Here is a 46331-nt window from a genome sequence, read left to right as displayed (position 1 = left end):
GAACGCCACCCAGCCACCGCCGAGGCCATCATCCGCTGGGCCGCTATCGCCACCATGACTCGCCGCATCACCCGCGGACGGCCCGCCACCCGACCCGGACCACGCCACTTCACCACCGCATAAAGATCTCAAACACGTTCTAACGTGAGGTTTCCCCTGCTGAATTACCCCGCGAGGTGTCTCATGATCAGGAAGACATTCGTAGCGGTGGCGGCCGGCGCGGCACTTGTGATCGCCGGCGCGCCGGCCACCGCGGACGTGACGCCCCAGCAAGTCACCGAGCCTTTCCGCGTAACCTCTGGTGGCTTTGTGTGATCATCTTCTAGGTTGGTCATGTGGTTCGGTGGTGTTCGTGGTGGAGCAGCACCAGAGCGGCGGCGACGATGTCGCCGAGACGCCAGGGGCAGCCGCGGTAGCGGCGGAGGTTCTTGTAGGTGGTCTTGAGTAGCGAGTTGGCGCGTTCGCCGAGGCAGCGCAGTGCGCCGTGGATGGCGTTGTAGGCCTGCTGGTCGACGGTCAATTGTCCGTCTTTGGGTTTCTTGAACGGGATGGTGAAGGTTTCGGGTTCGCCTTCGTAGCCCAGATCGGCCAGTGCGAGGGCGCCGTCGCTGATCCAATCGGTGATCCGGGACAGCAGGTCGGGGTCGGCGCGGGCGGCGCTGGTGTCGTGTTCGCGGCCGGGTCGCACCCTGGAGGTCCACAGTGGCCACCCGTCCGGAGCGGAGACCACTTGGATGTTCCCGCCGTGATGGTGGTGCTTGCCGCTCCACCACAAGTCCACCCCGGATGTGGGGCCAGGGGTGGAGACCCGGTCGGTGTAGATCAACGTACCGTCCACGATCACATGCGAGTGACCGGCCGCTTTCGCCGCCAGCAACGCCCCGTGCAGGGACGGCTGACGCGCGGCGAGCACTGCGATGCCCTCGTCCCGATAGTCATACGCGGTCGACACGGCAATGTTGTTGTCCCTGGCCAAAGCTGACATCCGGGTGTCTTCCAGGAACCACCGCAGCACCAGCACGGCCTGCTTGTAGGTCCCCAATGCGCGGGTGCCCTTGCGGGTACCCCGCCGGACGCGCTCGGCGTGCAGCAAACCGGACATGAACAAGACGCTGCCCTCGGATACCTCCAGGACAGCCGTGTATGCGACACTCATCCAGCGCAGAACCTCTATGAAGTTGATCTGTGGTAGGACCACCTTCATACCGGGGTTCTGCGTTTTTCTGTTGTATAGCAACGGAATCAGCGTGTCGCTGCCGCCACCACAAATCACCGCTACCCACAGTCACCAACGGTTACGCGGAAAGGCTCACCGTCTACTACGACGCGTCCGGCGCGCCGAGCTTCGCCGGCGAGATCGCCGCCGGCGTCGCGAACTGGAATTCCTCGGTGTCCAACGTGAAACTGGTGGAGAACGCGTCCGCCGCGACGCTCGACTTCTACGAGGGCAGCGACCCGAGTGGCTCCTACGCCTACACCGACGGCCACGGCAACGGGTATGTGTTCATCGACTACGCCCAGGCCGAGCAGTACTACACGGTCCGGATCACCGCGCACGAGACCGGCCACGTGCTCGGGCTGCCGGACCACTACTCGGGCCCGTGCTCGGAGCTGATGTCGGGCGGCGGACCCGGCCCGTCGTGCACCAACGCCTACCCGGACGGCAACGAACGCGCCCAGGTCGAGCAGCTGTGGGTGAACGGAAAGCAGGCCCGCGCACAGATGGAGCGGATCGACTGACTGTCCTGCTCCCGGAGGGCGGTGGCCGGCCTGGTCACCGCCCTCCGGCCGTCCGGGGGGACAATGTCGAGGTGACGACCTGGCGCGACACCACCTCCGAGCATGTGCAGTCCGACCTCGACCGCCTGCTGAACACCGTCCTGCCGTTCGCGGACGAGATGCTCCGGCGGCACGGCGAGTTTCACCCGTACGGCGCGGCCATCACCCGGGAGGGCGAGGAGCAGGTGTTCGCCGCCGACACGGAGGAGACCGAGGACCCGAGCCCGTCCGAGGTGCTGACGAGCCTGGTCAGTGGCATGTCCGCGGAGTCGAACGACCTGCGTGCCGCGGCCCTGGTCAGCGACGTGACCAGCGACAAGACCGACGCGATCATGGTGCACCTCGAGCACGCCGACAGCATGGCCATCACCGTGCTGCTCCCCTACCGCTTCGCCGACGGCGACACCAAGGGCGACACCGACGGTGACGTGGCGGAGAGCGCGGTCGAGTACGAGAACATGGCCGCCACCCCCGCGGAAGCCCTCATCTGGCGCCGTTCGCTCTGCTGAACACCCCCGCCTTCGCCGCCGCCACCGCGGCCGCCACGGCCCGGTCGGCCACGGCGTCGTCCAGCTCGCCGGTTCCCGTCACGAACCGGTAGTAGAGCGGCGCGGACACCGCCCTGACGACCTCCTCGGCGTCGGTGCCCGGCGGGATCTCCCCCCTGGCCTCGGCGTCCGTCACGCACGGTGCCCACTCCCTGATCCTGGTCAGGTAGAACCGGGTCAGGGCGGCCGCGGCGTCGTCGTCCGAGGTCGCGGCCCCGAGCACGGCCTTGAACAGCGGTCCCTGCCGCTGGTCGGTCAACGTCTTCACGACAAGCCGCGCGTTGACCCGGAGGTCCCCTTCGAGCGAGCCGGTGTCCGCCCGAGGCACGGACTCGACCGCCATCTCCAGGAGCAGATCGGTGAGAACGGCCGTCACCGTGCCCCAGCGGCGGTAGACGGTGGTCCTTCCGACCTCTGCGCGCCGGGCCAGGTCGCCGAGGTCGAGGTTCACGAACCCGCGCTCGGCCAGCGCGTCCCCGGCGGCACGCAGCACCGACGCACGCACCCGCGCGGTCCGCCCACCCGGCCTCTCCACCCCCCGACCGTACCGTGCTACGCTTAATGGCATCGCAGTCCCATTAAGGAGCAATCATGGAGTACAGGAGGCTGGGCGCGTCCGGCATCAAGGTCCCGGCGCTGTCGTTCGGCGCGGGCACGTTCGGCGGCAGGGGCGAACTGTTCGGCAACTGGGGCACGGTGGGCGTCGAGGAGGCCCGCCACCTGGTCGACGTCTGCCTGGACGCGGGCGTCACGATGTTCGACACGGCGGACGTGTACTCGGACGGCGCGTCGGAGGAGGTATTGGGCGCGGCGCTGAGGGGTCGCCGCGACAAGGCACTCATCTCGACGAAGACGACCCTGCCGCTGGGTGAGGACGACCCGGGCGGCTCGTCCCGATCCCGCCTGCTGAGAACCTGTGACGCCGCGTTACGCCGCCTCGACACGGACCACATCGACCTGTACCAGTTACACGCCTTCGACGCGGGCACCCCGATCGAGGAAGTGCTGTCCACTCTGGATGATCTGGTACGCGCCGGAAAGGTGCGCTACACAGGCGTGTCCAACTTCGCGGGCTGGCAACTGATGAAGTCCCTGTCGGTCGCCGACCACCACCACCTGACGAGGTACGTGGCACACCAGGTCTACTACTCGCTGGTGGGCCGCGACTACGAGTGGGAACTGATGCCGCTCGGTCTGGACCAGGGCGTCGGCGCGGTGGTGTGGAGCCCACTCGGCTGGGGCCGCCTGACGGGAAGAATCCGCCGCGGCCAACCACTACCGCCCGACAGCCGCCTGAACGAGACGGCGTCGTACGGCCCGCCCGTCCCGGAGGAACTGCTGTACCGGGTGGTGGACACACTGGACGAAATAGCCGGGGAGACGGGCAGGACGGTGCCACAGGTAGCGCTGAACTGGCTACTGAGCAGACCAACCGTCGCCACGGTCCTGATAGGCGCCCGCAACGAGAAACAACTACGCGAAAACCTGGGCGCCGCGGGCTGGAACCTCACCGAGGACCAGACAACCCGCCTGGACAAGGCAAGCACGACAACCGCGCCATACCCCTACTTCCCGTACCAACGACAGGAAGGCTTCGCCCAACTGAACCCAAGCATCGTCGGCTGACACCGAGCGTCGAACCCGCGGACATTCCCCCAATGCGCCGCCCCTGCACTGCCTCGCGAGACGGTTCGAAGAACTCCTGCACCTCGGGCCAGCCATGCCTGCCAAAACCCCACGCCTGCCCCATCTTCTGCTACTTCTCGGGTGACCGAGCCAGGTGGTTCCCGGCTCTGCGGCCATCCTCACCTCTCACGCCGATGTCAGGGGCAACCGGCTGAGGTTCAGGTGGACAGCATCAGGCCAACAGGGTCATCGTTTCCGGCGCCGCTGAGGAAAGCTCAGCACGATGGTGGGTGTTCGCCCTGAGCAGCACGTCGAGCGCATCCCGGGTCTCGATCAGGTCCGGTCGCGGAGCGCGAGCTGGTCAGCAGACCCTGCTCCTCGTAGTACCGGCAGTGAACGCGGACTCACGCCCGTGCGCCTGGACAGCTCACCGATCCGCATTCCTGAAAGCCTGCGCCACGTGCTTCAGATCGTGTTTGAGATCTTCATGCCGTGGTGAATTGGAGTGGTCCGGGTCGGGTTGCTGGCTTTCTGCGTGCGATGCGGCCGGTCATGGTGGTGATGGCTGCCCAGCGGATGATGGCTTCTGAGGTGATGGGGCGTTCATAGTCGCGGGCCAGTCGTCGGTAGCTGGCCAGCCACGCCAACGTTCGCTCGACCGCCCACCGTCTAGGGATCACCGCGAGCCCTTCTCGCCTGCTGGTTTACGCACGATCTCGATCGTGGTCTTGAGCAGCGCGTGGGCCCAGTCGACGAGCTTGCCGGCGAACCCGCTGTCGGCGAACAAGTGTCGGACGCGACGAGCGGCTCGGGCCATATGCTGGCGGTGCCGCAGTTCCAACAACAGTTGCTTGGCGCCGTCGCGGTCCTGCACGCTGGCGGGCAGCACGAGTGCGACCAGCAGAAGTCCGAGGGCGTCGGTCACGATGAACCGCTTGCGACCGTTGTCTTCTTACCCGCGTCATGGCCTCGGGTCTCGACGCCGACGGTGTCGGCGCCTTTGACGGACTGGGAGTCCATCAGTCCCGCGCTCGGCTCCGGATCCCGTCCCTCACCCGCACGGACCTGCGCCCGTAAGGCGTCGACCATCCGGAAAGTCAGCTTCTGCTGCTCCCAGCGGGTGAAGTACCAGTACACCGTCTCCCATGGCGGGAAATCCACCGGGAGTTGCCGCCAAGCACACCCCGACCGAACCACATACATGATCGCGTCCACGATGTCCCGACGAGCGTGTTTCTCCGGCCGACCACCCCGCGGATGCGCCGACGGCGCAGGCAACAACGGCTCCACCACCGCCCACTCCGCATCAGACAGATCCGACGGATACCGCTGCACACGAGCCATCCACCACACCCTGGCCCAACCGCCCAGCAAGATCAACCAGACACGCCGACCAAGATCTCAAACACGCTCTCAGACCGCCCGTGAGTCACAGCCGCTCGCGGCAGCCACAACCCAAGATCTCCGGTCCGCGTGGGTTGAGCCGTGTTCCCGGCACCGGGAGTGGTGCCGGGAACGGGGTGGCGCCGGGAACGGGGGTGCGAGGCGGCGGCTACCGGCCCAGCCAGTCGAGGTAGGGGTGTGGGTCCACGACCGTGTTCTCCGCGATCTTGATGACGTCGGCCCTGCTCACGGTCTCGGTGGTGTTCGAAAGGTGGGTGGCGCGCACGGTCAGGTACGTGCCGTTCTCGAGGTCGACCGTGAGCGTCACGTCCACGACCGTGTTGGGGGACACCACATCTCCGGTGCCGTCGTCAGAGTCCGTGTCGTCGCCGATGGACAGCGTCGCCGGGTGGCCGTTGACGGTGAGCCGCTCCCCGGGTTGCCGGGTCACACGGGTGCCGATCTGCACGGACAGGGCGCGGTGTCCGTTGGGTACGTCGATCCTCGACTGCCACTCGGCCGGTGAGTTGCCGCGCTGGTCCAGGCGCTGCGCTTCGAAGCCGGCGGGCAGCCAGTCCAGGCGCAGCGCGGCGCGTAGCCGGTCGTGGTCCGGCCGCACCGAGCGGGCGATCCGCAGCAGGTCCGCGTCGGGGAGAGGAGCCAGCTCGGGCGAGGTGACCAGGAGCATGGTGTCGTCGGTGATGGTCCAGGCGACCGTGTGACTGTCGGACCAGCCTGGCCGGCCGTTGATGTCGACGGGGTGCTGGCCCGCGGCCAGGAGGTGCTCGCGGGGGTCGTGGTCGGCCCTGGTGACGGTCAGGGTGACGAACGGGTCGGGCGTCTTCAGGTCGTCGGGCAGCGCCGACTTCGTCCAGGTCCGGTGTTGGGCTTCCATGTCCAGCGAGCTGGTCGGGAGGAGCGCCGCGCGTTCGCGTTCGGCCATGCCGCCTGGGAGCCAGGTGGGCTCGTAGCGCAGGGGGACCGTCGTCAGGCCGGCGAGCGCCGCGGCGGCGGGTGGCGAGGCGACGGGCGGGTCCTGCAGCACGGCCGGCACGGTCACCGCCGCGATCGCCGCGGCCGCGGTGGCCATGACGAGCACCGTGCGGCCGCGGCGCCGGTGGGTGGTCCGCACGGGCAGCGCGGCCCGGACGTGTTCGGGGTCGACCGCGAGCATTTCCTGTCGGCGCACCGCGTCCCGGACGAGGTCGTCGATGTTCATGTGCACTCTCCTAGATGCTTGCCCGCTCGGACGGCAGCGCTTCACGCAGCGCGGCCAGCCCTCGCGAGAGGTAACTGCGGACGGTTCCTGTCCGGCAGCCGAGTAGCTCGCCGATCTGTTCGTCGGTCAGGTCCTCGTAGTACCGCAGCGCGATGGCCGCGCGCTGCTTCGGCGGCAGCCGCGCGATCAGCCTGCGGACGAGGTCCAGGTCGTCGACGGCGTCGGTGCCATCGGCGAGGTGCCCCGTGTGCTCCTCGATCGACTCGGCGGGCAGCAGCACCAGACGCGCCGCCCTGCGCCGCCGCCACGACAGGAACTCGTTGACCACCATGCGTTTCACGTACTGCTCCGGCGCGTCCAACCGCTCGATCCGCGCCCACCGCGCCTGCGCCCGGACCAGCACGTCCTGCGTGATGTCCTCGGCCAGATGCGCATCCCAGGTCACGACCGTGGCATAACGCACCAGCGCCCCGAGCCGCGTGGCGACGAACTCCTCAAAATTCACGGACAACTCCTGCGACAGGTCGAACAGGCCGATCCTGAAACGCATCGAGTGCCTGATTTTGCTGCACCACACTCGCCGAGACACCAGGCTGGGAGGTCGTTCCCCTCCAGCACAACACGAAGTGCTTTCACAGCACCATCTCCCGTCCGGGACGAAGCTCGACAGGTCAGCGTGAAACCCACGCGGCGAAAATGCCGCACGCTGGGCGCGAGAAAGAGGTCCTTCGTCGCGCGCGACCGACCGCTCGGCCCGAGTTGTGGTTGCCTGGGCGGTATGGACATTCGCGTCGTGGCGTTCGACATCTTCGGCACCACCGTCGACTGGTACTCGGGAGTGGCCGACCAGGTGGCCCAGCTACTGCCGGACGTCGACGCGGGCGACTTCGCGCAACGCTGGCGTGACCGGTACATCCCCTCGATGAACAGGGTCCGCGGCCGCGAACGTGACTGGGCCTACCTGGACACCCTGCACCGCGAGTCACTCGACGACCTGTTGCGGGAGCTGGACGTCGAGGCCGACGACGACACCCGCGACCGGCTCGTCCGCGCCTGGCACAAGCTGCCCGCCTGGCCGGACTCGGTGTCCGGCCTGGCCCGCATCCGCGTCAGGTACACGACCGCCGCCCTGTCGAACGGCGGCTTCGCGCTGCTCACCCGGCTGGTGAAGGGCGCGGCACTCCCGTTCGACTGCATCCTGTCCGCCGAGCTGGCCCGGACCTACAAACCGGACGCCGCCGTCTACCACACCGCGGCCGCACTGCTCGACGTCGCGCCGGAGCAGGTCCTGATGGTGGCCGCGCACGAATGGGACCTGGACGGCGCCCGCGCGGCCGGGCTGCGCACCGCGTTCGTGAGCCGTCCGCGGGAAAAGGGCCCGGACCGGGCGGCGGACCGCCCCGAGGACGTCGAAGCCGACCTGCACACCAACAGCTTCCTGGACCTGGCCACCCAGCTCGACACCCCATGATCACCCCACTAATATCGAACATATGAACAAGGGGGACGTCATGCCGCGACTGGCCAGACTAGCGACCGCACTACTACCGCAGCTGACACTGCTGGTGCTCGCAAGCCCGGCAAACGCGACCACCGCGGTATGCGACGGAGTGAGCGCGCCGACGGTGCCGGGCGCACGGGTCCTGTCCGTCACCGGCGTGGCACATCCCGACGGCTACACGCTGCCGCCCGGCCCGCTGAACCCCGACCCGATCCCCGGCCTGCCGGCGTTCTGCGAACTGACCGTCACCCTCACCCACCCCGGCGCGAACGACACGGTGACCATCGCCGTTTGGCTCCCGACGAACACCTGGAACGGCCGCTTCCAGGGCACCGGAGGCGGCGGCTTCGCGGCAGGCCTGTTCGCGGTGGGCCTGGTCCCGGCACTGACACAGGGCTACGCGGCGGCATCGACCGACGCCGGCGTCCCGGTCGACATCGTGGACCCGAGCACGTGGGCGAACAACCCCGAACTGGTGACCAACTTCGCCCACCGCTCCCTGCACGACATGACCGTGGCGGGCAAGGCGGTGACGGCGCAGTACTACGGGCAGCCGGCCAACTACTCGTACTGGAACGGCTGCTCGACGGGCGGCCGGCAGGGCCTGTTGGAAGCTCAGCGCTATCCGACCGACTACGACGGCATCGTGGCAACGGCCCCGGCGATCAACTGGACGAAGTTCATCCCCGCGGACCAGTGGCCGCAGGTGGTGATGAACGAGGCCGGCAACCACCCGACCCAGTGCGAGCTGGAAGCGTTCAACACCGCGGCCACAGCGGCCTGCGACACGCTGGACAAGGTGGCCGACGGCATCATCAGCAGCCCGGCGGACTGCCGGTTCAACCCGTATCAGCTGGTGGGCCAGAAGATCCTGTGCAACGGCCAGGAAGTGACGATCACCAGGTCGGACGCGGCCGTGGTGGCAAGGATCTGGGCAGGGCCAGGCGTGTGGTCCGGCATGCAGAAGGGCACCCTGTTCTCCGGCATAGCCAGTACGACGGAGGACGGCACGGCTGGCAACCCGTTCCCCATCTCGGACAACTGGATCAGGTACTTCCTGCGGCGTGACCCGAACTTCGACACGTCGACCATCACGTACGCGGACTGGTACCGCCTGTTCGCCCAGTCCAGGCGCGAGTACACGAACCTCGACACGTCGAACCCGAACCTGACGGCCTTCCGCGCCGCCGGCGGCAAGATGATCACCTGGCACGGCGAGGCCGACGAACTGATCTTCCCCGCGGGCACAAAGGACTACTACCGGCGAGTGGACCCGGCCACGCCCGGCCGCACGGAGGACTTCTACCGCCTGTTCATGGCCCCGGGCGTCGACCACTGCGCAGGCGGCATCGGCCCCGCCCCGACAGATCCCCTGGCGGCCGTAGTGGCGTGGGTGGAACAGGGCACGGCTCCCGAGACTCTCCCCGCCCGAAGCGAGACAGCCACCCGAAACCTGTGCCGGTACCCGCTCGTCTCCCGCTACACCGGCGGTGACGTGCACCAGGCGTCCAGCTATCGGTGCGCTCGAACGTACTGATTCGCGTGGTCGGGTTGGGCCCGGGGTGCGGTGGCCCGGGGTGGGGCGGGGAAGGAACGACGGCTTGGCTGTGGGGTGCGTGGTTAGGCGTGCTTGACACGGCCGTGGCCTCCATCCTCGGCCTGGTCCAGCACCTCTCCGAGGCGGAGCACTACTGGTTCGGCCACCACCTCGCCGGCCACGCCGACATCCTCCGCGAACAGCTCGACGGCGCCACCGGTCGCTGAACCCCGTGTGCGGCGACCTTGTCGGTGGTGCCGGATAGTCTGGCGACACCGAACCAGGGCACACGAAGGGACCACGACTTGGGAGCGCGGTGGACGGTGGCTCAGGTGCTCGCGCACGCGCCCGACACCAGTTCCGCCAAGGCCGCCCGCGGTCTCACCAACCCCCGCACCTGGTCCGACCTCGGCAGCAACGACTCCCTCGTCTGGGGCAAGTGCCAAGGCAGCGCCCGCGCCCCCTACCAGGTCACCGTCGACCTCACCGAGCCCGCCTTTCGCTGCACCTGCCCCAGCCGCAAGCTCCCCTGCAAGCACAGCCTCGCCCTCCTCGTCATGTGGGCCACCAACGACGGCGCCGTCGCCGACATCGAGGCCGCTGAGCCCTTCGCCGCCGACTGGGCCGCGCAGCGGGCCGGCCGGAAAGCGGCCGCCGGCACCGACCGGGCTCCCGACCCGGAAGGCCAGGCCAGGCGGCTCGCCGAACGCGAGTCCCTCATGTCCGCCGGCATGGACGACTTCGAACGCTGGCTCCACGACATCGTGCGCCAGGGGCTTGCCAGTGCCCGGCGCCAACCACCGAGCTTCTGGGACGCCGCCGGTGCCCGGCTCGTCGACGCCCAGCTCAGCGGGCTCGGCGCCCGCGTCCGCGCCATGGGCGGTGACATCCACGCCCGCGACGACTGGGCTCCGCACCTCCTCGGCGAACTCGGCCGCTGGTACCTCGCGGTGCGGGCCTGGCGACGCCGCGACGACATCGACGACGCCACCATGGGTGACCTCCGCACCGTCCTCGGCTGGCCCCGCCGCCGCGACGACATCGGTGACCGCGTCGCGGACCGGTGGTGGGTGGTCGGGCTCAGCCAGCAGGAGGACGACAACAGCCTGCTCTCCCAGCGCACCTGGCTCCACGGCGAGCGCACCGGCGAGACCGTGATGCTCCTGGACTTCGCCGCCGCCGGGCAGGCACTGAAGGTCGCGCACGTCCTCGGCTCCATCGTGGCCGGCGAGGTCGCCCGCTACCCCGGCGGCGGGCCCCGCCGTGCGCTGCTCACCGACGAGGAACCCAAGATCACCCAGGGTGCCGGCCTCCCCCACGCCACCGACGTCTCGCCGGCCCTCGACCAGGCCGCCCACTGGCTCGCCGGCAACCCCTGGCTGCGCCGCATCCCCATGGCGCTCGGGGACGTGACGGTCATCCCCGGCGACCCGCCGCTGCTCGTCGACCGGCACGGTGCCGCGCTGACGCTGGCCCCGGAAACCGACATCTGGCAGCTGCTCGCCCTCGCCGGCGGGCACCCGGTCCGCGTCTTCGGCGAGTGGGTCGACGAACGCCTCCATCCACTCAGCGTGGAGATCGACGACCGGCTGGTGTCCCTGTGAGCGGCGCGACCACCTGGGACGACCTGCTCGGCACCGCGCTCGTCGGCACCACCCGCCGCGCCGTCGACCAGCTCACGATCGGCACCGAGACCATCCACGCCGACAGCGCGGAGGCCACCGTGCTCGCCGCCGCCGCGCTCGCGTCCGGCTACCGCCGGGCCGGCTGGACCCCGCCGACCTGGCGCGGCACCCCGGCCCCGCCCGCCGGCCCCGACGGCCGCCCCGAGTGCACCCCCGCCGCCACCCAGCTCCTCGAACTGCTGCTCAACCGCGGCATCCGTGTCGAGGGCGGCCCGGAGTTGCTCGCCGTCCAGTGGCTGAACCTGGCGAAAAACGCCGGCCGGCGACCGCCCTACCGGCTCATCGTCGACCTCCTGCGGTTCGGCACGGTCAACGCCGCCACCCGCGCGCTCGTCAGGGACGTCGTCGGCCCGCGCGGCGTCTGGCTCGCCCAGCACAATCCGTCCTGGAGCTGGGCCGCCGCCGTCCCGCCGCAGGACGTCGTCGAGCGCTTCGCCACCGGCACCCGCGTCGAACGCCTCGGCCTACTCACCGACCTCCGCGCCACCGAGCCGGACTTCGCCCGCACGCTCATCGAGGACACCTGGGCCGACGAGCAGGCCGCCACCCGCGCGAGCTTCCTCGACACCCTCCACGCCGGCCTGTCCGCCAACGACGAGCCCTTCCTCGAACGCGCGCTCGACGACCGGGCGGCGACCGTCCGCGCGGTCGCCGCCACGCTCCTCGACCGCCTGCCCGGGTCCGCCCGCGCGCGGCGCATGGCCGAGCGGGCGAAGAACCTCCTGACGGAGCTACCGGACGAACCGGACCAGGAAGCCCGCCGCGACGGCATCACCGACCACCGCGAACCCGGCTACGGCCGCGCCGCGTCCTGGCTCATCCAGATCCTGGCCGCCACCCCGCTGTCCACCTGGGACACCGGCCAGATCCCGAAGGCGGAGCGCGAGGTCATCATCGGCTGGACGAAAGCCGCGCTGCGCCAACGGAACCAGGAGTGGCTCACCGCGCTGGCCCGTCACCAGCCGAGCCCCGAGCTGGTCGCCGCGCTCAACCCGCGAGCCGCGACGGACATCCTCGACCAGCAGAAGAAGCTCGACGCTCGCTTCGGCGGCCTCCTCGCCGCCGCCCCGGGTCCGTGGCCGGCGAAGTTCTCCGTCGAGATCGTCAACCGGCTGCGTGCCCACAAGGCCAACAACGTCCTCCAACTCGCCGCGACCGCGCTCGCCGAGCACCTGGACCCCCAGGCCCTCGCCGCCGTCGAGGCGTGGCTGCTCACCGTCGCCCCCGACGAGAAGGCCACCCGACGCGTGTTGCGCGGCATCGCCCACGCGCTCACCATCCGAGCGACAATCAAGCAGGAGTTCACATGAGCGAAGCCAACCATCGGGCCCCGCGGCGCCACGGCGCGCTGGAGGTGACGGCATGACCGAGGTGCTTCGCGCACACGCCGAGCAGGAGCACGCCGACGAGCTCGCGACGCTCGCGAAGACCGACGACCGGCCCAGACCACCCAACTGGCGCCTGTCGCCGTGGGCCGTCGCCACCTACGTGCTCGGCGGCGAGGCGCCCGACGGCACCCCGATCTCCCCCAAGTACCTGGGTTCACGCAGGCTGATCGAGGTCGCCATCGCCACGCTCGCCACCGACCGCGCCCTGCTGCTCCTCGGCGTCCCCGGCACCGCCAAGACCTGGCTGTCCGAACACCTCGCCGCCGCGATCTCCGGTGACTCCACCCAGCTCGTGCAGGGCACGTCCGGCACCGCCGAGGAGTCCATCCGCTACGGCTGGAACTACGCGCGACTCCTCGCGGAGGGCCCGTCGCCGAAGGCACTCGTCGCGAGCCCCGTCCTGCGGTCGATGGAGACCGGTGGCATCGCGCGGATCGAGGAGCTGACCCGCATCCCGTCGGACGTCCAGGACGCGCTGATCACCATCCTGTCCGAGAAGACACTGCCGATCCCCGAGCTGGACAGCGAGGTCCAAGCGCGCGGCGGCTTCAACATCATCGCCACCGCCAACGACCGCGACCGCGGTGTCAACGACCTGTCCGCCGCGCTCAAGCGCCGCTTCAACGTCGTCATCCTGCCCCTGCCGGACGACACCGAGTCCGAGGTGGAGATCGTCCGGCTCCGCGTCCAGCAGCTCGGCGAGACGCTGCGGCTGCCGGTGGAGCTGGAGAACATCGACGAGATCCGCCGCGTGGTCACGGTGTTCCGCGAGCTGCGGGACGGCGTCACCGGCGACGGCCGCACGAAGATCAAGTCGCCGTCGGGCACGCTGTCCACCGCGGAGGCGATCTCGGTGGTCACCAGCGGCATCGCCCTGGCCGCGCACTTCGGCGACGGCGTGGTCCGCGCCGAGGACGTCGCGGCCGGCCTGCACGGCGCGGTCGTCAAGGACCCGGTGCAGGACCGGATCGTCTGGCAGGAGTACCTCGAAGCAGTCGTACGCGAGCGGAAACCATGGAACGACCTCTACCGGGCATGCCGCGAGCTGGTGTGAGCGGAGCTTGCGGAGCGAACCATCGGCACCGCGCCGACGAACGACGTCACCGAGCGCGCGAGGGGACGTCGTGAGCGGTGTGACCAGGGACGACCGGGTTCACGTACTCGGCATCCGCCACCACGGCCCGGGTTCCGCCCGCGCCGTGGCGACCGCGCTCGCCGAGCTGAACCCACAGATCGTGCTCATCGAGGGCCCACCCGAGCTCGACGCGGTCGCGCCACTCGCCGCCGCACAGGGCATGCGGCCCCCGGTCGCCGGTCTCGTGTACGCGGTGGACGCCCCGTCCACGGCGAACTTCTACCCGATGGCGGTGTTCTCCCCCGAGTGGGTGGCGCTGCGCTGGGCGCTGGACCACGGCCGCGAGGTCCGCTTCCTCGACCTGCCGGCCAACGTCTCGCTGGTGCTGGCGGACGAGGAAGAGTCGGAAGCTCCGATGGATCCCATCAGGACGCTGGCGGAGGCGGCCGGCTTCGACGACCCGGAACGCTGGTGGGAGGACGCGGTCGAGCTGCGCTACCACGGCCTCGACATCTTCCACGCCGTCCTCGACGCCATGCACACCCTGCGCGAGGGCCACGTTCCCGACCTGCGCACCCGCCGCCGCGAGGCCGCCATGCGCCGCGTGTTGCGGGCCGCGTTGCGCAGTGAGGCGAGCACGATCGCGGTCGTCTGCGGCGCCTGGCACGCGCCGGTCCTCGTCCCGTCGGCGTTCCCGACCCAGGCCGCGGACAGCGCGTTGCTGAAGAACCTGCGCACCACCAAGGTCGCCGCCACCTGGGTGCCGTGGACCTCGACGCGGCTCGCCAGGATGAGCGGCTACGGCGCGGGCATCGAGTCCCCCGGCTGGTACCACCACCTGTTCACCGCCAGGGACCAGGTCGTCGGCCGCTGGCTGGTCCGCGTCGCGCACCTGCTGCGCCGTGAGCACCTGGACGTGTCCTCGGCCGCGGTCATCGAGGCGGTCCGGCTGGCACAGGCGCTCTCCGTGCTCCGCAACCGCCCGCATCCCGGCCTCCCCGAGGTGCTCGAGTCGTGCCAGGCGGTCCTCTGTGGCGGGTCGGACGTCCCGATGCGACTCGTGGCCCGCAAGCTGCTGGTCGGCGACATCCTCGGCGGCGTGCCCCGCGAGACCCCCATGGTGCCGCTGGCCAGGGACCTCGACGCGACGCGCAAACGTTTGCGCCTCAAGCAGAGCGCGGCCCAGCAGGACCTGGACCTCGACCTGCGCACCCAGTCGCACCTCGACCGCAGCAAGCTGTTCCACCGGCTCCTGCTCCTGGAGGTGCCGTGGGCCGAGTCCGCGGAGACCTCCCGCACGAAGGGCACGTTCCGCGAGTCCTGGACGCTGGAGTGGAAGCCGGAGCTGGAGGTCGCGCTGATCGAGGCGAGCGGCTTCGGCACGACCATCCCCTCCGCCGCGACGGCCGTCGTCGCGCAACGCACCGCCGAGGCCGACATCGCAGAGCTGAGCACGCTGGTCGAGACCACGCTGACCGCGGACCTGCCGGTGGCGCTGTCCGGCGTCCTCGCGGCACTCGACGAGCGCGCGGCCCGCCAGCACGACATCACGAGGCTGATGGCCGCGGTGGAGCCGATGGCCCGCGTCCGCCGGTACGGCAACGTGCGCCGCGCCGACACCGAGCTGGTGCAGCGGGTACTGACCGGCATCGTCACCCGGATCACCGTCGGCCTGCCCGCCGCGTGCACCGCGGTGGACGAGGAGGCGGGCCGCGAGCTGCGGGAGCTGATCGACGGCGTCCAGCGCGGCATCGGCCTGCTGGACCAGCGGGAGCTGCGCGCGGTCTGGCTGAGCGCGCTGCGCTCGGTCGCGGACCGCCTCGGCGTGCCCGGCATCATCGCCGGCCGAGCGGTGCGGTTGCTGCTGGACGCCGGCCTGCTCGACGTGACGGACGCGGGCGGGCGCCTGTCCCGTCAGCTCTCGATGGCGTCGGACGCGACACAGGCGGCCGGCTGGCTGGAGGGCTTCCTGTCCGGCGAGGCGGCGTTGCTGGTGCACGAGCCGGAGCTGCTGGAGATCGTCGACCAGTGGGCGACGGGCGTCGACGCCGAGTTGTTCGACCACCTGCTTCCGTTGCTGCGCAGGACGTTCGCGGAGTTCACCGCGACCGAGCGCCGCGACATCGGCCTGCGGGTCAAGCGCATCGACCGCGGCGCGGGCGCGTCCGGTATTCGGTCGGACGACACCACGCTGGACCACGAGCGTGCTTCCCTCGTGGTGCCGGGGATCCTGGAGCTACTGCGATGACGGAACGGTTGCGGCGCTGGCGCATGATCCTGGGTGGCGACGACGCCGACGGCACGGGCATGCCACTGTCCGGGATGGACGCCAAACGCGACGCGACACTGAAGGCGTTGTACGACAAGGACGAGGACCGCCGTGGTGGCCTGGGCGGCTCGTCCCCGCGGGTGGCGCGCTGGCTGGGTGACATCCGCGGCTACTTCCCCAGCTCGGTCGTGCAGGTCATGCAGCGCGACGCCATGGACCGTCTCGGCCTGCGTGAGCTGCTGCTGGAGCCGGAGCTGCTGGAGTCCGTGCAGCCGGACGTGCACCTGGTCGGCACCCTGCTCTCGCTCAACAGGGCCATCCCGGAGCGGTCGAGGGACACGGCCCGCGCCGTCGTCCGCCGCGTGGTCGACGACCTGGAGAAGCGTCTCGCCCAGCCGACGAGACAGGCGGTCACGGGTGCGCTGCACAGGGCGAACCGCACCCACCGTCCCCGCCAGTCCGACATCGACTGGAACCGCACGATCCTCGCGAACCTCAAGCACTACCAACCCGAGCACCGCACGGTCGTGCCGGAACGCCTGATCGGCTACGGCCGCCGGCTGCCCAACGTCAGCAAGCAGATCTTGCTGTGCCTCGACCAGAGCGGCTCGATGGCCAGCTCCGTGGTCTACGCGAGCGTGTTCGGCGCGGTGCTGGCGTCGATCCGCTCGCTGCGCACGCAGATCATCGCGTTCGACACGGCGGTGGTCGACCTGACGGAGTCGCTACAGGACCCGGTCGAGCTGTTGTTCGGCGTCCAGCTGGGCGGCGGCACGGACATCAACGCGGCCCTGGCCTACTGCCAGACCAGGATCGAGGCCCCTCGGGACACGGTCCTGGTGCTGATCAGCGACCTGTTCGAGGGCGGCAACGAGGAGGAGATGCTGCAACGCGCCCAGACCCTCAAGGCCGAGGGCGTCCAACTCGTCTGCCTCCTCGCCCTGAACGACGAAGGCGCCCCGGCGTACGACCACGACAACGCCGCGGCCCTGGCGGCCATGGGCATCCCGACGTTCGCGTGTACCCCGGACAGGTTCCCGGACCTGATGGCCGCGGCGATCCAGCAGCAGGACGTCACCACCTGGGCCGCGACGAACGACATCCCGGTCGCGGCACCCGCCGAGGACTAGGTCCGACTCGCGGGCGAGGCGGCCACACCGTCGCCGCCATGATCCGCTCGTTCGGTCCGGAGTGGACGAAGCGGACAGGGGCCTGCCAGTCGTGAACCTGTTCACCCCGCTCCGACCGCCTACAGTCGAGGGCATGCCGCTCACCTTCGACATGCCGTTCGACGAGCTGGTCGCCTACCAGGGCACCAACCCCCGGCCGGCCGACTTCGACGACTACTGGGCCCGTGCCCTCGCCGACCTCGAGAACCAGGCCGCCGACGTCGAGATCGTGCCCGCCGAGTTCCAGACGCCGTACGCCCGGTGCGCCGACCTGTGGTTCACCGGGACCGGCGGGGCCCGCGTGCACGCGAAGCTCCTCCAGCCGACCCGGCCGCAGGGCCCGGCCGTGCTCGAGTTCCACGGCTACCGGGGGGACTCGGGTGACTGGGTGTCCAAGCTGCCCTACGTCGCTCTCGGCCACACCGTCGCCGCGCTCGACATGCGTGGGCAGGGCGGCCTGTCGACCGACGAGATCCCCGTCAGCGGCTGGGCCATGGCCACCTACCTGCTGCGGGGCATCGACGACAAGCCCGACAACCTTCTCTACCGGCACCTCTACCTGGACACCGTCCGGCTGGCCCGGATCGTCATGGACCTCGACGGCGTCGACCCCGACCGGGTCGGCGTCACCGGCTACAGCCAGGGCGGTGGCCTCACGCTCGCCTGCGCGGCGCTGGTGCCGGGCGTCAAGCTCGCCGTCCCGGTGTTCCCGTTCCTGACCGACTACCGGCGCGCGTGGGAGCTGGACCTCGAGGAGAACCCGTACGACGAGATCGCCGAGTACTTCCGCAGGCGTGACCCCATGCACCGGCGTGAGGACGAGGTCTTCACCCGCCTCGGCTATGTCGACGTGCAGCATCTCGCGCCACGCGTCCGGGCGAGGACGATGCTGACCGTCGGGCTCAACGACCGCACCTGCCCGCCGTCCACGCAGTTCGCCGCGTACAACAAGCTGACCTGCGAGAAGTCCTACCGCGTCTACCCGGACTTCGGCCACGAGGATCTGCCGGGCACGGACGACGAGATCTACTCCCTGCTCGCCACCCTCTGAGAGCGAACGTCGCTATCGAGTCGCCTTGCGCAGTGCCACGACGATCGCCAGGCAGCCGAACACGCCGACCGCGACGAACAGCGGCAGCGCGAGGTCGGACGTGGCCTGCATGCCGTACCCGATGAGCGTGGGCAGGGTGGCGTTGCCGAGCATGGCGATGGTTAGCACGACGGCGTTGACCCGCCGGGGATGCGGCAGGGTGGCCGCGATCCACGCCAGCGTGGTGGGAAAGATGGGCCCGGCGAACACGCCGAGCAGGAAGAAGCCGGCGGGCGCACTCACGTCGACGGCGATGAGCGTGAGCCCGGCGGCACACGCGAGCAGCGCGGTGACGAGGATCCGGACGGCCGTCCAGCTCCTGGTGACCACGGGCACGAGCAGCCGTCCCGCCGCGAGCCCGAGCCAGAACAGCGACGTGAGCGCGGAGGCGGTGTCCGGCGCGTAGCCGTGCGCCCGCAGCTGCGTGGCCTCCCAGCTGGACAGTCCCGTCTCGACACCCGCGTAGCAGAACAGCATGGCGCAGAACAGCAACAGCACCGGACTGACCGTCAGCCGCTCCCGTGTGGCCGCGGCGGGCATGGTCATGCGGAGCGGCAGCGAGACCAGAAGACAGACCGCGAGCACCGCGTACAGGTAGCCGCCGTGGGTGACGCTGATGAGCGCGGGCCCGGCGGCCGCGCCCAACCCGTAGGTGCCGTTCACGAGGTTGACGTAGGTGACCCCCTCGGCGGCCATCACGGTGTTGACGATGAGCACGAGGCCACCGAACCCGAGCCCGGCCACCGCGACCGCCACCAGCGGCAGCGGCCACGCGAGGGGCAGGGCGAACAGGCCGAGTCCACACAGGAACAGCAGGATGGAGACGATGTAGAGGGGTCCGCGCGCCCACCGCTCGGTGAGCGCGCCGCCCACCGCCGTGCTCACCAGGCAGCCGCCGAAGAACCCGGTGACGATCAGTCCCGCGGTGGCCGGAGTCAGGTGCTCGCGGTCGCTCAGCAGGGGAATGAGTGGTCCGAGGCTGGCCTGGAAGAGTCCGAGCAGTCCGAAGACGACCAAGCACCGTACGACCACGATCAGGACTCTACGTGCCGGTCAGCGTGTCCACGACGTCGCTCAGCTCACCGCGACGCTGGTAGGCGGCACGCTGGCGGGCCGCGCCAGTGCCGTTCTCACGCAGGTCCGCGATGCCGGCCTTGACGAACTCGAGGTCCTCGCCGAGCACGGGGGTCAGCAGATCGACCAGGTCGTCCACCTGGGACTGCACGGGCGTGAGCTCGCCGGTCACCGGGTGCAGGGCGGAACCGCTGAGGCCTTCCCGGGACGCGCGCCAGAGGTTGGCCCGCAGTATGGCCTGTGGCAACTGGGACGGTGGCGCGGTCGTGTCCAGCGCGTGCGCGACCAGCCCACGGACGAGGGTCGCGAGCAGGGCCGCGTGCTCGGGGGTGACGGCGACGTCGCTGATCCGGAACTCGATCGTCGGATGCCGTTCGGAGGGCCGGATGTCCCAGTAGATCATCGCGCGGTCCATGAGCGCGCCGCAGCGGAGCATGCTCTGCACCGTCGACTCGTACTCGTCGAGGTTGGCGAACAGCGGCGGCGGACCGGCGGAGGGCCAGCGGGACCATTCCTGGTAGCGCCAGCTGGCGTAGCCGGTGTCGGTGCCGTCGAACGGGGAGTTGGCCGTGATGGTCAGCAGGACGGGCAGCCACGGTCTGAGATGGTTGCTGACCCGCACCGCGGTCTCGCGGTCGTCGATGCCGACGTGCACGTGACAGCCGCAGGTCGCGACGGACCGCGCGGTGGCGCCGAACCACTCGGCCATCCTGAGGTAGCGCGGCTTCGGCGTGATCTCCTGCGGTTCGGTCTCCGGCAGGATCGGACACGCGCTGGGCAGCAGGCGAAGCCCGCGCCGGCCGGCGACCTCGGCCAGCTCGCGACGCAGGCTCGTGAGCTGCCCGAGCACCTCGGTTGGGGTGTGGCAGACGCCGGTGACCGACTCCACCTGGCACCGCTTCAGCTCGGCCTCGAGGGCGCCGGACGAGCCGGTCGAGGCGTCGGCGATCTCCGGACCGTAGCGGGAAAGCCGCCCGTCCGCGCGGACGAGGAGGAACTCCTCCTCGACACCCAGGGTCAGCTGTTCAGCCATCACGCCGCATTCATACCCGAATACCGGTCCCACAAACGCCGAAGGGCGGGCCCGTATGGACCCGCCCTTCAGTAGACCGCGATCGATCAGGCCTTGCTACGACGGCGAACGACGAACAGCGCACCCACGCCGCCGACGATCAGCACACCGGCGATGCCCAGCGGCAGCGCGATGCTCGCACCCGTATTGGCCAGCGGGCCACCCTGCGCGGCCGGCTGCGGCGGCGCAGTGGTCGACGTGGCGACGACCGGCGCCACCTCGGTCGAGGAGGACGCCGGCGTCGAGACCTCGGTCACGGACGTCGTCGTGGTCGTCGTGGTCGTGGTCTGCGACGAGGTCGTCTTGGTGGGCGGCGGCGTCGTCACGCACGCCTTGACGTCCAGCGTCGCGTCCGTCGACCAGCCGTGCTTACCCGTGGGGTCGTCCCACGCCTTGATGTGGACGATGAAGGTGTGGTCGACCGTGCCGGAGACCTTGAAGGTGCTCTTGTACTTGTCGGTGAAGTCCTTCTCGTCGAGGACCGTCGTCCCGTCCAGCACCTGCACGTGGTTCGTCTTGCCCTGCTTGACGGAGTACTGCGTCAGGTTGACCGACACGACCGAGGTGTCGCCCTTGCATTCCGCACTGACCTTGGGCGTGTGGGCGCTCGCGACGCCCGCGAATCCGATGAGACCGGCGGTGACGCCGGTCAGAACCACACCGAGAGCCACGCCGAAGCTGCGGCGCGGAGTCGAGTTGAGTGCCAAGGAAGCCTCCGGCTGCTACGTCTGGAACGGGGGGAAGCCGGAAACTCCCGGGCCTACCGAGCGTTGCCGACCGCAGATCAGGTGCGTAGGTTAACCACCCTTTCGAGTGGACTTTCACCGGCCCCCTAGTTGTCTGACCGTACTCCATTCGCCCGATCGTGGTGTACTCCAACCGGTCCTAACACTGTCGAGTAACACAACGCCGTTGCCTTGTTAAGTCAACGCCGTTGCATTACTCTCGACCTCGACACCACCGGAACCCGTCGAAACGGAGCGAACAGGTGACCGAGGTACGAATGCGCGTCAACGGGACCATTCGCCCCATGGAGCTCGAGCCACGGGTGAGCCTGCTCGACGCGTTACGTGAACACCTGGGACTGACCGGCACGAAGAAGGGCTGCGACCAGGGCGCGTGCGGCGCGTGCACGGTGCTCGTGGACGGCGAGCGAATCCTGTCCTGCCTCGGTCTGGCGATGCAGTACGAGGACCGCGAGATCACCACGATCGAGGGCGTCGACCATCCACTGCAGACGGCCTTCGTCCACCACGACGGTTTCCAGTGCGGCTACTGCACGTCGGGCCAGATCTGCTCGGCGTTGGGGATGCTCGCCGAGCACCGGGCCGGCATGCCGAGCGCCGTCACCGAGCAGGTGGCGTCGACGCCCACCCTGACCGCGGAGGAGATCCGCGAGCGCATGAGCGGCAACCTGTGCCGCTGCGGGGCCTACGAAGGCATCGTCGCGGCCATCGAGGAGACGGCACGATGAGACCGCTTGCCTACGTCCGCCCGCTCGACGTGCGGGAAGCCGTCGAGACGATCGCCAGCACGCCGAACGCCAAGTTCCTCGGCGGCGGCACGAACCTGGTTGACCTCATCCGCCGCGACGTGGAACACCCGGACACGGTCGTCGACGTCACCGCCCTGCCACTGAACGAGGTCACCGAGCTTGCGGACGGCACCCTGCGCGTCGGCGCACTGGTCCGCAACAGCCACCTGGCCGCGCACCCACTCGTCCGCACCCGCTGTCCGATGCTCACGCAGGCGATCCTGGCGGGCGCGTCCGGCCAGCTACGCAACATGGCCACGATGGGCGGCAACCTGTTGCAGCGCACGAGGTGTCACTACTTCTACGACACCGCGGCCGCGTGCAACAAGCGGGAGCCGGGCACCGGCTGTGCGGCGCTGACGGGCTTCACCCGCAACCACGCGATCCTGGGGACGAGCGAGCACTGCATAGCCACGCATCCGTCGGACATGTCCGTGGCACTTTCCGCACTGGACGCGACGGTGGAGGTCGAAAGCATCAGAGGCCGACGCAGAATCCCGATAGCGGACTTCCACGTCCCGCCGGGCAACACGCCGCAGACGGAAACCACACTGTCCCACGACGAACTGATCACCGCGGTGGAGATCCCGCCCCTGGCGGTGGCACGGAACTCCCGCTACCGCAAGGTCCGTGACCGAGCGTCATACGCCTTCGCCCTGGTCTCGGTGGCCGCGGCACTGCGCGTGGAGGACGACCGGATAGCGGAGGTCCGCCTGGCGCTGGGCGGCGTGGCAACTCGCCCGTGGCGCGCCACCAGAGCGGAAGCCGTGCTGGTGAACGGCCCGGCGACGGAGGAGTCGTTCGCCGCGGCGGCGGAAGCCGAACTGGTGACGGCGGTTCCTCAGGCGGACAACGGCTTCAAGCTGGAACTGGCTCGCCGCACGATTGCTGCGACATTACGTGGTTTGCTGCCGCGATCCACGGCGTGAATTCGAGATCTCGGGCCGGGGGCCGGGGGCCGGGGGCCGGAAGATACCGGGTTGGTGAGGTGGGCGGCTGTCCACTGTAGGCGATCGGTTCTCCCGTAACGGCCGTTGGCCGACCGCACGGCCCGCTGGTGTTCTTCGCAGGTCCGCCTTCCGAGCCCTACTCGTGGCTCAAAGCTTTTGTTCCGTCTCGCCTATCCCTTTCCCGCAACACGCACAACTCCTGGAGCGACTTCACATGACCCAGGCCCCATCGCAAACCTCGACCACGACTAGGGCCCCTGTTCTCGGCGCGCCGATCAACCGGGTCGACGGTCATGCCAAGACCACTGGTGCGGCTCGGTTCTCCGCCGAGTACCCGTATCCGGACCTGGCCTACGCGGCGATTGTTCATGCCACCATTCCCCGCGGGCGCATCACCGCCATCGACACGGCCGCCGCCCACGGCACGCCGGGTGTCCTCGCCGTGATCACCCATGAGAACGCGCCACCCATGAAACCCCCGCCCAAGCCGAGCTACTTCAACCTCCCCACGCTCGCGGCCGGTACCTCCGTCAACTACCTCAACACCGACGAGGTGCACTGGAACGGCCAACCCGTCGCGCTGACCGTCGCCGACTCCCTTGAGGCTGCCCACGAAGCCGCCCGCCGCGTCCGGGTCACCTACACGACCCAACCCGCCACGGTCGACTTCGCCGCGGAAGAACCCAATGCCAAGGCCCAGAAGAACAACGCGTTCATCTCCGGTGCGGGTCGTAAGGGCGACGCCGTCACCGCGCTCGCCGCCTCGGACGTGCGGGTCGACCTTCGCTTCACCACCCCCATGCACAGCCACAACGCGCTCGAACCCCACGCGACCACCGCGGTCTGGGACGGCGACCGGCTGACCGTCCACGACGGCGCCCAGCAGATCGACTGGACCCGTCGTCACCTCGCGCACCGTTTCGGCCTCGACCTCGGCGACGTCCGGGTCGTGTCCACGTTCGTCGGCGGTGGGTTCGGCGGCAAGGGCAACGTCTGGCCAGGCACGGTCCTCGCCGTGCTCGCCGCGCGCGTCGCCAACCGGCCCGTTCGGCTGATGCTCACCCGCGAAGGTGTCTACCGCACGGTCGGCGGCCGGACCCCGTCCGTTCAGCGGGTGGCGCTCGGCGCCGATCGCGACGGGAACCTCAAGGCGCTGATCCACACCAGCATCACGCAGGTCGGACACGTCGGCGGCGTGGAAGAACAGGTCGTCTCCCAGTCCCGGCACCTGTACGACGCCGAGCACATCCTCGTTCAGCAGAACCAGGTCACGCTCGACTCCCTGTCCAGCACCTCCATGCGTGCGCCCGGCGAGTCCATCGGCTCGTTCGCGCTCGAGGCGGCCGTCGACGAACTCGCTTACCGGCTCGGCCTCGACCCGATCGAGTTCCGCATGCGGAACGAACCCGACCGCAACCCCCTCGACGGCAAGCTGTTCGCCCGGCGCGGCCTGCGGGAGGCGTACGCCCGCGGCGCCAAACGGTTCCGCTGGCAGGACCGCGTCCCCGAGCCCGGCTCGATGCGCGACGGCCGGTGGCTCGTCGGCATGGGCGTCGCGACCGCCTTCCACCCGTCATGGCAGTTCCCGGCCAACCTGACCATGCGGCTGTCCGCCGACGGCACGGTCCTCGTGCGGTGCGCCTTCCACGAGATGGGCATGGGCGCGGCCACGGCGTTCGGCCAGGTGACGGCGCACGCGCTGGGCATGCCGTTCGAGGCGGTGCGCTTCGAGTACGGCGACAGCGACCTACCGGTCGGCCCCGGCGCCGGCGGCTCGGCACAGACCGCGAGCGTCACGTCGAGCCTGCTCGAAGGCGTCGCGAAGCTGAAGCGCGACCTACGCAGGCTCGCCGCCCGCAACGCGCTGTCCGCGGCCGAACCACCCGACGTGATCCTGCGCGGGGCCGGCCGCGCCCAGCTCACCGCGACGGTCGGCTCGGACACCCGGCTCGGCCAGGTGACCGGTCAGCTCCGCTTCATGGCCAGGTTCCTCCGCGACCGCCGCCGGTACGTGAAGGCCGCATGCGGCGCGCATTTCTGCGAGGTGCGCGTCGACCCCGACACCGGCGAGATCCGGGTGTCGCGCTGGCTGGGCGTCTTCGACATCGGCACCGTCGTCAACGCGAAGACCGCGGCCAGCCAGCTACGCGGCGGCATCGTGATGGGCATCGGCGCGGCACTCGGCGAGGAGACCCTGGTGGACCGCGAGACCGGCCGGGTCGTCAACGCGAACCTGGCCGACTACCACGTGCCGGTCAACGCGGACATCCCCCGCATCGACATCGAGTGCCTCGGCGACCCCGACCCGACGATGCCGCTTGGCGTGCTGGGCGCGGGCGAGGTCGGCATCGTGGGCGTGGCGGGCGCCGTCGCCAACGCCGTCCGCCACGCGACCGGCCGCCGGGTCCACGACCTGCCGATCACACTGGACAAACTGCTGTGACCACGGCCATGGCACTGTGACCTGCCGGCGCCGTGGTTACCGTATAGCCATGTCGCGGGACCACGAGGGCTTCCAGCGGGCACGGCGCCCCGAACAGAAGCAGCAGCGTCAGACCGCCATCCTCGAGGCCGCCCTCCGACTGGCCGAACGCGAAGGGATCCGCAACATCAGCCTGGCCGACATCGCGGGCGAGGTGGGCATGCACAAGACCGCGCTGCTCCGCTACTTCGAAACCCGCGAGGACATCTACCTGCACCTGGCGATCGACGCCTGGCGGGAATGGGCCGACGTCCTGGGCGCCGACCTGAAGTCCCTGGCGACGGACGACTTCCAGGGCGTGGCGAAGGCGTTCGGCCGAACCCTGGAAGAACGCCCGTTCCTGTGCGACATCTTCACCCACTCGACCCTGAACCTGGAACGCAACGTCTCGGTGGAGCCCCTGCTCGGCTTCAAGCTGGCCGCCCACACCGCGGTACAGGGCCTGGCCAACGCCGTCCATGTGGTACTCCCCGACCTGGCCAACGACGACTGCGTGGAGATCGTCGGCGCGGTCACCGCCATCGCCGCCACGCTGGGCCAGATCGTCCACCCACCCCCCACCGTCGCCCAGCTCTACGCCGAACACCCCCACCTGGCCTTCAGTTTCGACTCCTTCGCCGCGACGATCACCCGCCTGACCGAAATCCTGGTCCTGGGCATGCGCGCGAGAAACGCCACAACCGAGAACCGCTGACCAGATCCGTCCGCACCCTGGCGGGTTGATGCCTACCGGGCAGCCCGGCCGAGCAGGAGGCTGACGGGCATGAGAGCACTCATCGTCATCGACGTCCAGGAGTCCTTCCGCCAGCGACCCATCTGGCAGGCCGTCAGCAACCCCGACATCGCCGACGACGTCAATGCGCTCGTCGCCGCGGCCCGAGCGGACGGCGACCTCGTCGTCTGGGTGCTGCACGCCGAACCGGGCACCGGCGGCGTCTTCGACCCCGCCAGCGGACACGTCCGCCTGCTGCCCGAGCTCGACTACCGGGACGGCGAGACCCTGCTGGTCAAGACCTCGGTCAACGCGTTCACCACGACGAACCTCGCTCAGTTGCTGACCACTCACGGCATCCGGGAGCTGCGGGTGTGCGGCATCCGCAGCGAGCAGTGCGTCGAGACCACGACCCGGATCGGCTCCGACCTCGGCTACCAGATGACCTACGTGGTCGACGCGACCGCGACCTTCCCGATGGCGCATCCGGACGCGCCCGCCGACCGGACGGTCGCCGAACTGCTCGCCGACCCCCGCACCAAGCAGGCGGACGACATCGTCGCGCACACCGCGCTGGTGCTCGCCGACCGCGGCTTCGCGACGGTGCGGACGGTGGCGGAGGTGACGGGTACCCTGACCAGATCGTGAAAGTCGTCTTCGTCCTCGCGCCCGGCGTGCACCTGCTCGACCTCGCCGGGCCCGCGCAGGTGTTCCACAACGACCTCCTCGACTACGAGCTCCACTGGGTGGCCGAGGACACCGAGGTGCCCACCGCGCAGGGCCTGCCCGTGCACGCCGCCGTCGCGTGGCCGAAGCTGACGGTCGACGACCTGGTCGTGGTGCCCGGCTGGCGCTCCCCGTCACTCGCCGCGACGTTCGCGCTCGGCCGAGCGACCCTCGACCGTGTCCGCGCTCACCACGACAACGGCGGCCTGGTCGCGAGCGTGTGCGCGGGCGCCGACGCGCTGGGCAAGGCAGGCCTGCTCGACGGCCGCCGCTGCACGACCCACCACGACCTGCAGGACGAGCTCGCCCTGCGCCACCCGAAGGCCACGGTCGTCCGGGACGTCCTGTACGTGGTGGACGGGCGGGTCGCGACGTCCGCCGGCATCGCGAGCGGCATCGACCTGGCGCTGCACCTCGTGGCGACCAGGCACGGCCCCGCGATGGCGGCGCGGGTCGCACGGTCGATGGTCGTCTACGCACGCCGCAACGGCGACGAGCACCAGGCGAGCGCGATGCTGCGCCACCGGTCGCATGTGGACGACACCGTGCACCGGGTCCAGGACCTCATCGACGCCCGTTTCGCCACGCCCCTCCCCCTCACCGCGCTGGCCGACGCGGCTGGGGTGAGCCCGCGGACGGTGACCCGACTGTTCGGCCGGGCGACGGGCCTGACCCCGCTGCGCTACCAGCACCTGCTGCGCGTCGAACGGGCCGAGCACCTCATCGGCCACGGCGCGACGGTCGAGTCGGCGGCGCGGGCGGTCGGCTTCGAGGACGCCCGCATGCTGCGCCGCCTCCGGGCCCGTTGACCGGCACGGATCACACCGGTGCACCGCGCGAACTGGGTAGTCTCGGAACCATGGGCAATGGGCTGACGACCGAGCGGCTGGTGGTGCGGGACTGGCAGCTCGACGACGCCGCCGCGGCGCTGGCGATCTACGGCGTCGACAAGGTCACCCGCTGGCTGACGCCGGCGATGGGGCAGGTCGCGGACGAGGACGCCATGCGCCTGCTGCTGCAGGCGTGGATCGAGTCGCAACCGAACATGACGCCGCCCCGCGGCCGCTGGGCGGTCGAGCGCAAGGAGGACGGCGAGGTCGTCGGCGGCCTCGGGATCCGCCTGCTGCCGCCCTACGAGGAGGACCTCGAGCTGAGCTGGCAGCTGCGCCCGGAGGCATGGGGCAACGGTTACGCCTCGGAGGCGGGCGGCGCCCTGATCAGGTGGGCGTTCACCCAGGAGATCGACGAGCTGTTCGCGGTCGCCCGCCCGACCAACACCCGCGCCGTCGGCACCGCGAAACGGCTCGGCATGTCGTGGGTCGGCGAGACGGACAAGTACTACAACCTGCGCCTGCAGGTGTTCCGGATTCGCCCGAGCGATCTGGCCGACTGAGAACCCCTCTTCCCACCCCGAATTCCTTGCGCACCGTTCGCGAGGCCATCGCCGCGGAGCACGGCGGCTGCGGCCGGGCCGGTCCTGCATGATGTCCGTATGGCACGCGTTCTGATCACGGGTTCGTCCAGCGGCCTTGGCCTGATGGCCGGGCAGCTGCTGATCGAGGAGGGCCACGAGGTCGTCCTGCACGCCCGTGACAGGTCGCGGGACCCCGGCATCGCCGAGGTGGTGCTTGGCGACTTCACGAGCATGGCCGCGGTCCGCTCGGTGGCGGCCCAGGCGGACGAGCTGGGCCCGTTCGACGCGGTGATCCACAACGTGGCGCTCGGCTACCAGGAGCGGCGGCGGATCGTCACCGAGGACGGCTTCGCGCACGTCTTCGCGGTGAACGTCCTGGCTCCGTACCTGCTGACGGCGACGATGGCGCGCCCGTCCCGGCTGGTGTACCTGAGCTCGAGCATGCACCGCGGTGGCACCCCGTCGCTGGACGACCTGCAGTGGGAGCGCCGCCGCTGGAACGGCTCACAGGCGTATTCGGACTCGAAGTTCTGGGACGTGGTCCTGGCCTTCGCCCTGGCCCGCCGCTGGCCGTCGATCCCGTCGAACGCGGTCGACCCGGGTTGGGTGGCGACGCGCATGGGCGGCCGCGGCGCCGCCGACGATCTGTCACAGGGCCACGTGACCCAGGTCCGTCTGGCGCTCGGCGAGCTAGCCGGCACCGGCGCCTACTACTACCACCTGACCAGGTCGAACCCGCATCCGGCGACCAGCGATCCGGCCCTCCAGGACGCGTTCCTGACCAGGTGCGCGGAGCTCACCGGCAACCCGATCGAGTGAACTGTCCGCGAGTGGCTCGACCGTTGGGCCATTCGGCGCAATCATGAACTCATGTTCGAAAGCCCCCTGCTCTCCTACTCAGCCACCACGCGTGGCGTAGCGGCGCCGCCCGACGGTCGCGATCGCCACCAGCGGCACGCTGACCGCCAGCGTGCACGCGAACATCGCGGTGAAGCTGCCCGCGTCGACCATCGGCCCGAACACGGCCGCGCCGATCGCGCTGCCGATGAAGAGGTTGGTGGCGAACAAGGACACGGCCATGGCCCGGTAACCCGGCGCCATGTCGGTCGCCCACGTCTGCAGCGTCGAGTGCATGAACGCCCACCCGCCGCCGAGCAGCACCGCTCCGAGCACGATCGCGACGGCCCCCTGCGAGATCACCATCACGACGTAGGCGAACACCGCCATCCCGCCGCCGATGAGGATCAGCAGCCACGGCGCCACCTTTCGCGTGCGTCCCTTGACCACCCGCGCGAACACGATCACCGACGCCCCGTAGGCGGCGGTGAGCAACCCCGACACGGTGACCGACAGGCCGGACGCGTGCAGCACGACAGGAAGGAACGTCAACGGCCCCAGGAGAACGAGCCCTTCGGCAAGCACCAGCCCGAGAACGAGCAGTGCCAGCCGGTTGGTGAGCACCCCCTTGACCGACGACCACACGGGCGGCGGCGACCCGAGCGACGGCTCGACCAACGCACGCAGGAAGTAAGAAAGAGCCCCGGCGATGAGAGCGGTAAGGGCGAAGGCAACCCGCCAGCTGGTGAAGTCCGCGATGGCGCCGGCGGTCACGGTGGCCATGGCCATGCCGACCGCGGAACTGGTCATCAGGTCGGTGAGGGGCGCCTGACGCTCCCGCACGGGCACGGTGTCGCCGATGTAGACGAGCCCCCCGGGAATCGCCGCGGCGAAGCAGCCACCGGTGACCCCACGTGCCACGACCAACCACCCGACACTGGGCACGAACGCCGAGGCGAGCCCACCGACCATGGCGAGAAGAAGGGCCAGCCGCATGGTCCGTACCCGCCCGAGCCGATCGGACACGACGGCCCACCCCACCTGGGCGACGCCGTAACACAGGAAGTAGACGGCAGCGGCCTTACTGACCGCGTCCACCGACCGCCCCATCTCAGCCGCGATGACGACCAACATTGGCGCGATCATCAGACGATCGAACTGCGAGGTGAACGACCCCAGCTGCAACAACCGAAGCGACCGGGCCGACATCGCTGTCTGGTTCGCGCCGCTCGACATGCCTCCCAGTCAAACCCCGCAACCATCCTCCGTACCAGCCGTGACGACCGTGTTACTCACCACACACCACACCGACCACAACACATCCGACCACCGCCCACTCCACACGCCCCCGCGCCCGCATGGCGCACCCCCGACCACCCGGTCTCGATCCTTGACAACTAAAGAGTGCACACATCGCGGTCGTTTGCCGCGACGAAGAGCAGGCACCGACTCGGTGATCATGACGTCCGCTGACGCCGGCCCGTCCGTTGACGGCGGAGCTGCTGACGCTTCGTGATCACCCGAAGTACCCATACCTGGGCTGCCATCACGACCTGTCAACCTGTCGTGGGACCGATCCGCCACGCTGTCGCCCACCCGACCAGTGTTGAACCCAGCGCGATGTTCAACCCAGCGCACGTTCAACCCAGCGCACGTTCAACCCAGCGCATCCATCAAGCTGTCACCACCATCTGATCCAAGACCGGATCGCGTTGGCCGAGAACAGAGCCGCGTAGGCGTTCGAGCCGTCCGTCGATCCCTTCGACTGACCGCAGCGATGCGTCCGTTGCAGATACCAGAGCGGTCGAAATAGGCAAGCACGTCGCCAACGCACGTCTTCAGAATCCGACTACTCACTATCCGACCTCTTCACTATCCGACCGCGATGCTCGTCGTCGAGCAGGACCTGCGCACCCTCGGCCAGAACCGCGCCGTTGGCGGTGTTCCGCGAAACCACGAGGCCCGCGGCGATCCGGGCCGCCCCGGACCACGGTCAGGTGCTGGACCACGACCGCCTCCAGCGCCCACCACATCGCGAGAGCTTCGCTCGACGACACGGCCGTTGTCCGGGCACCACACCGTGCCCGCGGCCGTCGTCGATAGTCCGGTGCCCCTGTCAGGCGCGATCGTGAAGCGTGACCTGGTAGCCGTCGGGGTCGGCGAAGGTGAATGTCCGGCCGAAGGGACCGTCGATCGGCGCGGAGACGATGGTGTGACCGTCGGCGACGAGAGCGTCGTGGATGCCCTGGACGTCTGTGGCGTGGAGCCAGATCGCGGCACCGATGCCGGGCTGGGCAACGGAGGCGAGATCGGTGCCGGGAACGACGTCGCGAAGTGCGAACGCGATCGGCTTCGTCTCGAAGACGACGGCGTGCGGAGGTCCGGCCTGCGAACGGACCAGACCGAGGTACCGCTCGTAGAACGCCCGCGAAGCGTCGAGATCGCGCGCTTGGAGCGAGATGAAGTCGGGGCCGGTGACGGGCATGGTGCTGCTCCTTCGTTTCATGTCAGTCTTCTGACACGCGTCAATGTATGTCAGAATACTGACATGAGTCAAGACGGCGACGGCGTCGACCTGGAGACGTCCCTGGGCTACCTGCTGAAAGAGGCGTCGAGCGCGCTCCGCACAGCCATGGAGGAGGTGCTCCGGCCACTCGGGATGAACGTGACCCACTACTCCTGCCTCGAACTGCTGTCCCAACGCCCGGGCTTATCGAACTCCGAGCTAGCACGAGGCGCGTTCGTCACCCGGCAGACGATGAACGTGCTGCTCCAAGCCCTGGAACGAGACGGCTACGTGACCAGACCCGCCGAGGCACCCGTCGGGAAGGCCCTTCCCACACGCCTCACACCTCGCGGCCGCCGGAGGCTGGAGAAGGCGTCCACAGCGGTCCGGTCCGTCGAGGTCAGAATGCTGGCCGGCATGACCGAGACCGAGCAGTCAGCCGCGTTCCGGATCCTGCAGAGCATGATCCACTCCCTACGCAATACCAACGGCGTCGGATAGCTAACGCCTCGTCCCCGCACACACCCGCCCCTGCGATGAGAACCGACCCGACGTTCGCCGCTCGCCCAACTCGCACGTCTGGCCACCCACACCGGTCATCTCGTCCTTTCCCGAGGGTGTTTCTGGGCTTGGACGTGGGCAAGGGCGAGCACCACGCCGCCGGCCCGACCCCGGATGGAAGCGGCTGCACGACGGGCCACTGCCCAAGACCGAGCGCAGGCCGCGGGCGTTGTTCGACAAGCTCCCCAGCACGGGCAACTGCTAGCCGTGGCCGACCACCCAGCCACGATCGGGACGTTGCCGGTCGCGGTCGCTCGCGCAGCAGGTCGCCAGGTGGCCTACCTTCCCGACCTGGCCACGCCCGCGTCGCCGATCTCTACCCAGGCCGGACCCCACCCGCGACGCGTTCATCATCGCCGACGAAGCCCGCCCTGCCGCACACACTGCGGCCGGTCAACATCGGCGACAACGCCCTGGCGAAGCTCGACGTGCTGGTCGGGTTCGACGACAACCGCACCCTCTCGCCGAGGCCCTGACCTCGACGCACGACACCGACGTCAGGACCACAGCCAGCATCCCGCTCGAATCAGCGACGCCTCCGGATTCAGGTCCTCCCCGCACCCGGCCGCACACCCCGGCATCACCCCGGTTACCCGAATTTCCGCTCCTCGATCAAGGGCGCGCCCGCACCGGCAACCGCACGCTCAAGCCCGCGTTCTTCCTTACCACCCCGAGACATCAATCTTGCGCATCCATGCAAATTTGCCGACACGCGCAAGTTTGATGTACCGTCCCCGGCATGGACGCCGAATCCGCAGGCCTGCGGGAGCGCAAGAAGGCAGCGACCCGCACGGCACTGATCCAGGCAGCCTGGCGACTCACCGTCGAGCACGGACCCGCGCGGGTCCGGGTGGAGGACATCGCCGCGGCCGCCGGCGTCTCCACCCGGACGTTCAACAACTACTTCGCGTCGAAAGAGGACGCGCTCATCGCCCTCGGCGCCGACCGCGCGGCGCGAGTGGAAGCCGCGGTGCGGGCCCGCCCAGCGGACGAACCGCTGTGGGAGGTACTGACCACAGTGCTGACCGAACAGTTCTCCGGCGCCGCCGCGGTCCCCCACCAGCACGCAAGCCTGACCGCCGCCACCCCGGAGCTCGCCGCCGCGCAGCAGCGCCTGCACCAGGTCGTCGAACCCGCCCTCGCACACGCGATCGCCGACCGGCTGGGCATGGACGCCGACCGGGACCTGTACCCGCGGCTGGTCGCCGCGGCGGTCCTCGCCGCCACCCGCGTGGCCTTCGAACACTGGCGCGCCGCCACGCCGGACGAACCGTTTCCCGTGCTGCTCAAAGAAGTACTGGCTCGGTTCGCGGTCGGCCTGACCCCGCCGCGCCGGTCTGGAAAGGCGCGCCGATGACCGAGGACGTCGTGATCGTCGGCGCCGGGCCGACCGGACTCATGCTCGCCGGTGAACTGCTTCTGGCCGGCGTGCGCCCGGTCGTGCTCGACCGACTACCCGAGCCCGCCGGCCAGACCAAGGCGCTCGGGATCCTGGGGCGGGCCGTGGACATGCTCGACTACCGAGGCCTCTTCGACCGCTTCAGCGCCCAGGCGCCCGCCGGGCCGACCGGGTTCGCCCACTTCGGCATGATCCCCCTGGACCTGAGCGGCATCGACGACCTGCGCGGGATCTTCATCCGGCAGCCCGACACCGAGCGAATCCTCCTGGACCGGGCACGGGAGCTCGGCGCGGAGATCCGGCGTGGGCACGAGGTCACCGGGCTCCGCCAGGACCGCGACGGCGTGACCCTGGACATCCACGGCGGCATCCCGCTGAGAGCGCGCTACGTGGTGGGCTGCGACGGCGGCGGCAGCACGGTCCGCACGCTGGCCGGCATCGGCTTCCCCGGTCTGCCGCCCACCCGGCTGCTGCGTCTCGCCGAGGTCGAACTGCCCGACGGTCCAACCTCCGGTGCGACGTTCGTCCCGCTCGGCGCCGGCATCTACCGCGTGGTCACCAGCGAGCCCTACCCACCCGGCTTCGACCGCTCCACCCCCATGACCGTCGACGAGCTGCGGGCCAGCCTGGGCGGACATCACCTGACCATCGGCGCGGTGCACTGGCTGTCCCGGTTCACCGACGCCAGCCGGCAGGCCGAGCGCTACCGGGCCGGCCGGGTGCTCCTCGCCGGCGACGCCGCCCACACCCACCTGCCCGCCGGCGGCCCCGGCCTGAACACCGGCCTGCTCGACGCGGTCAACCTGGGCTGGAAGCTCGCCGCGCAGGTCCACACCTGGGCCCCTCCCACCCTGCTGGACACCTACCACACCGAACGCCACCCCGCGGGCGCTCGCGTGCTCCTCCACACGCGTGCCCAGGCGGCCCTGCTCAGCGACGGCCAGCACACCCCCGCGCTGCGCGAGGTGGTCGGCCGGCTCCTCCGGCACGAGCACGCCGTGCGAGAGGTGGTCAACCTCATGTTCGCGCTGGACACGCGCTACGACATGCCGGCAGGTGGCACACACCCCCTGCTCGGCCGGTGGATGCCCGACCTCGCCCTCACCCACGCCGGCACAGACACCGGCACCGGCACCGGCACCGGCACCGATGGTCCGACCCGCGTCGCCGAGCTGCTGCGCACCCCGACGGCCGTCCTGCTGGACCTCACCCCGGACCGCAGGTACGCCGCCGGGGTCACCGGCTGGCAGGACCGCCTCGCGGTGGTCACCGCCCACTGCGCCGACCCGCCCGCCGACGCGTTCCTCATCCGCCCCGACGGTCACGTCGCCTGGACCGCCGGCACCCCACCACACGAAGCGCTGACCACCTGGCTAGGCCAACCGTGCTGACACGGCCCGGCGCGTCAGCTCAGCCCAGCGCGTCGACCGGCCTGGTCCGCATCGCGAGGCGGGTCGGGATACCGATCGCGAGCAGCCCCAGTACCGCCGTCACGACCACGATCGCCAGGTAGGCCAGGGGCTCGATCGCCGGGAGCGGCGACTCCGTCATCCCGATGCTCACCCCGACCAGCGGAGGCAGCGCCGCCAGTGAACCGACCACCAGCGCGATGCCGACCACGATGCAGGCCTCGATCCGCGTCATCCGGCGCACCTGCCGGGTGCCCGTGCCGACCAGCCGCAGCAACGCGAACTCCCGCGACCGTGCCGCTGTCGCCATGACCAGCGTGTTCACCACGGCGATGGCGACGTAGCCGAGGATGACGAACAACGCGATCAGGTTCACCCAGGTCTGGGTGTCACGCTGCTCCTGGCCGGCCGCCGTCATGCCGGCCCGGTCCTGCACCGTCAGGCCGGGCAGCTCCGACAGCGCCTTCCGGGCCGCGGCCACGTCCGAGGCGGCCACCAGGATCGACTGGTCCAGTCGGGTCGTCGTGTGCGCGGCGAGCACGTCGTGCGACAGGGTCACGTCGCCGAACCCGAGCCCGCGCCCGTAGGTCGCGACCACCTTCGGCCGCATGACCGCCCCGTCGCCGAGGTGCAGCTCGATGGTCTCGCCGACGTCGACCCCGAGCGTCTCGGCGGCCATCGTGCTCAGCGCGACGGTCTCGCCCTTCAGGTCGCTGAACCGGCCCTCGCGCGGCTCGAGGTCGAGCGTGCGGTCGAGCCCCGCGGTCGGCACCCCCTGGGCCGCGAACGGCGACACCTCCCAGGTGCCGGCCGTCAGGTGCTTCACGAACACCTGGCTGCGCACCACGGGCGTCACCGCCGAGACCCCGTCGGCGGCGGTGACCTCCTCGGTCACCGAGGGCGCCAGACCGGACGGCGCGGTCACCACGAGGTCCGCGACGACCCCCTTGTCGGCCTGGTCCTCCGCAGCCGCGGCGACCGTCGACTGCGTGAAGAGCTGCACCGACGCCATGGTCACGGCCAGCACCAACGGGGTGACGGCCACCGCGAGGCGGCGTGCGCTCGCGGTCACGTTGGCGACCGCGAGGTACCCGCCGACCGGCGACGCCGACCGCAGCGGACCGCCGACGACCCGGATGGTCGCCTCGACCAGCCGCGGTCCGAGCAGCGCGATGCCCACCACCATCAGCAGCGCTGAGCCGGCCGCACCGGCCACCGCCGCCTCGCCCGGCAGGAACAGCGGCACCGCCGCCCCACCCGTCCCCGCCACGAGCGCGAGCAGTCCGGCCGTCACCCGCCACCGGGCCAGGGGCTTCGTCTCCACATCGGACTCCCGCAGCGCCTCGACCGGCTGGATCTTCGCCACGCGCCGGGCGGCGAGCCAACCCGCTATCCGTGCCGTGCCCAGGCAGAGCACGATCGCCGCCAACCCGGGCAGGGGACTGATCGCGAGCCCGAAGTCGGCGGGCAGCATCCCGACCTTGGCGAACGCCGCGCGCAAGCCGTAGGCCAGCGCATACCCGGGCACGGCACCGAGCACCGCGGCGACTCCGGCCACGAGCAGGATCTCGGCGCCGATGATGCGGTGCACCTGCCGCGGCGTGGCGGCGACGGCCCGCAACAGCGCCAGCTCGCGGCGCCGCTGCTGCACCGACAACGAGAGCGTGCTCCCGACCACGAGCATCGCGATCATGATCGCGGTCCCGGCGAAGGAAAGCGAGAGCAGGATCAGTTGCGAGCGCACCTGCCCCACGTCGAGGAACTCCACGTCACCGCGAGCGTCCCCGGTGTACACGGCCACGCTGGGCAGCGCGGCGGCGATCCGGTCGGCCACGGCGTCGGCGTCCTGGTCGGTGAGCACACCGACCGCGTCGACCTGCCTGGGCCGCCCGTACAGCTCACGGGCCTGCGTGTCGGTGAAGAACAACGTGGACTGGCGCCCCAGCGCCTCGGCGGTGATCCCGGTGACCGTGAACTTCCGCGGCACGGCCCCGATCGCGATGTCGACCTGGTCACCGACCTTGACGCCGGCGGCGAGGGCGCTGTCGAGCACGACCCCGTCCTCGCGGGGCGCCCCACCGTCCCGGAGGTGGAACGGGGTGAGCGCGGCGGCACTCCAGCCATGGCCGGACACGGGCCGCCCACCGACGGTCACCGGAACGGTGATGTCACCGACGACCTTGGTGACCCCCGGCACCGCGGCGATCCTGTCGACCACGTCGATCGGCAGGGGCACCCGCTCGCTGTACGGCTGGTCCATGTCCTCCTCGACGGAGATGGACTGCTGCGCGCCGACCACGACGGGCGCGCCGGCGAACCGCTGCGGCGGGACCCCGGCCCGCATCCCGGACTCGAACAACACCCCGAGCGCGGTGACGAGCGCGGCGGCGGCGAGCACCGCGACGAACATCCCGACGAAGGGTCCCTTCCTGTGGCGAATGGTCGCCATGGCGTGCTCGAACATCACCACTCACCCAGCCTGGTCATCCGCTCCGCCACCGCGGCCGGGTTCGGACGATCGAGGGAGTCGGCCAACCGCCCGTCCGCGAGGAACACGACACGGTCCGCGAAGGACGCGGCGATCGGGTCGTGGGTCACCATGAGCACGGTCTGCTTGAAGTGGTCGACGACGTTGCGCAGCAGGGTGAGCACCTGGCGGCCGGTGCGGGTGTCGAGCGCCCCGGTCGGCTCGTCGGCGAACATCACCTCGGGCCGGGTCACCAACGCCCGCGCGATCGCGACGCGCTGCTGCTGCCCCCCGGACAGCTCACTCGGCAGGTGCGTGAGCCGGTCGTCCAGCCCCACGTTCCCGACCACCTCGCGCAACCAGGCGTGGTCCACCGGCCGCCCGGCAAGACGCAGCGGGAGGGTGATGTTCTGCTCGACGTTCAACGCGGGCAGCAGGTTGTAGGCCTGGAAGACGAACCCGATCCGCTCACGTCGCAGCTGCGTGAGCGCGACCTCCTTGAGCTTGGACAGGTCGGTGTCCCCGAGCCGCACCGTGCCCGAGGTCGGCCGGTCGAGCCCTGCCGCACAGTGCAGGAAGGTGCTCTTGCCGGACCCCGAAGGGCCCATCACCGCGGTGAAACTACCGCGCGCCAGCGAAATGCTGACATTGTCGAGGGCCGTCACCGACGCCGCGCCCCGACCATACACTTTGGACACCTCGGTAAGCTGGACCGCGGTCGCCCCGGAGATCTTGGTTCCCATCACGACCTCAAAGTTAGGGATCATGACGCCACGAATCGATGGGGCTGGATACCGGTTCCCGGGTAGAGCCAGCTATACCCCATGCTTGTCCCATGCGTGATCAGGTGCTGGCGGTGTGGCGGGCGGGGGTGTTCCTGCTCGCCGGCGCGCTCACGGGCCTCGTCTCGCTCTTCGCACTGCCGTTCGTGCTGGTCCTGGCCCTGGTGGCCAGGCCGGTCGCGCGGCAGCTGCTGACCGTCGCGATCGAGTACGAACGCCGGCGGACCGCCGCGTACACCGGCCGTCCCATCCCCGAGGCGGCCGAACCGGACACCTGGCGCCACGGCATCTGGTTCGTCACCCACGCGCTCACCGGCACCGTCGTCGGCCTGGTCGGCGCGGCAGTGCCGGCCGCCGCGATCAACGCCCTGCTCGTCCCGCTGTACTGGTGGGCGGCGCCCAAGGACGACCCGGTCGCCGCGCCGTACCCGGTCACCTCCTGGACCGAGGCCGCGTTCATGCCGCTGCTCGCCGCCGGCTACGCGCTCGTCTCGCTGTGGATCACGCCGTGGCTCGCACGGACACAGTCCCGCTTCGCCCGCTGGCTGCTGTCCCCACCGCCAGGCGCACGCCTCGCCGAACGCGTCGCCGAGCTGACCGCCAGCCGCGCGGCCGCCCTGGAGGCACACGGCGCCGAGCTGCGCCGCATCGAACGCGACCTGCACGACGACACCCAGAACCGCATCGTGGCGGTCGCCATGCACCTCGGCATCATCGAGCGCGTCCTGCGCCGCGACCCGGCCGCCGCGCTCCCCCTGGTGCTCAAGGCCCAGGACGCCGCGAGCGACGCGCTCGTCGGCCTCCGCGGTGTGGTCCGCAGCATCTACCCGCCGGTCCTGGCCGAACGCGGACTCGACGGCGCGATCGCCGGCCTGATCGCCCGCAGCGCAGTGCCGACCACGCTCACGGTGACCGACCTGACCCGCGCCCCGGCGGCCGTCGAGTCGGCCGCGTACTTCGTGGTCGCGGAGGCACTCACGAACGTGGCGAAACACAGTGGGGCCGAGCACTGCGAGGTCCACCTGACCGGCCGTGACCCCGTGGTCATCGAGGTGCGGGACGACGGCCACGGCGGCGCCGACGAGGCAGGCGGAACCGGTCTCACCGGCATCCGCCGCCGGGTGGCCGCGTTCGACGGCACCACCTCGATCGACAGCCCGACCGGCGGGCCGACCGTCCTGCGAGTGGAGCTGCCATGCGGGTCGTGATCGCGGAGGACGACGCCCTGCTGCGCGAAGGGCTGGTGCTGTTGCTGGGCACCGAGGGCATCGAGGTCGCGGCGGCCACCGACAACCCGGACGACTTCCACGACGCCGTGGCCGCGGAGCGTCCCGACGCGGTGATCGTCGACGTCCGCCTGCCCCCGACCTTCACCGACGAGGGCCTACGCGCGGCGGTCGCGGCGAGGAAACTGGTGCCGGGCCTGCCGGTTCTCGTGCTGTCGGCCTACGTCGAGGACAGCTACGCGAGCGACCTGCTCGGCGACGGCACGGGCGGGATCGGGTACCTGCTGAAGGAACGGGTCGGCAAGGTGCGGACGTTCCTGGACGCCCTGCACCGGATCGTGGCCGGTGGCACCGCACTGGATCCCGAGGTGGTGACGCAGCTGATGGTCCGCCGCCACGCCGACGACCCGATCCGGACGCTCACACCCCGCGAGCGCGACGTCCTGTCCCTGATGGCCGAGGGCCGCACGAACTCCGGGATCGCGGAGGAGCTGGTGGTGAGCGAACCGGCGGTGAGCAAGCACATCGGCAACATCTTCATGAAGCTGGGCCTGCCGTCGAGCGAGAGCGGCCACCGCCGGGTCCTGGCCGTGCTCACGTACCTGCGTGCGTAGCGTCCCGCGCCCGGGAACGCGGTGGTCGCGTCGGTGGATCCCTGGGCGGACCGGCAACGCCGCCGGCAGGAAGCTGGGCCGTCGAACAGCCGCCGGACTTCCCGCGCGGGGACGCTAGACCGGCGCCTCCTCGAGCTTGCGCGCCAGGTGCGGCAGGATCTTGGCCCAGCCGGGCGCCATGTTCTCGAACGCGTGCCGGTGACGTGGGTCGTCAAGGTCGAAGCCGCTGTGCTCCAGGAACAGCCGGCTGCCGGCGCCTTCGGCCTCGATACGCCACGAGAGCGTCCAGTCCACGTCGCCCTCCCCGAAGGTGTAGGCGATCAGGCGGTTCTCCTCGACCGCGGTGACCGTGCAGGGTTGCCTGCCCCACCTACCCATGTCGATCGTGAACCGGTGCCCGACCTCGGGGCGGATGTCGCCGGCGGCCCACCAGGTGGCGAGGCGGTCGGGCTCGGTCAGCATGCGCCACACCTTCGCGGGCGGTTGGGCGATGAACTGGTCAACGTGAACCGTCTCGGTCATCGGACTCCTCCATGAGCTGGGACAGGGTGCGCATCCGGTCACGCCAGAAGCGCTCGAACGGGTGCAGCCAGTCGCTCACCGCGGCGAGCGGCTCGGCGGTCAGGTGGTAGTGCCGCTCCCGGCCGCGGACCTCCTCGCGGACGAGCTCCGCGCGCCGGAGGATCTGCAGGTGCTCCGACACGGCGGGCCGGCTGAGGTCGAACTGCGCGGCCAGTGAGCCGGCGGTCTGGGCGCCGTCCCGCAGCAGGTCGAGCAGCCGGCGCCGCACCGGGTTGGCCATCGCGGTGAAGAGCAGGTCGTCTGGCACGGCGGCAACAATATGTCGGAGATCTCCGACATGTCAATGACCTCCGACATGTTTGGGGAACTCACCCACATGGGTACACCGTTGTCCGGGTAGCGACGACGGAAGGAGCAGTAATGCCCTCACTGAAGAGACTGACCGCGGTCGCCGGTACCGCCGCCGCGGCGCGCAGCTACATCCGCAAGAACCCGGACAAGGTCTACAAGATGGCCGCGTCGGCCGGGAAGTTCATCGACAAGCGGACCAAGGGCAAGTACCACAAGCAGATCGACAACGCGGTGCGCAAGGTCCACCACATGACCGGCCGGACAGCGGAGAACGCGACCACGACGCCGGCCGCGGCCACGGCCCCCACCACGAGCCCGACCACGCACTGACATGGCCGCCGCGGCCTACGACGAGATCGCGGACTGGTACGAGCACGACTACCTCGAGACGTACGGCCGCCAGGACGCTATCGGCGTGGGTCAGCTGATCGACGAGCTACTCGGTCACGGCACCGGCACCTGCCTCGAAGTCGGCTGTGGCACGGGTTTCCACGCCGACCGGATCCGCCACCTCGGGTGGACTCCGGTCGGCGTCGACCTGTCGGCGAACATGCTGCGCCACGCGCGCGGCCGCCTGCCGGCGGTTCGCGCCGACGCCACCCGACTGCCCATTGTGGACGGTTCGGTGCCCGCGGCGCTGACGGTGATGACCCACACGGACATGCCGGCCTACGAGTCCGTGTTGCGCGAGGTCCGCCGAGTCCTCCGCCCGGGCGGGGTGTTCGTGCACATCGGCGTCCACCCGTGCTTCTGCGGCGGTTTCGCCGACCGCACGGATCCGTCGGCGATCGTCATCCGCCCCGGCTACCGGGCCAACTACTGGACCACCGACTCCTGGACCAACCAGGGCCTGCGCAACCGCGTGGGCGCCACCCACCGGCCACTGGCCACCCTGCTGAACACGTTCCTGGCGGCGGGCCTGACCCCGGAGCACTTCGCGGAGGGCGACAACGACCCGACCCCGATCGTCCTGGCGCTGCGTGCCAGATAGCGGGTGTCCGCGCCCCCGAACAGCCGGCCCAGGTTCCGGTGATGACCTCCCCTGGACAAAGAAACCGCCCGACCGGTTTTGTCAACTGGTCGGGCGTGCGCCTGAGCTAGACTGCGGCGCCGTTTCACCACAAGGAGGTCCTGTTGCTCAGGAAACTCACGATCGCGGCCGGCACCCTGCTGATGGCCGCCGCGAGCCTGATGGTGGCGACGCCCGCCGGCGCCGACACCCCGGGCACCACCCACGGCCCCTGCCAGTACACGAAGACCCCGGACGAGCCGGCCGCGCGGCCGGTCCCACTCCCACCCGACCCGGCACGCACGCCCAGCCGCGGCACCGTACGGGTGGACGTCCGCACGAACCAGGGACCGCTGCCGCTCACGCTGGACCGCGCGCAGGCGCCATGCACGGTGCAGAGCTTCGTCCACCTGGCGCGCTGGCGGTTCTACGACCGGACGACGTGCCACCGGCTGACGACCTACCCCACGCTGGAGGTCCTGCAGTGCGGCGACCCGAGCGGTACGGGTGAGGGCGGCCCCGGTTACTCCTACGCCGACGAGCTGCCGGTGGACCTGGAGCCGGCCCCGACCGACCCGACCGGCGCACGGAAGATCTACCCACGCGGCACCCTGGCGATGGCCAACGCGGGCCCGGACACCAACGGCAGCCAGTTCTTCCTGGTGTACGGCAACGCCTACCTCCGCCCGAACTACACGATCTTCGGCACCATCGGCGCCCCCGGCCTGGCCACGCTGGACCGCGTCGCCGCCGCCGGTGTCCAGCCGACCCCGGAGGACCCGGCCCCGCTCGACGGCCCGCCGGTGCTGCGCACGGACCTGAAGAAGGTCACGGCACACTGCTGACCCGTGCCGTGAGGGAACCCCTCCCGCAGGGGTTCCCTCACGGCACCAGGTCCTGGACCTGTTGGTACGTGGGGATGTCGTCGGTCAGCGGCGCGCTGTTCCCCCGCACCGCGCGGACCGCGGCCACGGCCGCCCCGAGCGCGGCGCGGAACAGGAACGAGCCCGTGCTCATCCGCCGCACCCCCAACCCGGGCAGCGCTTGGACGTTCGTCCGCCCCGGCAGGAACAACACGTTCAGCGGCACCGGAACCGCGGCGACGATCGGCGCGATGTCCCGCGCCGCCGCCAAACCCGGCACGAAGACCCCGTCCGCGCCGGCGTCGACGTAGGCACGCAGGCGGTCGGCCGTGTCCTTCCGCTCGACATCGAGCCAGTAGGTGTCGGTCCGGGCGTTCACGAACAACCCGCTCGCCCGCATCGCGGCGACCAGCCGGGCCTGGTGGGCCACCTCCCGCAGCCCGCCGCCCGGCAGGCCGTCCTCGATGTTCACCCCGGCCACCCCGAGCGCGGCCAGCTCGGCACCCAGCTCCCGCACCGCACCGGCGTCGTCGCCGAACCCGCCCTCGACGTCCACGCTCACCGGCACCGGCAGTCCCGTGAGCAGGCCGGCGAGCGCCACGGTCTGTGACCGGGCCGCGCGAGCGCCGTCCTTCACGCCGGCGGCGGCCGCGACACCCAGACTGGTCGTGCCAACAGCCGGAAAGCCCTCACGTGCCAGGGCGGCCGCGGACGCGAAGTCCCAGGCGTTGGGGAGCAGCAGGAACTCGTCGTGCAGGCGGCGAAAGCGTTCGACAACGGTCATGCCCGCCACCGTAGGCGGCGGACGGTTCGGCGCGGGCCGATGTGGGAACGACCGCCGTGGGAAAGGAGTGATGGCGATGCCTCAGGCATGGAGCAAGAAACGCGAGCGCCAGTACGAGCACATCAAGGAAGGTGCCGAGGATCGTGGTGCCGGCGAGAAGCGCGCCAAGGAGATCGCGGCGCGGACGGTGAACAAGAACCGCGCACAGTCCGGTGAGTCGCGGACGAAGAGTCGCAGCTCGACCGATGACATGTCACCGCAGAAGCGCGGCGGGCAGCGGTCCCACGAGGGACCGGGTGGGCCGACCAAGGAACAGCTCTACAACGAGGCCAAGAAGAAGAACGTCAAAGGCCGTTCGTCCATGACCAAGAAGGAACTGCAGAAGGCCCTCGGCCGGTGACCCACCCGGTCCTCTGTAGAAGGTCAGCCCTGCTCGAGGACCGCGAACTCCAGCTGCCCGTCGGAGGCGGCCTGGATGTCGAGAACCTTGTCCGACAGGAAGTCGGCCGCGCGTTCCTCCAGGAACACGTGCGCGCCCTCGTTCGCCGTGACGACCTGGTCACCCTCTGCCGGTGCGGTCGCCACGGTGAGCGCGAGCGCGGGCTGGGAGTCGACCTCGGTCTGCATGGCGAAGCGGAGTCCGCCTTCCTGCTGGATGCCACCCTGGGCGGTCAGCGCACTGATCGCCTCGGCAGCCGCTTCCGTTACCGCCAACATCGTTGATTTGGCTCCTTCGTTTCGACGGCTTGCCGGTCCCACGTTACCCAGAACGGCGTAAGGGGTGTGTTGAGGAGGTGGCATAGACCCGATACGGTGGTGGAGCCGTCACCAGGTGACGCGCGTACCTGTGTTATGCCTCAAAGATTGTGGGTACACCGGCGACATGTTCGAAGGAACCGAGGACGGCAGTCCAGAAGAGATCGAGCTGCGAATAGCCGCCGTACTCACGAACCTTCCCATCATCCGGTCGTTGGCCGCGAGCATCGCGATGCGCGCGGACTTCGATCTCGACTCCATCGCCGACCTCCGCCTGGCGGTCGACGAGGCGTGCTCGACACTGATCACACAAGGCGCACCGGGTTCCATGCTGCGGTGCACCTTCAGGGTCAGTGCGGAGGAGATCAGGTTCGTCGTGTCCGTACCGTCTACAAGTGACACCAAGCCGAGCAGCGACTCGTTCGGCTGGCGTGTCCTCACGACCCTCACCGACCACACCGCGACCTGGGTCGACGGCACTGGTGACGGCGTCGTGGACGCACCGCATCTCGTGCACATCGAGCTGGCCAAACGGCGGATGGAAGGGCTTCCCGGGTGACCGGGACGCAGAGTTCGCGCGCCAGAGACCAGGAGGGTTCGGCCACCGGCTACGAACATCTGATCCCGTTGTTCGACGAGCTGGCGGCACTACCGGAGGACGACCCTCGCCGCGGTGAGGTACGCAACAAGCTGGTGACCGGTCACCTGCCGCTGGCCGAGCACATCGCCACGAGGTTCTCGAACCGCGGGGTACCCCGCGAGGACCTGGTGCAGGTGGCGACCCTGGGCCTGATCAACGCCGTGGACCGGTTCCAGCCGGACCGGGGCACGGACTTCCTGTCCTTCGCCGTCCCGACGGTGATGGGCGAGGTCCGCAGGCACTTCCGCGACGCCAGCTGGGCAATGCACGTACCCAGGCGGCTCAAGGAGCTCAACCTGGCCATCAACGCGGCCAGCGCGGAGCTGTCCCAGCGCCTCGGCCGCGCGCCGACACCCAGTGAGCTGGGCAAACACCTGGACCTGACACCGGAGCAGGTGTTCGAGGGCCTGGAGGCCGGCAACGCCTACCACTCGATGTCCCTGGACGAGGCCCTGTCCCCCGAGGCCGACTCGGATCCGCTTGGCGACACCCTGGGCCAGCCCGACCAGGGCCTGGAGGGCGTGGAGAACTACGAGTCGCTACGGCCACTGATCGAGGCGTTGCCGGAGCGGGAGCGCCAGATCCTCACGCTGCGGTTCTTCCGACACATGACGCAGACCCAGATCGCCGACCGCATCGGCATCTCGCAGATGCACGTGTCACGCCTGCTGTCGAGAACCCTGGAAAACCTACGCAAGGGCATGCTCTCCGACCCGGAGAACTGACCCACGAATGCAGTGAAGGACCCCCTCGTCGAGGGGGTCCTTCACTGCGTTTCGGGCAAGCACGAGCCGGTGCGCTCGCCCGGCCGGTCGGTGGGCCCAGGGCAAGTCGGGCGAGCGATGGGCTGAGGAAGCGGCTTGCGGAGCATCGAAGCAGGCAGTCGACGCCGAGACGAGAGGCAGCGGATGAAGCGCCGAAGCAGCGAGAAGGCGAGACGAGAAGGCGGGACGCGAGACGAGGCAGCGTTGCCAAGCCGAGGCGGCGCGAGGCGAGGCAGCGCGAAGGCGAGGCAGCGCGAAGGCGAGGCGGGGGACGCCGCAAGGACGCGAGGCGAGCGCTGGCGGCCGGGGACGCGAGGATGCGAGCGAGAGCTGGACGGCGGGACGCAAGGCGAGGAGACGGAACGCGAGGGGACGGAAGGCGAGGCTGGGCGGCCGGGGACGCGAGGCGGAAGGCACTGCCAGAAGAGCAGACGGGGCCAGATAGCGAAGCAAGGCTAAGGAGCCAAGCGAACCGCCATCAACGCACGCAAGAAGCAGACAACGACAACCCCGCCTCAAGCTGACCTCGCCAACGACCCCCACTTGCCAAGCCCCTCACCACACCCCCCCCCCCCCCCCCCCCCCCCCCCCCCCCCCCCCCCCCCCCC

General features: G+C 70.1%; 48 protein-coding genes and 2 pseudogenes. 32 read left to right on the top strand and 18 right to left on the bottom strand.

The genetic code is table 11. The features are described from left to right. Positions 1-331: 331 nt before the first annotated feature. The gene (locus VET29_RS25205; RefSeq protein WP_324924723.1) at positions 332-1156 is read right to left on the bottom strand and encodes a transposase family protein; all 825 of its coding nucleotides are present in this window, start codon (positions 1154-1156) and stop codon (positions 332-334) included. Positions 1157-1311: 155 nt separating this feature from the next. Between VET29_RS25205 and VET29_RS25200 the strand changes: the two are divergent. Beyond that, positions 1312-1740 (top strand): annotated as a pseudogene (locus tag VET29_RS25200) (snapalysin family zinc-dependent metalloprotease); the annotation flags it as partial. Between the two features lie 71 nt (positions 1741-1811). Beyond that, positions 1812-2288 (top strand): hypothetical protein, encoded by a 477-nt coding sequence (locus VET29_RS25195; RefSeq protein ID WP_324924711.1) that lies wholly within the window; start codon positions 1812-1814, stop codon positions 2286-2288. Here VET29_RS25195 and VET29_RS25190 read toward each other — a convergent pair. Then, positions 2263-2862 carry a TetR/AcrR family transcriptional regulator gene (locus tag VET29_RS25190; protein WP_324924709.1) on the bottom strand — a complete coding sequence of 200 codons (600 nt, stop codon included), beginning with the start codon at positions 2860-2862 and terminating at the stop codon, positions 2263-2265. The genes VET29_RS25195 and VET29_RS25190 overlap by 26 nt on opposite strands. Positions 2863-2918: 56 nt before the next feature. Between VET29_RS25190 and VET29_RS25185 the strand changes: the two genes are divergently transcribed. Beyond that, positions 2919-3953: an aldo/keto reductase gene (locus tag VET29_RS25185; RefSeq protein WP_324924707.1), complete on the top strand. Its 1035-nt coding sequence runs from the start codon at positions 2919-2921 to the stop codon at positions 3951-3953. Positions 3954-4438: 485 nt separating this feature from the next. On the opposite strand, the gene VET29_RS44125 is transcribed toward VET29_RS25185, so the two are convergent. The 5 genes from VET29_RS44125 to VET29_RS25165 form a co-directional block, all read right to left on the bottom strand. Beyond that, positions 4439-4633 carry a hypothetical protein gene (locus tag VET29_RS44125; protein ID WP_414636597.1) on the bottom strand — a complete coding sequence of 65 codons (195 nt, stop codon included), beginning with the start codon at positions 4631-4633 and terminating at the stop codon, positions 4439-4441. Then, a complete protein-coding gene (locus tag VET29_RS25180) occupies positions 4630-4878 on the bottom strand; it encodes a transposase (RefSeq protein WP_324924705.1) in 249 nt (82 codons plus the stop codon). Before VET29_RS25180 ends, VET29_RS44125 begins: the two co-directional genes overlap by 4 nt. Next, positions 4875-5297, bottom strand: coding sequence for a transposase (locus tag VET29_RS25175; protein ID WP_324924703.1), 423 nt, complete (start codon positions 5295-5297; stop codon positions 4875-4877). Before VET29_RS25175 ends, VET29_RS25180 begins: the two co-directional genes overlap by 4 nt. A 208-nt stretch (positions 5298-5505) precedes the next feature. Beyond that, on the bottom strand, positions 5506-6555 hold the full coding sequence (locus tag VET29_RS25170; protein ID WP_324924701.1) for a hypothetical protein: 1050 nt from the start codon (positions 6553-6555) through the stop codon (positions 5506-5508). Positions 6556-6565: 10 nt separating this feature from the next. Next, positions 6566-7105: a SigE family RNA polymerase sigma factor gene (locus VET29_RS25165; RefSeq protein WP_324924699.1), complete on the bottom strand. Its 540-nt coding sequence runs from the start codon at positions 7103-7105 to the stop codon at positions 6566-6568. Between the two features lie 228 nt (positions 7106-7333). Here VET29_RS25165 and VET29_RS25160 point away from each other — a divergent pair, with 228 nt between their 5' ends. The 9 genes from VET29_RS25160 to VET29_RS25120 all read left to right on the top strand — a co-directional run bounded on the left by VET29_RS25160 (position 7334) and on the right by VET29_RS25120 (position 18230). After that, a complete protein-coding gene (locus VET29_RS25160; RefSeq protein ID WP_324924697.1) occupies positions 7334-8026 on the top strand; it encodes a haloacid dehalogenase type II in 693 nt (230 codons plus the stop codon). 22 nt (positions 8027-8048) lie between these two features. Continuing rightward, a complete protein-coding gene (locus tag VET29_RS25155) occupies positions 8049-9593 on the top strand; it encodes a tannase/feruloyl esterase family alpha/beta hydrolase (RefSeq protein ID WP_324924695.1) in 1545 nt (514 codons plus the stop codon). Between the two features lie 89 nt (positions 9594-9682). Further along, positions 9683-9820, top strand: a complete 138-nt coding sequence (locus VET29_RS25150) for a hypothetical protein (RefSeq protein WP_324924693.1) — start codon at positions 9683-9685, stop codon at positions 9818-9820. Between the two features lie 96 nt (positions 9821-9916). Beyond that, complete coding sequence (locus VET29_RS25145) at positions 9917-11197, top strand: SWIM zinc finger family protein (protein WP_324924691.1); 1281 nt, start codon at positions 9917-9919, stop codon at positions 11195-11197. Continuing rightward, entirely contained in the window at positions 11194-12588 is a 1395-nt protein-coding gene (locus VET29_RS25140) for a DUF5691 domain-containing protein (protein ID WP_324924689.1), read from the top strand. The genes VET29_RS25145 and VET29_RS25140 overlap by 4 nt, the downstream gene beginning before the upstream one ends. Positions 12589-12640: 52 nt before the next feature. Then, entirely contained in the window at positions 12641-13720 is a 1080-nt protein-coding gene (locus VET29_RS25135; protein WP_324924687.1) for an AAA family ATPase, read from the top strand. 70 nt (positions 13721-13790) lie between these two features. Further along, on the top strand, positions 13791-15989 hold the full coding sequence (locus VET29_RS25130) for a DUF5682 family protein (RefSeq protein ID WP_324924685.1): 2199 nt from the start codon (positions 13791-13793) through the stop codon (positions 15987-15989). Beyond that, entirely contained in the window at positions 15986-17140 is a 1155-nt protein-coding gene (locus VET29_RS25125) for a VWA domain-containing protein (protein ID WP_324924683.1), read from the top strand. Before VET29_RS25130 ends, VET29_RS25125 begins: the two co-directional genes overlap by 4 nt. 133 nt (positions 17141-17273) lie before the next feature. Continuing rightward, positions 17274-18230: an acetylxylan esterase gene (locus VET29_RS25120; RefSeq protein WP_324924681.1), complete on the top strand. Its 957-nt coding sequence runs from the start codon at positions 17274-17276 to the stop codon at positions 18228-18230. A 12-nt stretch (positions 18231-18242) separates the two neighbouring features. On the opposite strand, the gene VET29_RS25115 is transcribed toward VET29_RS25120, so the two are convergent. The 3 genes from VET29_RS25115 to VET29_RS25105 all read right to left on the bottom strand — a co-directional run bounded on the left by VET29_RS25115 (position 18243) and on the right by VET29_RS25105 (position 21122). After that, entirely contained in the window at positions 18243-19301 is a 1059-nt protein-coding gene (locus tag VET29_RS25115; RefSeq protein WP_324924679.1) for an MFS transporter, read from the bottom strand. Positions 19302-19311: 10 nt separating this feature from the next. After that, positions 19312-20376 (bottom strand): glutamate--cysteine ligase, encoded by a 1065-nt coding sequence (locus VET29_RS25110; protein ID WP_324924721.1) that lies wholly within the window; start codon positions 20374-20376, stop codon positions 19312-19314. Between the two features lie 86 nt (positions 20377-20462). Continuing rightward, a complete protein-coding gene (locus VET29_RS25105) occupies positions 20463-21122 on the bottom strand; it encodes an LPXTG cell wall anchor domain-containing protein (protein WP_324924677.1) in 660 nt (219 codons plus the stop codon). Between the two features lie 281 nt (positions 21123-21403). On the opposite strand from VET29_RS25105, the gene VET29_RS25100 reads away from it, so the two are divergent. The 8 genes from VET29_RS25100 (at position 21404) to VET29_RS25065 (ending at position 29052) form a co-directional block, all read left to right on the top strand. Continuing rightward, entirely contained in the window at positions 21404-21889 is a 486-nt protein-coding gene (locus VET29_RS25100; protein ID WP_324924675.1) for a 2Fe-2S iron-sulfur cluster-binding protein, read from the top strand. Further along, entirely contained in the window at positions 21886-22878 is a 993-nt protein-coding gene (locus tag VET29_RS25095) for a xanthine dehydrogenase family protein subunit M (RefSeq protein ID WP_324924673.1), read from the top strand. The genes VET29_RS25100 and VET29_RS25095 overlap by 4 nt, the downstream gene beginning before the upstream one ends. Before the next feature lie 235 nt (positions 22879-23113). Next, positions 23114-25342, top strand: a complete 2229-nt coding sequence (locus VET29_RS25090) for a xanthine dehydrogenase family protein molybdopterin-binding subunit (RefSeq protein WP_324924671.1) — start codon at positions 23114-23116, stop codon at positions 25340-25342. Between the two features lie 49 nt (positions 25343-25391). Then, positions 25392-26075, top strand: coding sequence for a TetR/AcrR family transcriptional regulator (locus tag VET29_RS25085; protein WP_324924669.1), 684 nt, complete (start codon positions 25392-25394; stop codon positions 26073-26075). 69 nt (positions 26076-26144) lie between these two features. Then, entirely contained in the window at positions 26145-26741 is a 597-nt protein-coding gene (locus VET29_RS25080) for an isochorismatase family protein (protein ID WP_324924667.1), read from the top strand. Beyond that, positions 26738-27628 (top strand): GlxA family transcriptional regulator, encoded by an 891-nt coding sequence (locus tag VET29_RS25075; RefSeq protein ID WP_324924665.1) that lies wholly within the window; start codon positions 26738-26740, stop codon positions 27626-27628. Before VET29_RS25080 ends, VET29_RS25075 begins: the two co-directional genes overlap by 4 nt. Positions 27629-27678: 50 nt before the next feature. Next, positions 27679-28212: a GNAT family N-acetyltransferase gene (locus VET29_RS25070; RefSeq protein WP_324924662.1), complete on the top strand. Its 534-nt coding sequence runs from the start codon at positions 27679-27681 to the stop codon at positions 28210-28212. Between the two features lie 99 nt (positions 28213-28311). Beyond that, entirely contained in the window at positions 28312-29052 is a 741-nt protein-coding gene (locus VET29_RS25065) for an SDR family NAD(P)-dependent oxidoreductase (RefSeq protein WP_324924660.1), read from the top strand. A gap of 78 nt (positions 29053-29130) precedes the next feature. On the opposite strand, the gene VET29_RS25060 is transcribed toward VET29_RS25065, so the two are convergent. After that, the gene (locus VET29_RS25060) at positions 29131-30279 is read right to left on the bottom strand and encodes an MFS transporter (protein ID WP_324924719.1); all 1149 of its coding nucleotides are present in this window, start codon (positions 30277-30279) and stop codon (positions 29131-29133) included. 907 nt (positions 30280-31186) lie between these two features. Continuing rightward, positions 31187-31555, bottom strand: coding sequence for a VOC family protein (locus VET29_RS25055; RefSeq protein ID WP_324924658.1), 369 nt, complete (start codon positions 31553-31555; stop codon positions 31187-31189). 63 nt (positions 31556-31618) lie between these two features. Here VET29_RS25055 and VET29_RS25050 point away from each other — a divergent pair, with 63 nt between their 5' ends. The 4 genes and pseudogenes from VET29_RS25050 (at position 31619) to VET29_RS25040 (ending at position 34927) form a co-directional block, all read left to right on the top strand. Then, on the top strand, positions 31619-32077 hold the full coding sequence (locus VET29_RS25050) for a MarR family winged helix-turn-helix transcriptional regulator (RefSeq protein ID WP_324924656.1): 459 nt from the start codon (positions 31619-31621) through the stop codon (positions 32075-32077). 116 nt (positions 32078-32193) lie between these two features. After that, positions 32194-32589: pseudogene (locus VET29_RS44120) on the top strand (IS110 family transposase); the annotation flags it as partial. 287 nt (positions 32590-32876) lie between these two features. Then, positions 32877-33494, top strand: a complete 618-nt coding sequence (locus tag VET29_RS25045) for a TetR/AcrR family transcriptional regulator (RefSeq protein WP_324924654.1) — start codon at positions 32877-32879, stop codon at positions 33492-33494. Next, on the top strand, positions 33491-34927 hold the full coding sequence (locus VET29_RS25040; protein WP_324924652.1) for an FAD-dependent monooxygenase: 1437 nt from the start codon (positions 33491-33493) through the stop codon (positions 34925-34927). The genes VET29_RS25045 and VET29_RS25040 overlap by 4 nt, the downstream gene beginning before the upstream one ends. Positions 34928-34946: 19 nt before the next feature. Here the strand turns inward: VET29_RS25040 and VET29_RS25035 are convergent, their stop codons facing one another. After that, on the bottom strand, positions 34947-37409 hold the full coding sequence (locus VET29_RS25035; RefSeq protein WP_324924717.1) for an FtsX-like permease family protein: 2463 nt from the start codon (positions 37407-37409) through the stop codon (positions 34947-34949). Then, the gene (locus tag VET29_RS25030) at positions 37409-38155 is read right to left on the bottom strand and encodes an ABC transporter ATP-binding protein (RefSeq protein ID WP_324924715.1); all 747 of its coding nucleotides are present in this window, start codon (positions 38153-38155) and stop codon (positions 37409-37411) included. The genes VET29_RS25035 and VET29_RS25030 overlap by 1 nt, the downstream gene beginning before the upstream one ends. Positions 38156-38247: 92 nt before the next feature. Here VET29_RS25030 and VET29_RS25025 point away from each other — a divergent pair, with 92 nt between their 5' ends. Both VET29_RS25025 and VET29_RS25020 read left to right on the top strand, forming a co-directional pair. Continuing rightward, complete coding sequence (locus VET29_RS25025; RefSeq protein ID WP_324924650.1) at positions 38248-39402, top strand: sensor histidine kinase; 1155 nt, start codon at positions 38248-38250, stop codon at positions 39400-39402. Then, on the top strand, positions 39390-40034 hold the full coding sequence (locus tag VET29_RS25020; protein WP_324924648.1) for a response regulator transcription factor: 645 nt from the start codon (positions 39390-39392) through the stop codon (positions 40032-40034). Before VET29_RS25025 ends, VET29_RS25020 begins: the two co-directional genes overlap by 13 nt. Before the next feature lie 114 nt (positions 40035-40148). On the opposite strand, the gene VET29_RS25015 is transcribed toward VET29_RS25020, so the two are convergent. Next, positions 40149-40556, bottom strand: coding sequence for an SRPBCC domain-containing protein (locus VET29_RS25015; protein ID WP_324924647.1), 408 nt, complete (start codon positions 40554-40556; stop codon positions 40149-40151). Further along, complete coding sequence (locus tag VET29_RS25010) at positions 40534-40863, bottom strand: metalloregulator ArsR/SmtB family transcription factor (RefSeq protein WP_324924645.1); 330 nt, start codon at positions 40861-40863, stop codon at positions 40534-40536. The genes VET29_RS25015 and VET29_RS25010 overlap by 23 nt, the downstream gene beginning before the upstream one ends. Before the next feature lie 113 nt (positions 40864-40976). Between VET29_RS25010 and VET29_RS25005 the strand changes: the two genes are divergently transcribed. The 3 genes from VET29_RS25005 (at position 40977) to VET29_RS24995 (ending at position 42761) form a co-directional block, all read left to right on the top strand. Continuing rightward, positions 40977-41237, top strand: a complete 261-nt coding sequence (locus tag VET29_RS25005; protein ID WP_324924643.1) for an antitoxin — start codon at positions 40977-40979, stop codon at positions 41235-41237. A gap of 1 nt (position 41238) precedes the next feature. Further along, positions 41239-41898 (top strand): class I SAM-dependent methyltransferase, encoded by a 660-nt coding sequence (locus tag VET29_RS25000; RefSeq protein ID WP_324924641.1) that lies wholly within the window; start codon positions 41239-41241, stop codon positions 41896-41898. Positions 41899-42080: 182 nt separating this feature from the next. Next, positions 42081-42761: a peptidylprolyl isomerase gene (locus tag VET29_RS24995; protein ID WP_324924713.1), complete on the top strand. Its 681-nt coding sequence runs from the start codon at positions 42081-42083 to the stop codon at positions 42759-42761. Positions 42762-42798: 37 nt separating this feature from the next. On the opposite strand, the gene VET29_RS24990 is transcribed toward VET29_RS24995, so the two are convergent. After that, on the bottom strand, positions 42799-43563 hold the full coding sequence (locus tag VET29_RS24990) for an isocitrate lyase/phosphoenolpyruvate mutase family protein (RefSeq protein ID WP_324924639.1): 765 nt from the start codon (positions 43561-43563) through the stop codon (positions 42799-42801). Between the two features lie 76 nt (positions 43564-43639). Between VET29_RS24990 and VET29_RS24985 the strand changes: the two genes are divergently transcribed. Beyond that, on the top strand, positions 43640-43963 hold the full coding sequence (locus VET29_RS24985) for a plasmid stabilization protein (RefSeq protein WP_324924638.1): 324 nt from the start codon (positions 43640-43642) through the stop codon (positions 43961-43963). A gap of 23 nt (positions 43964-43986) precedes the next feature. Here VET29_RS24985 and VET29_RS24980 read toward each other — a convergent pair whose 3' ends face one another. Beyond that, positions 43987-44280, bottom strand: a complete 294-nt coding sequence (locus VET29_RS24980; RefSeq protein WP_324924636.1) for an iron-sulfur cluster biosynthesis protein — start codon at positions 44278-44280, stop codon at positions 43987-43989. Positions 44281-44446: 166 nt separating this feature from the next. Between VET29_RS24980 and VET29_RS24975 the strand changes: the two genes are divergently transcribed. Continuing rightward, entirely contained in the window at positions 44447-44878 is a 432-nt protein-coding gene (locus VET29_RS24975; protein WP_324924634.1) for an ATP-binding protein, read from the top strand. After that, a complete protein-coding gene (locus tag VET29_RS24970) occupies positions 44875-45684 on the top strand; it encodes a SigB/SigF/SigG family RNA polymerase sigma factor (RefSeq protein WP_324924632.1) in 810 nt (269 codons plus the stop codon). Before VET29_RS24975 ends, VET29_RS24970 begins: the two co-directional genes overlap by 4 nt. Positions 45685-46331: the final 647 nt, after the last annotated feature.

Origin of the sequence: Actinophytocola sp. (assembly GCF_035634895.1) — a bacterium.
Taxonomy (GTDB): domain Bacteria; phylum Actinomycetota; class Actinomycetes; order Mycobacteriales; family Pseudonocardiaceae; genus Actinophytocola.
This window is presented reverse-complemented; position numbering and strand designations above follow the sequence as displayed.

What these genes read in the sequence shown, in the direction of transcription:
- VET29_RS25205 (WP_324924723.1), bottom strand. Translation starts at nt 1,156, where the DNA reads ATGAGTGTCGCATACACGGCTGTCCTGGAGGTATCCGAGGGCAGCGTC.
- VET29_RS25185 (WP_324924707.1), top strand. Translation starts at nt 2,919, where the DNA reads ATGGAGTACAGGAGGCTGGGCGCGTCCGGCATCAAGGTCCCGGCGCTG.
- VET29_RS25175 (WP_324924703.1), bottom strand. Translation starts at nt 5,297, where the DNA reads ATGGCTCGTGTGCAGCGGTATCCGTCGGATCTGTCTGATGCGGAGTGG.
- VET29_RS25170 (WP_324924701.1), bottom strand. Translation starts at nt 6,555, where the DNA reads ATGAACATCGACGACCTCGTCCGGGACGCGGTGCGCCGACAGGAAATG.
- VET29_RS25165 (WP_324924699.1), bottom strand. Translation starts at nt 7,105, where the DNA reads ATGCGTTTCAGGATCGGCCTGTTCGACCTGTCGCAGGAGTTGTCCGTG.
- VET29_RS25160 (WP_324924697.1), top strand. Translation starts at nt 7,334, where the DNA reads ATGGACATTCGCGTCGTGGCGTTCGACATCTTCGGCACCACCGTCGAC.
- VET29_RS25155 (WP_324924695.1), top strand. Translation starts at nt 8,049, where the DNA reads ATGAACAAGGGGGACGTCATGCCGCGACTGGCCAGACTAGCGACCGCA.
- VET29_RS25135 (WP_324924687.1), top strand. Translation starts at nt 12,641, where the DNA reads ATGACCGAGGTGCTTCGCGCACACGCCGAGCAGGAGCACGCCGACGAG.
- VET29_RS25125 (WP_324924683.1), top strand. Translation starts at nt 15,986, where the DNA reads ATGACGGAACGGTTGCGGCGCTGGCGCATGATCCTGGGTGGCGACGAC.
- VET29_RS25120 (WP_324924681.1), top strand. Translation starts at nt 17,274, where the DNA reads ATGCCGCTCACCTTCGACATGCCGTTCGACGAGCTGGTCGCCTACCAG.
- VET29_RS25110 (WP_324924721.1), bottom strand. Translation starts at nt 20,376, where the DNA reads ATGGCTGAACAGCTGACCCTGGGTGTCGAGGAGGAGTTCCTCCTCGTC.
- VET29_RS25095 (WP_324924673.1), top strand. Translation starts at nt 21,886, where the DNA reads ATGAGACCGCTTGCCTACGTCCGCCCGCTCGACGTGCGGGAAGCCGTC.
- VET29_RS25090 (WP_324924671.1), top strand. Translation starts at nt 23,114, where the DNA reads ATGACCCAGGCCCCATCGCAAACCTCGACCACGACTAGGGCCCCTGTT.
- VET29_RS25085 (WP_324924669.1), top strand. Translation starts at nt 25,392, where the DNA reads ATGTCGCGGGACCACGAGGGCTTCCAGCGGGCACGGCGCCCCGAACAG.
- VET29_RS25080 (WP_324924667.1), top strand. Translation starts at nt 26,145, where the DNA reads ATGAGAGCACTCATCGTCATCGACGTCCAGGAGTCCTTCCGCCAGCGA.
- VET29_RS25070 (WP_324924662.1), top strand. Translation starts at nt 27,679, where the DNA reads ATGGGCAATGGGCTGACGACCGAGCGGCTGGTGGTGCGGGACTGGCAG.
- VET29_RS25065 (WP_324924660.1), top strand. Translation starts at nt 28,312, where the DNA reads ATGGCACGCGTTCTGATCACGGGTTCGTCCAGCGGCCTTGGCCTGATG.
- VET29_RS25060 (WP_324924719.1), bottom strand. Translation starts at nt 30,279, where the DNA reads ATGTCGGCCCGGTCGCTTCGGTTGTTGCAGCTGGGGTCGTTCACCTCG.
- VET29_RS25055 (WP_324924658.1), bottom strand. Translation starts at nt 31,555, where the DNA reads ATGCCCGTCACCGGCCCCGACTTCATCTCGCTCCAAGCGCGCGATCTC.
- VET29_RS25050 (WP_324924656.1), top strand. Translation starts at nt 31,619, where the DNA reads ATGAGTCAAGACGGCGACGGCGTCGACCTGGAGACGTCCCTGGGCTAC.
- VET29_RS25045 (WP_324924654.1), top strand. Translation starts at nt 32,877, where the DNA reads ATGGACGCCGAATCCGCAGGCCTGCGGGAGCGCAAGAAGGCAGCGACC.
- VET29_RS25040 (WP_324924652.1), top strand. Translation starts at nt 33,491, where the DNA reads ATGACCGAGGACGTCGTGATCGTCGGCGCCGGGCCGACCGGACTCATG.
- VET29_RS25035 (WP_324924717.1), bottom strand. Translation starts at nt 37,409, where the DNA reads ATGTTCGAGCACGCCATGGCGACCATTCGCCACAGGAAGGGACCCTTC.
- VET29_RS25030 (WP_324924715.1), bottom strand. Translation starts at nt 38,155, where the DNA reads ATGGGAACCAAGATCTCCGGGGCGACCGCGGTCCAGCTTACCGAGGTG.
- VET29_RS25025 (WP_324924650.1), top strand. Translation starts at nt 38,248, where the DNA reads ATGCGTGATCAGGTGCTGGCGGTGTGGCGGGCGGGGGTGTTCCTGCTC.
- VET29_RS25020 (WP_324924648.1), top strand. Translation starts at nt 39,390, where the DNA reads ATGCGGGTCGTGATCGCGGAGGACGACGCCCTGCTGCGCGAAGGGCTG.
- VET29_RS25015 (WP_324924647.1), bottom strand. Translation starts at nt 40,556, where the DNA reads ATGACCGAGACGGTTCACGTTGACCAGTTCATCGCCCAACCGCCCGCG.
- VET29_RS25005 (WP_324924643.1), top strand. Translation starts at nt 40,977, where the DNA reads ATGCCCTCACTGAAGAGACTGACCGCGGTCGCCGGTACCGCCGCCGCG.
- VET29_RS25000 (WP_324924641.1), top strand. Translation starts at nt 41,239, where the DNA reads ATGGCCGCCGCGGCCTACGACGAGATCGCGGACTGGTACGAGCACGAC.
- VET29_RS24995 (WP_324924713.1), top strand. Translation starts at nt 42,081, where the DNA reads ATGGCCGCCGCGAGCCTGATGGTGGCGACGCCCGCCGGCGCCGACACC.
- VET29_RS24990 (WP_324924639.1), bottom strand. Translation starts at nt 43,563, where the DNA reads ATGACCGTTGTCGAACGCTTTCGCCGCCTGCACGACGAGTTCCTGCTG.
- VET29_RS24985 (WP_324924638.1), top strand. Translation starts at nt 43,640, where the DNA reads ATGCCTCAGGCATGGAGCAAGAAACGCGAGCGCCAGTACGAGCACATC.
- VET29_RS24980 (WP_324924636.1), bottom strand. Translation starts at nt 44,280, where the DNA reads ATGTTGGCGGTAACGGAAGCGGCTGCCGAGGCGATCAGTGCGCTGACC.
- VET29_RS24975 (WP_324924634.1), top strand. Translation starts at nt 44,447, where the DNA reads ATGTTCGAAGGAACCGAGGACGGCAGTCCAGAAGAGATCGAGCTGCGA.